The 56229-nt window shown below is 33.1% G+C and carries 71 protein-coding genes and 3 pseudogenes (1 of these 74 only partly in view); 10 read left to right on the forward strand and 64 right to left on the reverse strand.

Going from position 1 to position 56229, the window contains the following annotated elements:
- Positions 1-84: 84 nt before the first annotated feature.
- The 5 genes from AC1RRU_RS06345 to AC1RRU_RS06365 all read right to left on the reverse strand — a co-directional run bounded on the left by AC1RRU_RS06345 (position 85) and on the right by AC1RRU_RS06365 (position 4307).
- Positions 85-582, reverse strand: coding sequence for a DUF805 domain-containing protein (locus tag AC1RRU_RS06345; protein WP_037538116.1), 498 nt, complete (start codon positions 580-582; stop codon positions 85-87).
- A 65-nt stretch (positions 583-647) separates the two neighbouring features.
- Positions 648-1412 (reverse strand): MerR family transcriptional regulator, encoded by a 765-nt coding sequence (locus AC1RRU_RS06350; RefSeq protein WP_037538118.1) that lies wholly within the window; start codon positions 1410-1412, stop codon positions 648-650.
- Between the two features lie 88 nt (positions 1413-1500).
- Positions 1501-2148 (reverse strand): endonuclease III domain-containing protein, encoded by a 648-nt coding sequence (locus AC1RRU_RS06355; protein WP_037548196.1) that lies wholly within the window; start codon positions 2146-2148, stop codon positions 1501-1503.
- A gap of 84 nt (positions 2149-2232) precedes the next feature.
- Positions 2233-3894 carry an arginine--tRNA ligase gene (gene argS, locus AC1RRU_RS06360; RefSeq protein ID WP_037538121.1) on the reverse strand — a complete coding sequence of 554 codons (1662 nt, stop codon included), beginning with the start codon at positions 3892-3894 and terminating at the stop codon, positions 2233-2235.
- A complete protein-coding gene (locus tag AC1RRU_RS06365) occupies positions 3891-4307 on the reverse strand; it encodes a YwiB family protein (protein ID WP_037538123.1) in 417 nt (138 codons plus the stop codon). The genes argS and AC1RRU_RS06365 overlap by 4 nt, the downstream gene beginning before the upstream one ends.
- 290 nt (positions 4308-4597) lie before the next feature.
- Between AC1RRU_RS06365 and AC1RRU_RS06370 the strand changes: the two genes are divergently transcribed.
- Both AC1RRU_RS06370 and AC1RRU_RS06375 read left to right on the forward strand, forming a co-directional pair.
- On the forward strand, positions 4598-4693 hold the full coding sequence (locus AC1RRU_RS06370) for a type I toxin-antitoxin system Fst family toxin (RefSeq protein ID WP_107109960.1): 96 nt from the start codon (positions 4598-4600) through the stop codon (positions 4691-4693).
- A gap of 270 nt (positions 4694-4963) precedes the next feature.
- A pseudogene (locus AC1RRU_RS06375) lies at positions 4964-5081 on the forward strand (helix-turn-helix transcriptional regulator); the annotation flags it as partial.
- A gap of 41 nt (positions 5082-5122) precedes the next feature.
- On the opposite strand, the pseudogene AC1RRU_RS06380 reads toward AC1RRU_RS06375, so the two are convergent.
- A pseudogene (locus AC1RRU_RS06380) lies at positions 5123-5476 on the reverse strand (DDE-type integrase/transposase/recombinase); the annotation flags it as partial.
- A gap of 148 nt (positions 5477-5624) precedes the next feature.
- The gene (locus AC1RRU_RS06385; protein ID WP_016930877.1) at positions 5625-6290 is read right to left on the reverse strand and encodes a DUF5079 family protein; all 666 of its coding nucleotides are present in this window, start codon (positions 6288-6290) and stop codon (positions 5625-5627) included.
- 134 nt (positions 6291-6424) lie between these two features.
- On the opposite strand from AC1RRU_RS06385, the gene lqo reads away from it, so the two are divergent.
- The 3 genes from lqo (at position 6425) to AC1RRU_RS06400 (ending at position 8441) form a co-directional block, all read left to right on the forward strand.
- Positions 6425-7924 (forward strand): L-lactate dehydrogenase (quinone), encoded by a 1500-nt coding sequence (lqo, locus tag AC1RRU_RS06390; RefSeq protein ID WP_493196473.1) that lies wholly within the window; start codon positions 6425-6427, stop codon positions 7922-7924.
- Positions 7925-7949: 25 nt separating this feature from the next.
- On the forward strand, positions 7950-8060 hold the full coding sequence (locus tag AC1RRU_RS06395; RefSeq protein ID WP_071561274.1) for an SE2200 family small protein: 111 nt from the start codon (positions 7950-7952) through the stop codon (positions 8058-8060).
- A 279-nt stretch (positions 8061-8339) separates the two neighbouring features.
- Positions 8340-8441 carry a type I toxin-antitoxin system Fst family toxin gene (locus AC1RRU_RS06400; RefSeq protein ID WP_016930874.1) on the forward strand — a complete coding sequence of 34 codons (102 nt, stop codon included), beginning with the start codon at positions 8340-8342 and terminating at the stop codon, positions 8439-8441.
- A 288-nt stretch (positions 8442-8729) separates the two neighbouring features.
- On the opposite strand, the gene AC1RRU_RS06405 is transcribed toward AC1RRU_RS06400, so the two are convergent.
- Complete coding sequence (locus tag AC1RRU_RS06405) at positions 8730-9551, reverse strand: LysR family transcriptional regulator (RefSeq protein WP_016930873.1); 822 nt, start codon at positions 9549-9551, stop codon at positions 8730-8732.
- Between the two features lie 124 nt (positions 9552-9675).
- Here AC1RRU_RS06405 and AC1RRU_RS06410 point away from each other — a divergent pair, with 124 nt between their 5' ends.
- Positions 9676-10671 (forward strand): YeiH family protein, encoded by a 996-nt coding sequence (locus AC1RRU_RS06410; protein ID WP_016930872.1) that lies wholly within the window; start codon positions 9676-9678, stop codon positions 10669-10671.
- 274 nt (positions 10672-10945) lie between these two features.
- Positions 10946-11557, forward strand: coding sequence for a recombinase family protein (locus tag AC1RRU_RS06415; protein ID WP_000635275.1), 612 nt, complete (start codon positions 10946-10948; stop codon positions 11555-11557).
- 149 nt (positions 11558-11706) lie between these two features.
- Here the strand turns inward: AC1RRU_RS06415 and AC1RRU_RS06420 are convergent, their stop codons facing one another.
- Together AC1RRU_RS06420 and AC1RRU_RS06425 are read right to left on the reverse strand one after the other, a co-directional pair.
- Positions 11707-12564 (reverse strand): YitT family protein, encoded by an 858-nt coding sequence (locus AC1RRU_RS06420; protein WP_002501998.1) that lies wholly within the window; start codon positions 12562-12564, stop codon positions 11707-11709.
- Positions 12565-12812: 248 nt separating this feature from the next.
- Entirely contained in the window at positions 12813-13892 is a 1080-nt protein-coding gene (locus AC1RRU_RS06425) for a gamma-glutamyltransferase (protein ID WP_016930871.1), read from the reverse strand.
- Here AC1RRU_RS06425 and AC1RRU_RS06430 point away from each other — a divergent pair.
- Positions 13864-14286: a VOC family protein gene (locus tag AC1RRU_RS06430; protein ID WP_002499214.1), complete on the forward strand. Its 423-nt coding sequence runs from the start codon at positions 13864-13866 to the stop codon at positions 14284-14286. The two genes, AC1RRU_RS06425 and AC1RRU_RS06430, sit on opposite strands and share 29 nt — an antisense overlap.
- 423 nt (positions 14287-14709) lie before the next feature.
- On the opposite strand, the gene AC1RRU_RS06435 is transcribed toward AC1RRU_RS06430, so the two are convergent.
- The 5 genes from AC1RRU_RS06435 to AC1RRU_RS06455 form a co-directional block, all read right to left on the reverse strand.
- Positions 14710-15246 carry a YwhD family protein gene (locus tag AC1RRU_RS06435; protein WP_162838998.1) on the reverse strand — a complete coding sequence of 179 codons (537 nt, stop codon included), beginning with the start codon at positions 15244-15246 and terminating at the stop codon, positions 14710-14712.
- Positions 15247-15286: 40 nt separating this feature from the next.
- A complete protein-coding gene (locus AC1RRU_RS06440; protein ID WP_172592541.1) occupies positions 15287-16603 on the reverse strand; it encodes an HD domain-containing protein in 1317 nt (438 codons plus the stop codon).
- A gap of 19 nt (positions 16604-16622) precedes the next feature.
- On the reverse strand, positions 16623-17099 hold the full coding sequence (locus AC1RRU_RS06445; protein ID WP_016930869.1) for a GNAT family N-acetyltransferase: 477 nt from the start codon (positions 17097-17099) through the stop codon (positions 16623-16625).
- A 115-nt stretch (positions 17100-17214) separates the two neighbouring features.
- Complete coding sequence (locus AC1RRU_RS06450; protein ID WP_016930868.1) at positions 17215-17751, reverse strand: flavodoxin family protein; 537 nt, start codon at positions 17749-17751, stop codon at positions 17215-17217.
- A 244-nt stretch (positions 17752-17995) separates the two neighbouring features.
- Complete coding sequence (locus AC1RRU_RS06455) at positions 17996-18931, reverse strand: aldo/keto reductase (RefSeq protein WP_016930867.1); 936 nt, start codon at positions 18929-18931, stop codon at positions 17996-17998.
- 129 nt (positions 18932-19060) lie between these two features.
- Between AC1RRU_RS06455 and hypR the strand changes: the two genes are divergently transcribed.
- Positions 19061-19501, forward strand: a complete 441-nt coding sequence (gene hypR / locus AC1RRU_RS06460; RefSeq protein ID WP_016930866.1) for a redox-sensitive transcriptional regulator HypR — start codon at positions 19061-19063, stop codon at positions 19499-19501.
- Positions 19488-19625: pseudogene (locus AC1RRU_RS06465) on the forward strand (hypothiocyanous acid reductase MerA); the annotation flags it as partial. The gene hypR and the pseudogene AC1RRU_RS06465, both read left to right, overlap by 14 nt.
- A 576-nt stretch (positions 19626-20201) precedes the next feature.
- Here AC1RRU_RS06465 and AC1RRU_RS06470 read toward each other — a convergent pair.
- The 49 genes from AC1RRU_RS06470 to AC1RRU_RS06710 form a co-directional block, all read right to left on the reverse strand.
- Positions 20202-20612 (reverse strand): YolD-like family protein, encoded by a 411-nt coding sequence (locus tag AC1RRU_RS06470; RefSeq protein ID WP_049395440.1) that lies wholly within the window; start codon positions 20610-20612, stop codon positions 20202-20204.
- 115 nt (positions 20613-20727) lie between these two features.
- Positions 20728-20910 carry a CsbD family protein gene (locus tag AC1RRU_RS06475; RefSeq protein ID WP_049395442.1) on the reverse strand — a complete coding sequence of 61 codons (183 nt, stop codon included), beginning with the start codon at positions 20908-20910 and terminating at the stop codon, positions 20728-20730.
- 216 nt (positions 20911-21126) lie between these two features.
- On the reverse strand, positions 21127-22530 hold the full coding sequence (locus AC1RRU_RS06480) for an N-acetylmuramoyl-L-alanine amidase (RefSeq protein WP_049395443.1): 1404 nt from the start codon (positions 22528-22530) through the stop codon (positions 21127-21129).
- Complete coding sequence (locus AC1RRU_RS06485; protein ID WP_049395445.1) at positions 22530-22799, reverse strand: phage holin; 270 nt, start codon at positions 22797-22799, stop codon at positions 22530-22532. The genes AC1RRU_RS06480 and AC1RRU_RS06485 overlap by 1 nt, the downstream gene beginning before the upstream one ends.
- A gap of 45 nt (positions 22800-22844) precedes the next feature.
- A complete protein-coding gene (locus tag AC1RRU_RS06490; RefSeq protein ID WP_070839274.1) occupies positions 22845-23243 on the reverse strand; it encodes a hypothetical protein in 399 nt (132 codons plus the stop codon).
- Positions 23227-23646 (reverse strand): hypothetical protein, encoded by a 420-nt coding sequence (locus AC1RRU_RS06495; RefSeq protein WP_037549617.1) that lies wholly within the window; start codon positions 23644-23646, stop codon positions 23227-23229. Before AC1RRU_RS06495 ends, AC1RRU_RS06490 begins: the two co-directional genes overlap by 17 nt.
- Positions 23647-23657: 11 nt before the next feature.
- A complete protein-coding gene (locus AC1RRU_RS06500; RefSeq protein ID WP_049379115.1) occupies positions 23658-23957 on the reverse strand; it encodes a hypothetical protein in 300 nt (99 codons plus the stop codon).
- 43 nt (positions 23958-24000) lie between these two features.
- Positions 24001-24156 (reverse strand): hypothetical protein, encoded by a 156-nt coding sequence (locus AC1RRU_RS06505; RefSeq protein WP_037540968.1) that lies wholly within the window; start codon positions 24154-24156, stop codon positions 24001-24003.
- Positions 24134-29227 carry a phage tail spike protein gene (locus tag AC1RRU_RS06510; protein WP_493196474.1) on the reverse strand — a complete coding sequence of 1698 codons (5094 nt, stop codon included), beginning with the start codon at positions 29225-29227 and terminating at the stop codon, positions 24134-24136. The genes AC1RRU_RS06505 and AC1RRU_RS06510 overlap by 23 nt, the downstream gene beginning before the upstream one ends.
- Before the next feature lie 15 nt (positions 29228-29242).
- Positions 29243-30736, reverse strand: a complete 1494-nt coding sequence (locus tag AC1RRU_RS06515; RefSeq protein WP_240559666.1) for a phage distal tail protein — start codon at positions 30734-30736, stop codon at positions 29243-29245.
- 10 nt (positions 30737-30746) lie between these two features.
- Entirely contained in the window at positions 30747-36074 is a 5328-nt protein-coding gene (locus AC1RRU_RS06520) for a peptidoglycan DD-metalloendopeptidase family protein (protein WP_493196475.1), read from the reverse strand.
- Between the two features lie 203 nt (positions 36075-36277).
- The gene (gpG, locus tag AC1RRU_RS06525; protein WP_486578942.1) at positions 36278-36811 is read right to left on the reverse strand and encodes a phage tail assembly chaperone G; all 534 of its coding nucleotides are present in this window, start codon (positions 36809-36811) and stop codon (positions 36278-36280) included.
- Positions 36812-36882: 71 nt separating this feature from the next.
- Positions 36883-37473, reverse strand: a complete 591-nt coding sequence (locus AC1RRU_RS06530; RefSeq protein ID WP_486578941.1) for a major tail protein — start codon at positions 37471-37473, stop codon at positions 36883-36885.
- 6 nt (positions 37474-37479) lie between these two features.
- Positions 37480-37875, reverse strand: a complete 396-nt coding sequence (locus tag AC1RRU_RS06535) for a hypothetical protein (protein ID WP_486578940.1) — start codon at positions 37873-37875, stop codon at positions 37480-37482.
- On the reverse strand, positions 37868-38293 hold the full coding sequence (locus AC1RRU_RS06540) for an HK97-gp10 family putative phage morphogenesis protein (protein ID WP_034172777.1): 426 nt from the start codon (positions 38291-38293) through the stop codon (positions 37868-37870). The genes AC1RRU_RS06535 and AC1RRU_RS06540 overlap by 8 nt, the downstream gene beginning before the upstream one ends.
- The gene (locus AC1RRU_RS06545; RefSeq protein WP_034172776.1) at positions 38293-38616 is read right to left on the reverse strand and encodes a phage head closure protein; all 324 of its coding nucleotides are present in this window, start codon (positions 38614-38616) and stop codon (positions 38293-38295) included. Before AC1RRU_RS06545 ends, AC1RRU_RS06540 begins: the two co-directional genes overlap by 1 nt.
- Entirely contained in the window at positions 38586-38909 is a 324-nt protein-coding gene (locus AC1RRU_RS06550; RefSeq protein ID WP_034172775.1) for a head-tail connector protein, read from the reverse strand. The genes AC1RRU_RS06545 and AC1RRU_RS06550 overlap by 31 nt, the downstream gene beginning before the upstream one ends.
- 8 nt (positions 38910-38917) lie before the next feature.
- A complete protein-coding gene (locus AC1RRU_RS06555) occupies positions 38918-39094 on the reverse strand; it encodes a hypothetical protein (RefSeq protein ID WP_167371331.1) in 177 nt (58 codons plus the stop codon).
- 14 nt (positions 39095-39108) lie between these two features.
- Complete coding sequence (locus AC1RRU_RS06560) at positions 39109-40413, reverse strand: phage major capsid protein (protein WP_285330409.1); 1305 nt, start codon at positions 40411-40413, stop codon at positions 39109-39111.
- A gap of 48 nt (positions 40414-40461) precedes the next feature.
- Positions 40462-41022, reverse strand: a complete 561-nt coding sequence (locus AC1RRU_RS06565; RefSeq protein WP_256316219.1) for an HK97 family phage prohead protease — start codon at positions 41020-41022, stop codon at positions 40462-40464.
- On the reverse strand, positions 41003-42250 hold the full coding sequence (locus tag AC1RRU_RS06570; protein WP_493196476.1) for a phage portal protein: 1248 nt from the start codon (positions 42248-42250) through the stop codon (positions 41003-41005). The genes AC1RRU_RS06565 and AC1RRU_RS06570 overlap by 20 nt, the downstream gene beginning before the upstream one ends.
- Complete coding sequence (locus tag AC1RRU_RS06575; RefSeq protein WP_154391858.1) at positions 42250-42426, reverse strand: hypothetical protein; 177 nt, start codon at positions 42424-42426, stop codon at positions 42250-42252. Before AC1RRU_RS06575 ends, AC1RRU_RS06570 begins: the two co-directional genes overlap by 1 nt.
- Before the next feature lie 13 nt (positions 42427-42439).
- A complete protein-coding gene (locus tag AC1RRU_RS06580; protein WP_493196477.1) occupies positions 42440-44191 on the reverse strand; it encodes a terminase large subunit in 1752 nt (583 codons plus the stop codon).
- Positions 44184-44654 carry a phage terminase small subunit P27 family gene (locus AC1RRU_RS06585; RefSeq protein WP_493196478.1) on the reverse strand — a complete coding sequence of 157 codons (471 nt, stop codon included), beginning with the start codon at positions 44652-44654 and terminating at the stop codon, positions 44184-44186. Before AC1RRU_RS06585 ends, AC1RRU_RS06580 begins: the two co-directional genes overlap by 8 nt.
- A gap of 135 nt (positions 44655-44789) precedes the next feature.
- Complete coding sequence (locus AC1RRU_RS06590) at positions 44790-45137, reverse strand: HNH endonuclease (protein ID WP_048668111.1); 348 nt, start codon at positions 45135-45137, stop codon at positions 44790-44792.
- 165 nt (positions 45138-45302) lie between these two features.
- Positions 45303-45761, reverse strand: a complete 459-nt coding sequence (locus AC1RRU_RS06595; protein ID WP_196306236.1) for a hypothetical protein — start codon at positions 45759-45761, stop codon at positions 45303-45305.
- A gap of 20 nt (positions 45762-45781) precedes the next feature.
- Entirely contained in the window at positions 45782-46000 is a 219-nt protein-coding gene (locus AC1RRU_RS06600; RefSeq protein ID WP_493196479.1) for a hypothetical protein, read from the reverse strand.
- A gap of 13 nt (positions 46001-46013) precedes the next feature.
- On the reverse strand, positions 46014-46202 hold the full coding sequence (locus tag AC1RRU_RS06605; protein WP_135377922.1) for a DUF1514 family protein: 189 nt from the start codon (positions 46200-46202) through the stop codon (positions 46014-46016).
- Positions 46202-46384, reverse strand: a complete 183-nt coding sequence (rinB, locus tag AC1RRU_RS06610) for a transcriptional activator RinB (protein WP_493196480.1) — start codon at positions 46382-46384, stop codon at positions 46202-46204. The genes AC1RRU_RS06605 and rinB overlap by 1 nt, the downstream gene beginning before the upstream one ends.
- 5 nt (positions 46385-46389) lie before the next feature.
- On the reverse strand, positions 46390-46617 hold the full coding sequence (locus AC1RRU_RS06615) for a DUF1381 domain-containing protein (protein ID WP_493196481.1): 228 nt from the start codon (positions 46615-46617) through the stop codon (positions 46390-46392).
- On the reverse strand, positions 46617-46835 hold the full coding sequence (locus AC1RRU_RS06620; protein ID WP_104408286.1) for a hypothetical protein: 219 nt from the start codon (positions 46833-46835) through the stop codon (positions 46617-46619). Before AC1RRU_RS06620 ends, AC1RRU_RS06615 begins: the two co-directional genes overlap by 1 nt.
- A 6-nt stretch (positions 46836-46841) precedes the next feature.
- Complete coding sequence (locus AC1RRU_RS06625) at positions 46842-47039, reverse strand: hypothetical protein (RefSeq protein WP_048668104.1); 198 nt, start codon at positions 47037-47039, stop codon at positions 46842-46844.
- An 18-nt stretch (positions 47040-47057) separates the two neighbouring features.
- Positions 47058-47231, reverse strand: a complete 174-nt coding sequence (locus tag AC1RRU_RS06630; RefSeq protein ID WP_206950349.1) for a hypothetical protein — start codon at positions 47229-47231, stop codon at positions 47058-47060.
- A 36-nt stretch (positions 47232-47267) separates the two neighbouring features.
- The gene (gene dut / locus AC1RRU_RS06635; protein ID WP_206950348.1) at positions 47268-47690 is read right to left on the reverse strand and encodes a dUTP diphosphatase; all 423 of its coding nucleotides are present in this window, start codon (positions 47688-47690) and stop codon (positions 47268-47270) included.
- Positions 47690-47911 carry a regulator of G-protein signaling domain-containing protein gene (locus tag AC1RRU_RS06640; protein WP_048668102.1) on the reverse strand — a complete coding sequence of 74 codons (222 nt, stop codon included), beginning with the start codon at positions 47909-47911 and terminating at the stop codon, positions 47690-47692. The genes dut and AC1RRU_RS06640 overlap by 1 nt, the downstream gene beginning before the upstream one ends.
- The gene (locus AC1RRU_RS06645) at positions 47895-48146 is read right to left on the reverse strand and encodes a hypothetical protein (RefSeq protein ID WP_048668101.1); all 252 of its coding nucleotides are present in this window, start codon (positions 48144-48146) and stop codon (positions 47895-47897) included. Before AC1RRU_RS06645 ends, AC1RRU_RS06640 begins: the two co-directional genes overlap by 17 nt.
- Entirely contained in the window at positions 48139-48294 is a 156-nt protein-coding gene (locus AC1RRU_RS06650) for a hypothetical protein (RefSeq protein ID WP_154391857.1), read from the reverse strand. The genes AC1RRU_RS06645 and AC1RRU_RS06650 overlap by 8 nt, the downstream gene beginning before the upstream one ends.
- The gene (locus tag AC1RRU_RS06655) at positions 48294-48533 is read right to left on the reverse strand and encodes a hypothetical protein (RefSeq protein WP_206950358.1); all 240 of its coding nucleotides are present in this window, start codon (positions 48531-48533) and stop codon (positions 48294-48296) included. The genes AC1RRU_RS06650 and AC1RRU_RS06655 overlap by 1 nt, the downstream gene beginning before the upstream one ends.
- Positions 48523-48702, reverse strand: coding sequence for a hypothetical protein (locus AC1RRU_RS06660; protein ID WP_242539544.1), 180 nt, complete (start codon positions 48700-48702; stop codon positions 48523-48525). The genes AC1RRU_RS06655 and AC1RRU_RS06660 overlap by 11 nt, the downstream gene beginning before the upstream one ends.
- Positions 48689-49144 (reverse strand): DUF3310 domain-containing protein, encoded by a 456-nt coding sequence (locus AC1RRU_RS06665; protein WP_053037812.1) that lies wholly within the window; start codon positions 49142-49144, stop codon positions 48689-48691. The genes AC1RRU_RS06660 and AC1RRU_RS06665 overlap by 14 nt, the downstream gene beginning before the upstream one ends.
- Before the next feature lie 4 nt (positions 49145-49148).
- Positions 49149-49688, reverse strand: coding sequence for an SA1788 family PVL leukocidin-associated protein (locus AC1RRU_RS06670; RefSeq protein ID WP_493196482.1), 540 nt, complete (start codon positions 49686-49688; stop codon positions 49149-49151).
- 24 nt (positions 49689-49712) lie between these two features.
- Complete coding sequence (locus AC1RRU_RS06675; protein WP_037549521.1) at positions 49713-49907, reverse strand: hypothetical protein; 195 nt, start codon at positions 49905-49907, stop codon at positions 49713-49715.
- 410 nt (positions 49908-50317) lie between these two features.
- Positions 50318-50596, reverse strand: a complete 279-nt coding sequence (locus tag AC1RRU_RS06680) for a helix-turn-helix domain-containing protein (RefSeq protein WP_206950346.1) — start codon at positions 50594-50596, stop codon at positions 50318-50320.
- 12 nt (positions 50597-50608) lie between these two features.
- Entirely contained in the window at positions 50609-50791 is a 183-nt protein-coding gene (locus AC1RRU_RS06685) for a hypothetical protein (RefSeq protein ID WP_206950345.1), read from the reverse strand.
- Positions 50788-52611, reverse strand: coding sequence for a DNA primase family protein (locus tag AC1RRU_RS06690; protein WP_206950344.1), 1824 nt, complete (start codon positions 52609-52611; stop codon positions 50788-50790). The genes AC1RRU_RS06685 and AC1RRU_RS06690 overlap by 4 nt, the downstream gene beginning before the upstream one ends.
- 19 nt (positions 52612-52630) lie before the next feature.
- The gene (locus AC1RRU_RS06695; protein WP_206950343.1) at positions 52631-54358 is read right to left on the reverse strand and encodes a hypothetical protein; all 1728 of its coding nucleotides are present in this window, start codon (positions 54356-54358) and stop codon (positions 52631-52633) included.
- Positions 54359-54412: 54 nt separating this feature from the next.
- Positions 54413-55036, reverse strand: a complete 624-nt coding sequence (locus AC1RRU_RS06700) for a hypothetical protein (protein ID WP_136719952.1) — start codon at positions 55034-55036, stop codon at positions 54413-54415.
- 17 nt (positions 55037-55053) lie between these two features.
- Complete coding sequence (locus AC1RRU_RS06705; protein WP_206950342.1) at positions 55054-55815, reverse strand: DUF1351 domain-containing protein; 762 nt, start codon at positions 55813-55815, stop codon at positions 55054-55056.
- Between the two features lie 54 nt (positions 55816-55869).
- Positions 55870-56229, reverse strand: partial view of an MBL fold metallo-hydrolase gene (locus tag AC1RRU_RS06710; protein WP_053020688.1) — the 3' portion only. Its footprint extends 252 nt past the window's final position; 360 of the gene's 612 nt are visible here — the last part of the coding sequence; the start codon falls outside the window, past its right edge; the stop codon is at positions 55870-55872.

Consider the following 56229-nt stretch of genomic DNA (forward strand, 5'->3'; position numbering starts at 1 on the left):
TTGCGCCTTTTTTCTATTCAAAAACATAAAAATTGGACTGATGAATTTTGTCATCAGTCCAATTTATTATAGAACCTCTTAACATTACGTTGCCTTGGGATTAGTTCCATACTCATTTGTACCTTTTTCACTATCTGTAACACAATAAATCAATGCGAAAATAGATACAATTAATAATACGATCGAAATAACTAACACAACTACCGTTGCAATCATTAACGATACGTCAGAATAAAAACCACTCAAATACACATTAGATATTGTTTCTATTAATACAATTAATCCTCGTAACAGCATCGATATTAACATAATTAACGGAATTAACATTGTGCGCCCAACATCATGAAATCGACGTACTGACATAGTAAATGTACCTATTACAATGATGACATCAATCGTTTCATACACAATGTTAAAAAACGTATCTCCACCGCCAAACACCCATTTAAGTAAGTCTGCAAGTAAACTTAATAATACAAGTACGATGATATTAGCTAATGTTGCAAACCAATAATGTCGTCTACGAGTTCGACCTTGTACATTGAAATAATTTTTCCAGAATAGCTGATACGACTCAATCATTATAGCGTCTCCTTTGAATATGATTCACTATAATCATTACACAATAAAGGATTAAAGAAAATACTTTATTTAATATAAGCTCGAATCGCTCTTGCAATATATTCATTTAAATAATCATTACGATTTTTATTTATATTTTTAGCAAAACGTTCATCACTTTCGTAAGTGAGTGCCATATATTCTAAGAATTGATTGTCCGCATTTGGTACTTGTCGTTGTAATATCTTTTTTAACGTTTCGATATTTTGATACGTAAATGCGTCATCCGCTGAATAGCCATCTTCCAATAGTTGATTCATCTCATTAAAAAATTGATTGAATTGTTCATTAGTATGATCATCATTATCTTGCTTCTCAGAATCACTAAATTGAGTTCTATTATCTTGATATGACTGATAGTAATCCGTGTCACCATATTTTAGCGCCGCTTCTTTATCATATTGTTCATTCACATCAAATTGATTAAATTTGTCCATATTAATCTCCTCATTTCTATGATTAATTAGATGATGATTGAGGTAATCAATGATTTGATTCAGGTGATTTCGTTGATGAATAATTTGAGCATAATTTTCTTCTAATATTACATTTTTATCATTAATACTTTGCTGAAAATAGTCTTGAATGTTCTCAAGCGATAAATTGAGTTGTCTAAGAAATAAAATTGTTTGTAATTTTGATATATCTTGAGAATGATAATAACGATACCCGTTATCATCAATATAACTAGGCACAAGTAAACCAATCTCATGATAATAACGTAAAGTTCTTGTACTAACCGACGTCACTTTGCTCACTTCATTAGGTGTAAAATAGTCATGATTTATCATTATTTTATTCTCCACTTTACTTTATTTTTAATATCATTAATACCTCATTCATCTATTTAGGAGTGTAGACTATGACGTAACGTTAAAGTCAATCATTCTTATTAAAATAATCTTCTAAAAATGTGTATTTTTGAGTCCCATTTCCATTAAAATAGTTTTTCCCAAAATTATCTAATAAGGCATGAAACTCGTTAGCATCTTGATTCGTAAAATGAGGAGGCAATGAAATTTGCTTTTTAAATTTATCATAACTTTCTGTATGGGCGTAACCTAACTTACTATACAAACGTCTCGTATAACTATCAGGAATAAACTCGATACCTTTAAAGATATAGACGAGTAAAACATCGGCTGTTTCGCTACCGATGCCACGAATTTTTAGTAATTCTCTTCTTAGATTATCTCCATAATGTTGATCAATATTTTCATAATCAAAATTAAATTGATTTAACCACTGAAACAAAGCATGAATGGCTTTCCCTTTATTCCTATAAAAGCCGCTGGAACGGATCGTTTCTTGTAGTTCAGTTAATGGCAACGATAAAATTTTTTGAGGATTAAAGTTTGTTTTTTCTTTTAACCGAAGTAAAGCCATGTCTGCATTTTTCCAATTCGTATTTTGGACTAATATAGCACCGAGCATCATTTCTTCCGGGCTCTCAGCGGGCCACCAATGTTGCTGTCCCATATGCTCTAATAAAGTTTCGTAAAGTTCTTCTGTCGTAAGCGTTGGCATACTCTCACTCCAATCTTTACATAATAATACCCTCACAAATCGAAATTTATGAGGGTGTTATCAAAATTTATATAATTCTCTTGATTACATAGATTCAGGTGCAGAGACACCAACCAGTGCTAATGCATTGTGTAACGTAATTCTTACTGCATCTACTAAAGCTATATGAGCTTTCGTCTTTTCTGCATCATCTGTTAATACTTTTTCAGCATTATAGAATTTGTGGAATGCAGAAGCTAAATCTTGAATATAGTTTGTTAAACGATGTGGTGCGCGACTTTCTGCTGCACTTTCAATAGTTGGTTCAAATTCAGCAATCTTCTTCAATAAGTCGATTGCTTTTTCATTTGTAATCGTTGAAAAGTCAGCATCAGCAGTAACTTCAACACCTTGTTCTTTCGCTTGTTTTAAGATTGAGCAAATACGTGCATGCGCATATTGAGCATAGTAAATTGGATTGTCTTGTGACTTTTCTTTGGCAAGTTCCAAATCAAAGTCGAAATGAGAATCAGGACTACGCATTGTTAAGAAATAACGTGCAGCATCAATGCCTACTTCATCCATAATTTCACGTAAAGTAATTGCATTACCTGTACGTTTACTCATCTTCACTTCGACTCCATCTTGCATTAAACGAACCATTTGCATGATTTGAATTTCAAGACGATCACTATCCACACCAAATGTTTCAAGACTAGCTTTCAAACGATTAATATAACCATGATGATCGGCACCCATTAAATCGATTAGGATATCATTACCACGATTAATTTTATTGTAATGATATGCTGTATCTGGCGTAAAGTATGTGTAAGTACCATCTTTCTTAATTAATACTCGGTCTTTATCATCTTTAAAGTCAGATGTACGTAGCCATGTCGCACCATCTGCTTCATACGTATAGCCTAGTTCATTCATTTTAGCTAATGTGTTATCAATGGCACCATTTTCATATAATGATGTTTCACTGAACCAGTTATCAAAGTGGACGTTGAAATCAGCTAAATCTTTTTTCAATTTATCCATTTCATAATCGACACCTAATTGTCTGAATGTTTTAAGACGTTCTTCATCAGAGTAGTCTTTCATTTCAGGGTGTTTATCAGCTAAATCTTTACCAATTTCGATGATATCTTTACCGTTATAACCATCAGCTGGCATTTCATGACTTGTATCACCAAGTGCCTCGAAGAAACGTGTTTCAATAGAACGTGCTAAGTTAGTAATTTGATTACCCGCGTCATTAATATAATATTCACGTGTTACATTATAACCTGAAGCAATTAAAATATTAGCTAATGAATCACCTACAGCAGCATTTCTAGCATGACCAATGTGCAAATCACCAGTTGGGTTAGCAGATACATATTCTAGTAAAATATTCGTGTTCTTAGATTCTTCTGCACAACCGAATTTGTCACCTTTATTGATAGCTTCTGGGATAACTGCAGTTAAATACTGATTATCTAAGTAGAAATTAATAAAACCAGGACCCGCGATATCTACTTGCTTCACGTTCGCTTTACTTGTGTCTAAGTTATCAACGATAGCTTGAGCAATTTCACGTGGATTACGTTTCGCAATTTTAGTTAATACCATTGCAATATTCGTTGAATAATCCCCGTTTTTAGTATCTTTTGGTATCTCTACTTTAATTTCGGGAATATCTTCAGCCAGATTAGCTTTTTCAATACTTGCTTTAATTTCTTCTATTAAAGTTGATTTTACTTTTTCAATAATATTCATTCGCTTATCTCCTTATAATTAATTTCATATTGATATGAGCCCATCTTTTCATCGTTCTGATGTAACTCGTATTGAATTTTTAATTTTCCACCATTTTCATTCACAAAATGCAGGATGCTACGTGTTTTAACAGTTAAAGGGATACGACCAGCTGGTATATCGTAAAGTGTAGTCGTATCATGACCTTCCACAAAGTGAAGATTCATATTAATATCGCCTTTGCGTATTAGTTTAACACCGCGTTCCTCAATTTTAATTGTTACATCAACGACTGCATCTTCAATTTGTTCTTGATATCGAATATAATCTGCGTTTTTCTTTTGCCATGAACCTTGAGCAGCAAATTCAAATTTTTGTTTTTCACCATTTTGTTTTAGAACTTGTTTCGTTTGAACGTCTATATTCTTATTCAACGTTTGCCTCACCTTAGCTTCTAAATAATACACCACATTATAGCATAAATTAGATAGTGCATGTAGGTGATACTTCTCAGTTTTAAAGTATTTAGGATATATATAAGTATCATCATCTATTTTGATAAATTTAGTAATAAAAAGAACAGTATATAGGTTAAATCTTGGAAAATATTACTATAAAATGACTTATTAGAAGTAAACTATCAGCGTGTATTTGGAGATGATATAATATACTAGTCGCCTATCTCTCAGGCGTCAATTTAGGCGTAGAGAGGAGGTGCTAATCTATGCTAGAAATCCTTGTTCACATCACGACCACAATCATCAGTGGTTGTATTATTGCGATATTCACGCATTGGCTACGTAATCGCAATAATAAATAGGCGACCATAGCCACACCTAAAAATCCCCTCACTACGGCAATAGTGAGGGGATTGGTGCATCTATGCTAGTTTCCTTGTTAACTAAATTATAACACTGGTGAGTGGAGAAATGCAAAATGATTTCACACGATGACTCAACTAATTAGAAGAAACATATTAAACAACGGTAGAAATTGAGATGTGCGATATATTCGATACTAGATAAACAACATATTTTAAAATTGTAGTTTCTTTTTTAGGTAACATCATTCTCACATATCAATATTATTAGAAACTATTAATGTAATAGAAAACAATATATGATCCTACATTGACATTAGCATTTAATTTGGCAAGACTATTTGGTACCACTGTGGATGAATTTTTTTCGGTTCTGTTGCATAGTTAGAAAAATATAGCTAATTACCATTTTATCATGTCGTTGTTCCCTTAACTGGCTAACATATGCCTAATTTCATGGCATGGCGAAAATCCGTAAATCTGAAGAGACCTGCGGTTCTTTTTATATAGAGCGCAAATACATTCAATACCTTTTAAAGTATTCTTTGCCGTATTGATACTTTGATATCTTGTCTTTCTTACTTTAATATGACGGTGATCTTGCTCAATGAGATTATTCAGATATTTCGATGTACAATGACAGTCAGGTTTAAGTTTAAAAGCTTTAATGGCTTTAGCCATTACGACCTTCGTTGAAGGTGTCTGATCTGTAATTACCTTTTGAGGTTTACCAAATTGTTTAATGAGACGTTTGATAAATACATATGCTGAATGGTTCTGTTGCAAAGTTAAAATTATATGTAAATCTATACAAAACTATAAAAGCAAATATTGTTTTAACAGTAAAGAGTTTTGTTAGTATTAATTATTTTTCGTTTTTCAGTATAAATATTACATGATTTTTAACTTTGCAACAGAACCACTAATTCTATTATAATTTCAGCCCATCTTCACTAATGTCATAATTTAACAGACCTAAGTAAAAGTATGTTCGTCCAATAAGCAAGTGGCTACAAAATAACATTATCATTCCCATCCAAATCGTTTGATTTTCTTCAGAATCAACAGGAAGAATTAATGATACATACAACAATAGTCCAAATGATAATAAAATAGTTAAAATTCCAATCACTCTAATAAAGCTACCGTTTTGGATACCAAACATCTCAAATTCACCTAGACAAAATAAAAATAGACCTATAGCAGAGACTATTATGAGCCCACAAATTAACAACCAATATGTAAAAGTATCGTCTCTAGAATCTGCAAAATAAAAAGCATAAGCAGAACTAATTAAAAATGGAATGTTGTATCCTGAAAGTAAATTGATACTCATATATATTGCAACTCTGAACTTATAATTTTTTCGATTATAGTTCTTAAAAATATACTCGCGTTCTTGTAAATAAAGAATTAGCCGTAATAATAATGATACTATTAAATATATTTTCATATATAATGGCATATTACCTTTTATACCTGGGCCTGAATATATAAAATAGTAAAATGCAAAAATAATGAAATTCACTAATGATAATCCTATTAAATGTGAATGTTGAATTGATTCTATTGATTTTTTTTGTAAATTTACCTCCATAATATCCACCTTCCTTTTATCAATATAATATGTATCTATTCCATAAAAGAATAGTTCCTATTAAAAATAAGTATTTTAATTTCTGTATGTTTTGTATTATCCTGATATTTGTACTTAAAAGAAGGGAGTCAATTATGAATACAAAAGAGTCAAAAACAGTTGTTGTTATTGGCGCTGGTGTTTTAAGCACAACTTTTAGTTCTATGCTTAAAGAGTTAGAACCAAGTTGGCATATAAAACTATATGAACGTCTAAATCGTCCTGGTATCGAAAGTTCAAATGAGCGTCATAATGCTGGAACTGGTCATGCTGCTTTATGTGAATTGAACTATACAGTGAAACAACCTGATGGATCAATTGATATAGAAAAAGCAAAAGAAATTAATGAACAGTTTGAGATTTCAAAACAATTTTGGGGTCATTTAGTTAAAAATAATAGTATTTCTAACCCTAAAGAATTTATTCAACCATTACCTCACATTAGTTTTGTTAGAGGTAAAAATAACGTTCAATTCTTAAAGGATCGTTATCATGCTATGAAGGATTTCCCAATGTTCGACAATATTGAATATACAGAAGATATTGAAGAGATGAGAAAATGGATTCCATTAATGATGGAGGGTCATAGCTCAAGTGATATTATGGCTGCTAGTAAGATTAACGAAGGTACAGACGTTAACTTTGGAGAGCTTACTCGTAAAATGGCTAAAAATATTGAACAACATCCTAATGCCAATGTCCAATATAATCATGAAGTAATAGACTTTAACCATCGAAAAGATGGTAAATGGGAAGTTAAAGTGCGTCAACGTAACAGCGGTGATGTTCAAACTGAACTTGCTGATTATGTATTTATTGGTGCTGGTGGTGGTGCTATTCCACTATTACAAAAAACTGGAATTCCAGAAAGTAAACATTTGGGCGGATTCCCTATTACAGGACAATTTTTAATTTGTACTAACCCAGACATTATAGCCCAACACGATGCCAAAGTTTACGGTAAAGAACCACCTGGCACACCACCTATGACAGTACCTCACTTGGATACTCGATATATTGATGGTGAACGTACATTATTATTTGGTCCATTCGCTAGTGTGGGTCCTAAGTTCTTAAAAAATGGTTCTAATCTTGATTTATTTAAATCAATCAAACCATATAATATTACAACATTGTTATCTGCTGCTGCTAAAAACCTACCTTTAATCAAATATTCATTTGATCAAATATTAATGACTAAAGAAGGTTGTATGAATCATTTACGTACATTTTATCCAGAAGCACGTGATGAAGATTGGCAGTTATACACTGCAGGCAAACGTGTACAAGTGATTAAAGATACTCCCGAATATGGTAAAGGATTTATTCAGTTTGGTACAGAAGTTGTTAATTCTGAAGATCATTCGGTAATAGCTTTATTAGGAGAGTCTCCAGGAGCATCAACTTCAGTATCTGTAGCTTTAGAAGTACTTGAGAAAAACTTCCCTGAATATGAATCTGAATGGACACCTAAAATACAAAAAATGATTCCATCTTATGGTAAATCACTCATTAATGATACTGCGTTAATGAAAAAAATCCGTCAACAGACATCAAAAGATTTAGAATTAAATTACTATCAAAACAATAAGTAGACTACAATACAATGCTAAAAAAGGAATGTTAAGCGTGAAAAAATTATTAATAGTAACAATTATTAGTACTATTGGTTTTTGTGCACTCAAACGTTACCAAAAACATGTAAACCAAGCACCAAACATAGAATATTAGAGTCAAAATATTTATAAAAATTATTACGTATATTAGTTTTATAAAACCAAATTCAATTTTTAGTGATATTAAAAAGAGGTCTCATATATGAGATCTCTTTTTTCATTGATAGAGTTTTTGGATTCTGTAAGTATAGTACTATAAGAAATCAAGCAGTTTTAAAACACTACGTAAGATGACTTATCAGAAGTTATATGTAACTCACCCATTACGGATGATACAATATAAAGGTCGCCTATCTCTCAGGCGTCAATCTAGACGTAGAGAGGAGGTGTAATTATGCTTGATAACTTTGTTCACATCATGACCACAGCAGCGAGTGGTTGTATCGTCGCATTATTTGCGCATTGGCTACGCAATCGCAACAATAAGAAAAAATAGGCGACTATAGTCACGCCTAAAAATCCCCTCACTACTTCCGATAGTGAGGGGATTGGTGTATTATGCTTAATAACTTTGTTAAGTAGATTATAACACTGGTTAGTAGAGGAATGCAAAGTGATATGTATGATATTAGTTACAATGCGTCATTCTAATATTTTTGACGCTAATTGCCAATAATTTAAAGGATAAGTTATGAATGTTATATATTGAGAGTTTATCCTTTTTTAAATAGATTGTCATTAGAACATGCATTAAATTTAGAATAAATAATACAAAGATCAAAATTCATGAAATCAAATTTTTGATAACTTCATTAAGCTTCGTATCAATATACTTATTTTTATGTATGACTAAATAGAAATAGCGTGTAATGTCTAAGTTTGTTACTTCTAGCTTTTCTAAATCATAAGGTGTTAATGTCGATTTAGAAACAATAGAAAAGCCTTTATCAGCATGAACCATATTTTTAATTAGATTTGTGTTATTAATTTCTACTAAATAAGAGGATGAAGTCATTTGTGATAACGCATTTTCTTGATAGACTCTTGTACCTGATCCGCGTTCTCTGATAAAGCATATTGATTTATTTGAAGATGATGATTTTTTACGAATTAATACTATTTCATCTTGAGCAATACGTCTACTGTGTATAATATTACTTTGAACCTCTTTTTCGATTATACCTAAATCGATAGTGTTATTCTTAATATATTGTAATACTGTATCAGAATTATTTAAATACACATGAATGTATAATTCAGGATATTTTTTGGCTAAATCAGTAAGATGTTGTGACAATCGATATTCTCCATAAGTGTAACTGCTCCCTACCGTCACATCTCCCGAAATTGTATCAGGTTGCATTTTCAAATCGTGTCTTAAGGTTTGTTCTAAACGCTCACGTTGTAAAGCATATTGAAATAGTTTCTCCCCATCACATGTTAAAGACATTTTAGAATGTCTAAATTCGAAAATTTTTACATCGTATTCCAGTTCTAATCGTTTAATATCGCGACTTATTGATGGCTGTGAAGTATATAAATTTTCTGCAGCTTTAGTAAAACTTTGCGTTTTAACTACTTCAGTTAGAACTTTTAATGAATCCATTAACTAGGTCTCCTGACATTTGAACACCTCTATTATAACAAAAATGTTATGAGTAATATACTAAATATTTATTTCACGTTATAACTATGCGATGCTAAGCTTTTGATAAAGGAGGAGTTAAAAAGTGAAATCCTTAAAAAGCAAAGCCTTTATTTATGGTTTATTATTCACATTTATCATCGCAGTTATAAGTTTGTTAGGCTCAAAGTTACCATTTTTAGATAAGATAGGTGCTTTAACAATTGCTATACTGATTGCGATTCTATATAGACATTTTAAGGGTTACCCTGAAGCATATCGCTCAGGAATCGTATTTTCGTCTAAACGGTTACTGAAATTAGCTATTATATTATATGGATTAAAGCTAAATATTTATGATGTAATTGGAAAAGGTAGCGATTTGTTATTAATCGATATTGGAGTCATCCTTTTTAGTATCGGATTAATGTTATTACTAAATAAATATATTAAAGGAGATAAAAGCCTCATCCTATTACTAGGTATTGGCACTGGGGTGTGTGGTGCGGCAGCTATTGCAGCAGTATCTCCAATATTAAAATCTAGAGAAAAAGATTCTGCGATTAGTATTGGTATTGTCGCACTTATTGGCACTATATTTTCGCTTGCATATACTGTAATATATTCTGTTTTTACAATATCTCCTGAAGTATTTGGGGTCTGGTCAGGTACAAGTTTACATGAAATTGCACATGTAATTCTTGCTTCGGGCTTCTCAGGCCAAGAGGCTTTGAGTATGGGACTGTTAGGAAAACTGGGGCGTGTTTTTTTATTAATACCTCTGAGTATTATTTTAATTTTAATTATGAGAAAAAAATCGCATAGTGAGACTGAAAAAAAACGTATTGATGTACCTTACTTTTTACTTGGTTTTGTCATGATGGCACTATTCCATACTTATGTATCCTTGCCACACATGGTTATGCAAATTATAGATAATATCACTACTATATGCTTATTGATGGCAATGGTTGCATTAGGGTTAAATGTTTCATTTAAAGACTTAAAAGATCGTGCTTTCAAACCATTAATAGTTGTCATTATTGTATCTATTTGTTTATCAACTGTGACATTTATTGTTGCTAAGTGTTTTTATAGTTAGACTATAAGTATACTAAAAAATTGATATAGATTCTCACAAACAAACACAACACATTGAAGGCATTCCATATACTACGGCTAAAAAAGATCAGCCTTTTTCTTACTAGGCCTATTCTTCTTTATTTCTATTAACTATGAAACAATATACTAAATTGAAGAAGTAGATACTTCTTAATATAATTTAGGGTACACCCTAATCATACAAAATGAATTGTTGAAATTACAGCAATTAAAATGTATGATTAGGGTGTATATTAATTATGAGGTGAAACTAAATGATTGTGGGCTATGCGCGGGTATCATCAGTAGATCAAAATTTAGAAAGACAACTTGAAAATTTAAAAACATTTGGTGCTGAAAAAATTTTTACAGAAAAACAATCAGGTCAATCTATAGAAAACAGACCCGTCTTTCAAGAAGCATTGAACTTTGTGAGAATGGGAGATCGTTTTGTCGTGGAATCAATTGATCGTTTAGGTCGTAATTATGATGAAGTCATTAATACCGTTAATTATCTTAAAGAGAAAGAAGTACAATTGATGATTACCAGTCTACCAATGATGAATGAAGTCATTGGTAATCCATTATTAGATAAATTTATGAAAGATTTAATTATACAGATATTAGCAATGGTTTCAGAACAAGAAAGAAATGAAAGTAAACGTCGACAAGCTCAAGGGATTCAAGTTGCGAAAGAGAAAGGCGTATATAAAGGACGACCTTTATTATATTCTCCCAATGCGAAAGATCCTCAAAAACGTGTTATCTATCATCGTGTTGTAGAAATGTTAGAGGAAGGCAAAGCGATTAGTAAAATTGCGAAAGAAGTGAATATTACAAGACAAACTGTTTATAGAATTAAACACGATAACGATGATTTGTTTTAATAAACGGTTTTTCAATGCAAATGAGAGCTTCTCACAGCGTCTGAAAACTTATGGTGATCAATTATTCTGAGATTTTAATATTAAAACAAGAAAAGAGAGAACCAATAAAAAGCTACCTAATAACTGGTAGCTTTTTATTTATCGTAATTTTAATATATATCTGATTTTTTCATATTTCCAGCCTTAACTTCTGTTGTATCATATATTGCGATAAATGCGTCTGGGTCTACATCATTTATAATTTCTTTAAGTTTTTGTTCTTCGAGTTTATTAATAACACAAGAAATTTCTACAAATGAATTATTTTCTTCATCAATAGTCACTTTTGTAAATGTGCAATACCTTCCCAGTCTTTCTTTAATTTCTTTATTCATAATGTCATAATCTTTTGTAATAATTTTAAACGTTTTCGAACCACTTAGTCCTTCTTCAATAATATGTATAACTTTTGAAGCAATAAAATATGCGAGCGCTGATAAAATGGCACCTTTAAAGCCAAAAACAGTAGAAACAAGTATAAATACGAATGTATTGAGAAATAAAATTAAATCACTTGTTCCGAAAGGTAACTTTCTAGATAATAAAACGGCTAACATATCTATACCATCTAATGCCCCACCATTTCTAAGGGCAAGACCCATGCCTAATCCAATAACAACTCCACCAACTACAGTAATAAGTAGTGAATCACCTTCAATAATTGTTGGTACATGATGCATAATCGAAGTGAATATAGATAATGATAAGATACCTATTATTGAAAATATAGCAAACTTACGTCCGATTTGTTTATAACCTAACCATATAAATGGTAAATTGATTATTCCTATTAATATTCCTAAAGGTAAACCAAACAAAGTGGAACCTACAATACTAATCCCTGTGACTCCTCCGTCAGAAACGTTATTTGGGATTAATATAGATTCCAAACCATATGCTGTAATAAGTGCCCCAATTATAATAAGTAAAATCCTGCCGAATGATATAATCACCATTTTTTTTGTCATTTTTGAACTCCTATTTTTATTATTAAAAAGTCTTCACCTATATTATAACTTGTTTTATCAATTTAATGAAATTGGTGTTAATGATTGATATCATATTTTTTTAAACAAAATTCTAAAAAAGATAATTTAATGTTTAATCAGCGTCTAATACTCAAAGTAAATAAATGAAAAATTTCCCAAGGCATTTACAAATATATTAAAATACACCAATCTCTAAAATTTTGAAGATTGGTGTATTTTAAATCAGTTTATCTGGTTCCTACATCATTTGCAATTTCAGTTTTTTTATTTTTAATATGATAAATACCTGCTTGAACACTTCCAAAATTAGGATTATCTTTTTCTTCTTTAATATTGTAACCTTGATTTTGAAGTATATCTAAATACTTTTTATTCATCCCTTTTTCAAAATGTACTGTATTACCATCATTATAAAATCTAGGTTTATATATACTATCTTGCAACGATCCATTACCTCTAAGGTAATCAATAATTACTTCATTAAGAATAGTTGGTATTTTATTTCCACCAGGGCTACCAATTCCCATATAGTAGTCTGGTCCAACTATAATTGTTGGAGATATATATGACCTTGGCACAGTATTTTTAGCATGATAATTGTTACTATCTTTATTATCAGAGAAGTTCGTCATGGAATTATTCATATAGAATCCTTCATCCATATATTTACCAGACCCAAAGTATCCTGATAGTGTATTTGTCGTACTCGTCATTTGACCTTGTTTGTCAACGACTACAAAGTGTAAAGTACTCGTTTTCTTAACACTATTATCGCTAATAGAGTCAGATGTATTTTGATTGTTATATTTATTACTTATATACATATTTGAAAGGTATTCTTGAGAGAAGTTCGTTTTAGCATTAACGATATCTCTATTACTGTACATTAAATCTCTTCCTGATAAAACACTATTTAAGTATTGTTCATCACTTTGACCATTATTAAGCATCTCATCTAATTTTAAACCTTGTAGCATTAATCCGCCACCTAAGGGATTAGATGATGAATAAACATGGGTATTTAAATACTTTGTTTCACTTGGTTTTTTCTGTTTTGATTTATAATTATTAAAATCAGTTTTATCAATCTGGCCGTTTAATTCTGTAGTTAGATGCTTTGCAAGTTTATCGTAAAAGTAATTAGGCCCATTATTTTTAATGCCTTTTAATGTTTTAGTAAGTTGTGGCTGCTTTACAATATCTCCATTTTTAACAGTATTACCATCTCCTTTGAAAAAAGGAGATGATTTATCAATACCTTTGCTATATTTTTTTACTTTGCAACAGAACCCATATTTTTTAATCACTAATAATGCAGAAAAATTAAGAATACGCTTAGAAGAATTATTTAATGCAAATACAGTTTATATACAAAGAATAAAAGATAGACCATTAGAAGCGCGTAAAGATGTTGATGAAAGAGATTTAGAAAAAATTGATCAATGTGTTATTTTATTTGGTGATGTGAAATTAATGATTGCAGATGATACTGAAGGACTTCCAATTACTAAAGGAAATAATGTTTCTTTGTGTGTGACATTCGAAAATGTCGAAGACACAAAGAGAATTTATGATAAATTCGTTGAATTAGGCTCTGAAATTTTATTACCTTTTGCTCCGAAATTTTACACGGAAGGTTACGGATATGTTAAAGATGAATTCGGAATTGCTTATCATCTCTTTACCAAAAGAAAAAATTAAAAAAAGAGCATATATCATATGCTCTTTTTTTAATCATAATTTACATAATCGGTGATTATCAGAAGTTATGGCATAAAATAAGAGGGTTCTGTTGCAAAATTAAAAATCATGTAATATTTATACTGAAAAACGAAAAATAATTAATACTAACAAAACTCTTTACTGTTAAAACAATATTTGCTTTTATAGTTTTGTATAGATGTGCATATAATTTTAACTTTGCAACAGAATCGTAATGAGCATGATAGATAGTGAATATCATATTGGTGAACCTTTAAAATAATTACTGAGTATTCATAGCCAGATTTGATTGGAACAAAAGATTTTAATACTATTGAAATTAAATAAGCCAGTAAGTGTATTTATACAAATGCACTTACTGGCTGTTTTAAGCGTAGTGTCCTACTCCTAATACTGTTTATATTATTCAAAAGCTTTGAATAATTCCTCACTAGAATTATTCCACATCTCTTCATTATGAGATTTTAAAAAGTCTGCTAAAACTTTTTTATTTTCCTCACCAATGTGGTCAATGATAATTTTATGTTTCATAGATTTATCCATCATATTAACATGTTCAGGCATACTTTTATAACCACGTCGTATACTTTTGTTAACTAATAAATAACATGCAGTAACACCAGCATAATATGGGCCACTCTCACTACGTTCAGTAGTCACCCAGCAAAGCCAATATTCTTTAGCTTCTTCGCCTTCAACTTCCGATTTGTCATTTATCCATTTAACACCTTTTTCAACTTGAGCACGTGCATGCATACCACCTATATCTATAAACGCCTCTTTATTCGCAACATCTATAAATACTGGTGCAATATTATCTAAACTAATTGAGCCAATATTCGTCCCTTTATGCCCATCAAGCGGGTCATTCTTGATAATATTAAATTTAAAACCTTTGTTCTCAGACACACATGACACCTCCGAAAAACTTGAATTCATAATCTCTATATTATGCGTTATATATTAAAGTTTCAATGGCTTAATTCAATTCATTAAGTAGATTAATAATAGAACCCTTAGTTTGTGGATTCTCAATATTAAGAATCATTTCTTTAGGATAGTATAATTTATAATCTTCACGATTAATACCTGTAATACTTGAAATAACGAGTGATTGACTACTAATTTCTCTAATACTACCATTACGTCTTAATAAATGTATTGGTTGTCTATTAGAACCAGGTCGATCATAATCATATGGTAAATCAGAGAAAGCCTCACTAACAAAATAATAGTTCGGATCAATATTACCTTCTATGAACAACTCTTGTAGCTCAGTAATAGTAATAATTGAACCATCAAATGGAATATATTTAAATAAGTCTCTATTTATAAAACGACGTGCTAAATCACTGAGAATTGCATCATCTTCTTGTATCCATTTCTTCAAATAATAAAGTACGACGACTTCATCTAAATCAACGTATTGCTCAATTGTAACCTTCTCTTCAAAAAAAGGAACAAAATCTTCTGGGTACATCTTAAAATGGTACCCCTCATTGTACAATTGTTTAACACGTTTCAAACAATTATTTAACAATACTTCTCCGCCTCTACTAACAGGATGAAAGTATATTTGCCAATACATTTGATAGCGACTCATTATAAAGTTCTCAACGGCATGCATTCCACTCTCTTTAATAAGAACTTCATCTTTAGATGGTCTCATTAAACGTAAAATACGTTCCATATCAAATGTGCCATAAGAGACGCCCGTAAAATAAGCATCTCTTTGTAAATAGTCCATTCGATCAGCATCAATTTGCGATGAAATCATAGAAATTACAAGTTTATTTTGATGCGTTTTGTTAATTACTTCTGCAACTTCTTTAGGAAAAGTACTCGATACGCGACTTAAAACTTCATTAACTTCAGTAGGTCCAGTAATAATTGCTTGCGTAAAGGCTTCATGGTCTGTATTGAATATCTTTTCAAAACTATGTGAAAATGGACCATGACCTAAATCATGTAATAATGCTGCACATAATGCCAATGGTCTATCTTCATTGTTCCAAGCGTCTCGTCCCACAAATGATTCGTCAATCATGCGTCGCACGATTTCATATACACCTAAAGAATGTCCAAAACGACTATGCTCTGCAGTATGAAAAGAAAGATATAATGTACCTAGTTGCTTAATACGACGTAAACGTTGAAACTCTTTTGTCTTAATAAGATCCCAAATAAGTTGATCTTTGACGTGAATATATTTATGAATAGGGTCTTTGAATACCTTCTCTTCAGCTAATTTCTGTTCAACATAAGGTGTTTGCGTCAAATAAATCCTTCCTCTCATTACAGTATAGTCATAGCGTTTATATACTTCTCTTCATTAAAGCTAAATCCAATTGTTCTCCATACATTTCTGGTTGATAAGAACGTACGATTTCAAAATCATTATTTTGATAGTATTGAATGGCATCTTTATTTTTATTATCAACTTCTAAAAATACTGCATCATATTTACCGTCAAATTGTTCTAATCCTTTCTTAAGTAAACTAGAACCATAACCTTTATGTTGAGATTCTGGATGTACATAATGCGCAGACAAATACAATTCTTTACCATAAATGAAATTAGCAAAGCCAATAATTTCATCATTATCTTCGGCTACTAAAAATAGTTGTTCTTCTAAACGTTTCTTTAAATGTTGCTCATTATAAGAAGCAGCTAATAACTCATTTATTGTTGATGCTGCATAAATATTTAAATATGTGTTATACCATGCCTTAGTAGCAACATCTCTAATTGCTACGACGTCATTTGGTGTAGCTTCTCTGACTTTAAACATACTTGATTCTCCTGACTTTACTATGGAATTAATAATGAAATTATATCACAGTACTTATACAATCGCTTAATATAGAATATTTATCGGCGTAGTTTAATATACTTTTGAATTAGGCTTACGCTAATGTTTCATTCCATTCTTTAGCTCTTTCTAGTGCAAACGTATCTTTCGAAATATCACCTGGACGTTCAGCGGTACCAATTATATATCCATTAAGTTCAGCACCAATAAAATCTAATGTATATTTCATTTGAGTAATACCTGGCTTAGCTTTCACTTTAGGGCAGTCTCCACCAACTAAAATAAGTCGAAAATCTTTCTTTGCCATTTTTTCTTTAAAGTCTTTGTAGTTATCGTCTATCAAAGTTTCAGACCAATGATCAATAAATGCCTTTAAAGATGCAGAAACACTATACCAATACACCGGTGATGCAAATATGACCGTATCACTTTCTAAAACTTGATCAATGACCTGTTTATAATCATCGTTATAGCTTGTAATATCTCTATTCTCGTGACGAAAGTCTCTTACAGGATTGAATTGATAATCGGTTAAGTCAATCCATTTATAATCTAATCCCTCAACTGCTGACTTAGTAAGTTGTGCTGTATTCCCCTCTGGACGACTTCCTCCAAATAAAACTGTAATCATTTTTATCACTCTCTCTTAATTTATATTAAAAAACTATTCCCTTATTCATTGTTAACAACATAAACACTTCATACTTACTTAATATTTTACATATTTGCCTAGTACCCTTATTTCACGTAATATATGTGTATTTTTAAAAATAAAAAAGAATCATTACTATTTATTTCAGTTATAAAAAACTCTTACACACATATAAACGGTGTAAGAGCATCAATTACTTTATTTAATTTTACCTTAACTTATTTTATTCAATCGGAAATAATTCATCAATTTTGTTCAGTTCATCATCTGTTAATTGAATATTTGCCGCTTCAATATTTTGCACAACTTGTTCAGCACGTTTCGCACCAGGAATCACCACATCTAACGCTGGACGCGTTAAATAGAATGCTAGAACCACATTAGCAATAGATGTGTTATGAGCTTCCGCAATGCCTTGTAATTGTTTCACTCGTCGAACATTATCATTAAATACTTCCGGTTGGAAATCACGGCGAGGTGCACGATGATCATCAAACGTTTGATTTTCTTCATACTTACCAGCTAAGATGCCTGATGCTAATGGGAAGTATGGTATAAATGTAATATTATTTTCAGCTGCATATTTCATGACTTCTTCATTTTCACGATGTAATAAGTTGTATTCTAATTGCACTACATCGACATAACCATCTTTATTCGCTTCCTTAAGTTGTTCTAATGAGAAGTTAGACACGCCTATCGCTTTAATCTTGCCTTCATCTTTAAGTTCTTTTAATGCAGCAACTGCTTTATCTTTCGGTGTATCTTCATCTGGAAAATGAATGTAGTATAAATCAATATAATCTACTTGAAGGCGTTTCAAGCTATTCTCAACTTGCTGTTTTAAATAATCTGGATCATTATTTTGTACGACTTCATCATTTTCTTTAATAACATGTGAACCTTTCGTTGCAATTTGAACTTGTTCACGAGGATACTCTTGAACTACTTGGCCAACTAATTCTTCAGAACGTTCAGGTCCATAAATATAAGCTGTATCTAGTAACGTAATACCGTTGTCAATTGCTTTACGTACAACATCTTTACCCTGTTCTTCATCTAAATTTGGGTATAAATTGTGACCACCTACTGCGTTTGTACCTAATGCAATTGGAAATACGTGAACATCTGATTTACCTAATTGTACTAAATCTGCCATCTATAATCGCTCCTTTATTCTATATAACTACTTATAGTTTACCCATTTCTTATTATGACATTCATATTGACTTTTGATGAGCAATGTATTTTAATGTAACTAATCAAGTTACATTAAAGGCGGTATATTATGAATTTAGAATTCAACATTGCAGTACACGTGCTAAGCTTTCTTACTAAGCATTCCGAAGAACAATTCAATAGCCAGGATTTAGCAGAACTTACCTGTCTTAATCCTGTGCAACTAAGGCGTGTTACCACTACACTTAATAATCAACAATATATAGATTCAATTCGTGGAAAAGGTGGTGGCTATCGAGCTAATGCGCGCACTCCAACCATCACCTTAGATACACTGTATCAACTTTTCGTGTTAGATAAATTACCAACACAACGTATTTTTACTGGTAGCGAAGAAAGCTATTGTACAATCTCTAGAAATATCGCAACCACTATGAATAAATACAAAGAGCAAGAAACTGCACTAGCGCTCAACTTTTATCGTAACTTGACAATTAACGACGTAATTAAAGATACACTTCAGGAGGACACATCAAATGACACATTTTAATTTATTAGTTATTGGCTTCGGTAAAGCAGGAAAGACACTTGCCAAGTACGCAGCATCACAAGGTCAACACGTCGCTTTAGTAGAACAATCCTCAGACAACTTTGGAGGCACATGCATAAATGTATAATGTGTGTACTTCCATATATTTTTTATGTATAAAACCCGTCGAATTCGACGGGTTTAGAATAACCGTATCGAAATCGAGGCGGTTAAAATAAAAAAACCACGCTCATAAGAACGTGGTAAGAATATAGCGTTAGCCTCTTAAAATATAAAACTGTTAATCATCACAAACTTGGGTAATAAAGATGTATTGTAGATTTATTATAACATAAAAATAAGGCAACCGTCAGTAACAGTTACCTCAAGTACACTCCGCAGATGTGTACCGCAATTTCTATTTGATTATAACATAAAAAACCTACTGTGGAACGAATCGCCAGTAGGTAAAACTCCGCAACCACTACTATATATTACATTCGCGACTATAAAATATAGCTTATACGGTTGCGGGCCATTTTTACGGTTTCTGTCCCACCGTCAAAGTCATAGTCGTATCCATCCTTCATACAAGAAGCGAGTCCGCAATGACAAGAGAATGTAAATATATTATAGCATATTTGCGACTGACATTGATGTCAGTCGCTAGAAAATTACTAGAAATCTACAAAAAAACACCTATTCATTTAGGTGTTTTTTTCTATTCTATACCTACTATCTCACTTAATTTAATCGTAGTTAAACTAGTTCCCTCATACAAATATAGTAATTGCATATGTGGGTCTACTTTGTGTAGGTAGCCCTCTTTCTTTTTAATATACCCATTTTCAAAGTAACTCACGATAATTTCGGGGTCACGATACATTTTGAATATGAGTGTGTCGTTTAGAACATTCAGTTGATGGTCGCTTAACTCGGGCTTATCTATTTTATCTTGATCTTTTATGTACTGTTCTAAACGCTCATACTGTTCTGGCAATGTTTTAAACGCCGCCCACTTAACTATGCCACGTCCTTGTGGAATGCGTGGATTTAGATATTCACGTGGTATTTTACGATAATCTGTTTCATAGCAATACGGTTCAGGCATATCTGGACTAATTTTTTTCATAAATAATCACCTTGTGAACATTATAGAACGTATGTTCGTTTGTGTAAATAAAAAAAGAGCAAGCTCTTTGCGATACTCACTCTTTTTTATGACAAGTACATTAATTATATTATTCTTATTTCTTAAATTTATCAACAAAGTCATTAACTTTGTCTTTTGCGTTTTCAGTAACTTCTTTTACTTTACCAGAAGCTTTATCTTGTTTGCCTTCTTTTTCCAATTCTTCGTTACCTAAAGCATTTCCAGCTGTCTCTTTAAAATTACCTTTAGCTTGTTCGAATTTATTTTCATCTGCCATGTTAAAGACCTCCATTTTTGTTATTATACACAGGACGATTCAATTATACCCAATTTAATAAATCTTAAACATAAAAAATAGCCACCCAGTGACATGTGTGGGTGGTTATAGATGTAAAAGGAAGTACTTATGACTACATGTGAATTGATTATAACACAAAAAAAGAGGGCAGTCGCTAGGACTACCCTTGTGTAATGTCGTGGTAATTTAATTATATCATTTCCAGTCTATTTTACCCCAATATTTCTCTTTTTTTATTTTTTGTTGTTTATCTGTAATTTTACAAACGGCGCAGTAGAAATCTTTTTTGCTTGAACCCGGTTGAACATATCTAAATCTGATCCACCAGTAACCATCTTTCTTGATTACTTGGTCAAACGGAACGTAATCTCCGTTGTATAACCATGAGCCACTTTCAACCACAGTGCCTTTAAGTCCCGGTGACTTGCGTACTTTAATTGTACTGTTGGCAGTAAACTTACCTGCCCAATTCCATGTTGTTTTTATTTTAGATGGCTTACTCTTAGGCGCATTGATTTGTCTACCATTGATAGCCTCTGCAATACGCTTAGTAAAACTATTGATGTTCTTAGTTATATAGTCCATGTCCTTTTTACTAGTGATGAAACCTAACTCAATCAATCTGTAATTTAAATTGAGTTGACCTGTAACGTTAGCATTTAATAAATCATTTCTAGGTGTCACACCTCTAATTTTGCCAACTGTCTTACCTAGAGCGCTAGATAACGCTTTGTCTATATCATCTGCGGGGTATCTGTCGCTTACAATGACATGTCCGCCACTTGCTTGTGGACTAGCAGCATCTAGGTGGAATTCTACAATCACATCAGGTTTCACGTTCTTTTTAACCCAATATAAACCATAATCTGAATAGTTGCCTACACGTTGTCCATATAACGTGTCTTGATACAAGTCTTGGTTCATTGATTTGCCACCGTATAAAACAACCGTATTACCTACACTCTCAAGATACTTCTTGATTCTAGGTATAATCTCTTTTCTATTAAAATCACGTTCATTATATCCATTTGCCACTGCACCGGGATCGTTTGAATAAGCACCTTTACCATGACCAGCTACAAGTAATATTTTCTTACCCTTCTTAGCTTTCGCTTTCTTAACTGGCTTAGCTTTGCTTTTGACTTTGTTTTTAGTCGTTGCTTTAGCATAGAACGGTCTAATAAACCACATAGGGAAGTCGTAACCATGTGTACGTCTTGTTGTTACTTCTGGTGGTGTCCAATAAGCACCACCCAACCAGTTTTGTTCAAGTATCGTTATAGAGTTAGAAGTAGCAGAGATGACGACACCAACATGACCATAACCCTCACCATAATTTCTGTTGAATATTACGACATCACCGGGTTTAGCTAAGAATGATAATGTATTTTCATAAACAGTAGCTTCACCAGTAAAATTGTTCCATGTAGGAATATCCGCAGCGCCTACACCTTTTAAAGTATGACCGAATAGGTATAACCAATATTGATTTGCTACATCGAAACATTGATATCCATAAGCAAGATCAGGGTTTACTGCTTTACCCTCTAAACTTTTTAGATAACTTATAGCTTGTTTATATGTTCTAACAGATACCATTAAAAATCATCTCCATTCATTCGAGGTGCAGCACCTGTTGTGTCTGTACCTGCTTTAACTTCACGCAATTTTTGTTGCCCTTTTTGTGCTGCGTGAGAGAAATTATTATTTTTCCACCAAGTCCACAAGGAAACTGTTCCAGTAATAATAGAACTGATAGTCACTTCGTCTACTGGAATAGGGGATATATGTTTCGTAGCTAAAAATTGGTTAACCCAAGCTAAAATAAATACAATTGTTCTAACGATTGAACCTACATCTGTTTTCATGTATACACTCCTTAATAAATTAAAAAGCCGACGCAGTGCGCCGACTTAAAAGAATGCAGCTGCAAAACCTAATGCTCCGACAAGTACCGAAGCAATACCACTGATAATTGCAACTATAATCTTTACGTTATAACCTTGTTTTTCTTTAATGACTTCGCTAAACGTTTCAAGTTGTTTGGTATGATCTTTTACTTGATATTTAACGTCTGTAAATTCTTCACCAAAGTTACTCATCGTTTCAGATAGTTTTTCTAAATGTTTTTCTGAGCGTTCTTGACTTTCAAATGCTTGTTTTTGATAGATGATTTGTTTATCTACCTTATTATTCAAATCTTTCAATTCACTTGTGTGTCGTTTATCATTCTCATCTATTTTATGATAAATTTCCCTGTTATTATCGATAAATTCTTCCCTTAACACGAAACGTTCATCTTTTTCTTGCAACGTCAGCACCCCCGTTAAAAGCAATTAACGCATTAATCATTGCTAAGGTTGCAAACTGTACTGGAGTTAACCAGTTAATCGCATTAAATATACTTGCGGAAGTTAATAAAAAATAATAAATAGCGTTGCCACTTCCACCTACAATTAACAAGAAATTAAATTTATTGCTTATTTGTTGTTTAGGTAAGAATACAGGTGCAAGAATGATAAACAAACTAAAAATCATGCCTAGAACGCCCCATAACCAAATAGGCATAACTTGATGAAGTGTTATATAGAAGTCGCTATCGCTTAATACAGTGCTTTGTTCTTTAGTCCAAAAGAAGCCTCTTTCAAACATGAGCAGACCAAAACCGAAAATAAAGATAGCTAACACTTTGTAGTTAAATGAATTTTCTTTCACATTTTCAACTCCTATTCTGCGTTAGTTTCAGTTGTTTCTTCCACGTACTCTAATAAAGTTGTTAGCTTTACTGGTTTAACAGTTACTTTTTCTGGAATAATACCAAATTCATAATTTAGTTCGTTTAAGCTGTTTAAACGACTAGCAAGTGCTTTAATTTTATTTAAATCATCAAATTTAGTCGCGGTATTTACATTAGTAGTAGGGTAGAACTGTCCTCTAAAGTCATTAGATAAAGCTGCTTCTTCTCCTTTTTCATTCACTTGTACTAAGATATAACTTTCTGTGTTTTTTACGATTTCATTTGCCATGATAAATTCCTCCTAAAATTTGGTATAAAAAGAGTGCTAAAGGTTACTCTCCTTCAGCACTTGTTTGTTCATTATTTTGTTGTTCTTCTTGCTCTCTAATTACTGCTCTTAACATTGCATTTTCTTGTGAAAGTTTAGCGTTTTGAGTAACTAACTCCTCGATAACATAACTTGGATTAGCTTGTAATTGATTGTTCATTTAATTGTTCCTCCAATGTGTTTGTTTTTTCGTTTAGTTGTTGTATTGATCTAAGTGCCCATGTAACCATTTCATAAATATTAACGCCATCACCATAAATAAATTCATCAGGCGTTTTATAATCTCTACCGATAATTACACCTCTATGGTTTAAACCTTTTTCTTTACCTTCTTCATTTTTATATTTGAATTGATAAAGATCTAAGTCATTAGCGATGACAGTTAGAGCGTCATAGTCCCACTTCTTAATATCTGTTTTATACTGTTCAAGCGATGCGTTATTAAAGGCTGATGCTCTAACTGGTTTGTAACCAGTATCGCCACCGTTCCAGAATAAGTTATTTGTAACACGTAATTCATTACTTGATACACCAATATAAAAGTCTTTACCTACTCTTGTTCTGATAGTGTTTGATGCAATGTGTTGACACTGAACATCTCGATAATTTGTATTATCCCCGTTATAACCATTCGTATCTGTAATACGCAAAGCACCATCTGCTAAGACATAAGCATTACTTCCTTTAGCAGTTAAATCTCCATATAATTTATCCGCAAAGAAATGACCTGTCCCAATAGCACCATCTTTATTGGTAGCATAAATTGTACTGTTAATAGAACTTTTACTAAATCTTATTCCTGAACCATATTGTGACGTATCACTTGAAACATTACCGTATTTAAGAACACCGTCTGTGTATGCACCACTATCGTTTTGTTTTACATACATAGCAAATTCATTGTTTCCAGTTCGGTTATCACGATAAGGTCTAAAGTAAATACCATAGTTACTTTCAATATTTACAGTTAAGTTCGCATTTAAAATAATACGACTGTAATCACTTTCTAATGCTACTGCACCGTATGTGGAGTGTAGTCGAACACCACGAGAGGTATCATTATATTTTGTAGAGTGGAATTCTAATGTTCCTGCTGTTTCATCTCCTGCACCTGCAAGCATGGTAGATAAACCTTTTTCGGTTAAGTATAAGTTATATCCAGTCGTTCTATTTTGTACTTTTACAGTACCGCCTTGAATACCTAAACGTAAATTAGCGGTATCAGTTTCGTTTGCCCAAGTACGCGTGAAAGAACCATAAGAAAGGATAGAATTGTTTCTAATATCTAAATAATCAACACTATCCCCGCCTCGAATGCCAATGTTATTAACATTAATATCTAAACCTTCAGGACTTAAATTTAAACGGTTAATAACCTCGTTTTTACCGACTTTATCATCCACTCTACTTGCCATCACATTGAAGTCTTTATTGACTGTAATATCTACCTTATCGCCTCTAAGTTGAATACCGTTTTTATCCATTGTGTAAGATTGGATATTACCATTTTCATCGTAACTTAAATTTATCCCCTTAGTTGTGGCTGATATTTCTGAAATCACTTGAGATAATGTTTTACGACTAGCATTGAATTTTTGTTCATCAACTTTTAACGCTATTTTATCACCATTTTGAGTGATTGATGTTTCTAGTTTAGTCATGGCTACGTCATTAGATCGTTTATAATCGTCTGTGTATGCTTTGGCATTTGTCTCGGCGCTATTTGCTTTAATAACTGCATATTCTTCTGCTGCTGTTTGTGCTGCATTAGCTTTACTTTGTGCGTCTGCCTTTGCCATTTCTAGTTTGTTTTTAGCATCTTGTATTGCTCTTTGTTCTTCATCTGACACGATACCGTCTGCATATGCTTTTAATTGCGTTTCTTTTAAATTGTCTTGAGCGTCTGTATACGCTTTAGATGCTTTTTCTGCGTCTTGTTGCGATTTTTTTGCTAACATTTCTATATCTTCTGGTGCAGGCGTCCAATCAAGCTCTTTTGTCCCTTTATATAAGCTCATTTTCCCAATAAAATGGCTGTCAACGTTAGGTATCAATACAATTCTTATATCTTGATAAGTTTTTGTGTTAAATCGAATAATGTTATCAGTTGTATATCCTATAATCGTGTTAGAACCTTTATTATAAAATACTCCCGTTCTTACATTTTGGTCTGATTCGTGTATTTTTAAAATATAATCTGTATTTTCTTCAAGTGTAGGATTAGTACCATTACCTCTGTCATAGAAATAGAAATTAAGTGTTCTGTTAGCGTTTAATGTAACGCTATAAGCCCCATTAATTACACCGTTGACAATATTTTGATGCGGAGAATAATATGATTGTAAATAATTTCGGTTTGTAGATTTAACGGAATCTATACCACTGTTATATTCAGTTATTGTCACTCTATCCTCAATTTTATTTGCAAGTTGTATGCGGTCACTATCAGCATTATCTAATCTTTGAACTATATTGTTTTGATCTGTTTTATAGTCTTGTTTAGATACTTTACTTTCAATTTGCGTAGGTAAAATATCAAGTGTGGCTTTATTACTTTTAACTGTCGTTTCTAGTGGTGTAAGTCGTCCATCAACATTCTTCAATTTTTGCTCTACATCATCACTTTTAGCCATTAAACTAATTTGTTTATCTAATTCTGTTATATTTGTTTCATTAGTTGTTACGCGTGTTGTGATAGGCACTAATTGATTAGATGTATTTTGATTTGCTGCCTCTTGCGCCTCTTGTGCTTTTTGCTCTGCGTATTCTTTTGCTTCATCACGTTTTGCTATTGCGTCAGCTATTGCTCGTTTTTCTTCATCTAATACTTTTCCGTCAGCATATGCTTGTATTTCTGTCTGTTTTAACTCATCTTGTGCTTTAGCGTATGCTTTGGATGCTTCTTCTGCTTCTTGTTTAGAATTTAAAATTTTATCTTCAACATCTTCTGGCGCTGGCGTCCAATCAGTAGCAACATTGCCATATTCCAATTTAACTTTGCCTACATAACCATTATTTATGTAGGCTTTATGTGTCATGGCATTACCGCCGAAGAATAACTTTATGTCCTTACCTATTCTATCTTCGCCCACTTCGAATGTATGTGTAATTCGTGGTTTGTCATTCGCTAAGACATCTATATTTCCACCGTAATATAAACCAAATTCACTTGGAATATTTTCTGTAAAATGTGGCTCAAAGCCTAATGAATAAGTACCAGCTTTTTCAACACTAGCAAGTATAATGTAATCGGTAATTTTTTCACTATTTCTGATTAGGTTTCGACCACCAACTTCAATGCCATCTATCTTATGCTCAATACTTCTTACATTTGCACTAATTTCATCTTTAGTATTTTTAATTTTACTATCTATTTCCTTACCTAAAACACTGTTTAAATTGCTTATTTGACCGTCTGTATAATCTTGTAATGTAGTTTTAAGATTTTCTACTTCATTACGATTAGGAATATCAGCATATAATTGTTGATTTTCACTATCCCAACGACCATTAGGCAACGATTGAGCTATTTTATCCATAGCATCATTAAACTTCTCATCAGTATATTGTGATTGAAGTAATTTCAAGCGTTTCTCAATAGAAATTTTAGCGTCAGTAACGTATTTATATAATGTTTGTAACTTTTCTCTATACACTGTAAATAAAGTTTGAGTATCAACCAACTTACCTATCGTTGCTGTATCTTCATCCATACTATCTAAATTAGTTTTAATCTCTTGATATACACCGTCTACATCCAACAATGCTTGGTTTAAATTACCTTTCAAATCATCATCAACAAGATACTCATTATTTAACACATCGTACACATCATTTTGTAATTTACTGTGTTGAATAGTTAAATTGATGAAACTATTGTTTAAATCTCTGTACATCACTTGCTCACGTCTTAAACCACCGATTTTTTCTACATCATCAGCTGTTTGAGTTATCCATTTACCATTCCAGTAACGACGTAGTACTGCAACATCAGGATTTGACGTGTCATACCATAACGTATCGTTTTGTGGATTTTCTGGTGGCTCTGTACCTTTAAATATCTTACGCTCGTAATATTCTAACTCCCCAGCTACAACATCCCTCACAACAGTATTAACATTAGATATATTGTCATTAAGTTTTTTAGTTATTTCATCTAACTTTCTATTAAAGAACTCTCTTAGTTTTGTTTCTTCGTACTCAATGACATTGCCAAAGGTAAATTCACTCTCATCTGCTAGCCAGTTGTATTTAATACCTATAACTTCAGCTTCTATATATAACGGTGGTCTGAAATCTCTGTCTTTCACTCTGACAACATCTCTTAGATGCACTGTTACATCGTTATAATATTTATGAATATCAATTGAAGATACTTCATAACTTATCGCTGCTTGATTACGTTTGTTGAGTTCTGTTTTAGCAAGTGTAGTCAAACGTTTAAGCGTCATGTTCTCATCGTTACTTTCAGGCTCATATACATCCCAAATATAACGGTTAGGTAGTCCGAAAATCTCTTGTGCTTCATCATCTACTACAACAGTTTCAATTCTTGAACCATCTTCTTTTTCAGGCCCTACTGCAAGTAAAGCAGTTTTGACTTCAGATAGATCAATCGTTCTTGTCATACCTGTTAAATCTTTACCTTTAGTGATTTCCTTACCTTTAAATAAGTTTTTAGGTTTAGTGATTGATACATAACGATGTTCAACAGTATGTGCGCCTAATTCAATATAAAAATTAGGGACCATGTCGTAAGTAGTACAAAGCATATAAATTAAATCAAACGGATTAGTGTGAGAATTCCATGATGTTGTTCTGTTGCCACCATATTCTGTATCATCGGATACTTCCCAACCTGTATCAGCAAGTGTTTTAAGTAACGCTTGTGTTGTTGTATGTGCTTCAAATTTACCAGGTTTAATTGGTTTAGCAGTTTTTAAATCTTCTAAGTAACTAGCGTTACATTCAATTTCAGTTGTACCGTCAAAGTTATCTATAATGTGGATGATAATAAATTCTCTGAATGTACCGTTATTGTCTTGAGCGATAATACGATTGCGTTCTCTTAATTTCTCTGCTCGAGTATTTTCAATTGTAAAATCAAAAGTTTCTGTTTTTTCTTCTACGTTCATACTCATTTCAGCATTAATCAATGCACCATCACTTTGACTAATGAAATCAATAATATTGTCATTAAAATCAAGTACATGTATTCCTACATTCTTCACTTTTTCACCTACAATCTATAAAAATCTGTCTTGCCAATACACTGTCGTGTCATATGTGTTTTCTGGATAAATCATACATTCATTAATCCCTTTATTTATGTTAAAGAAGTCACTACCAAATGTTTTTAAATCGAGTGCAGGTTCTTCATTGATCGTTACTGTCTTTTCTTCCATATTAATGTTGATTAAATCACCTTTTTTAATAATTAAATCTCTTGCTTTAGGTGGTTTAGGTAAAATCTCATGATTATAACTACCTAAAATTGTTGTTGGCATATGATAATTGTTGCCATTTTTAGCAATATAGATACTTACTGCTGATATAGGTCGTTGATAGAAGTTCCCACTATCAATAAATACCTTTTCTGTCACATCTACTGGCGTAATTCGTTTAGGATAGTCTACTTCGTCATATTTCCATGTTTTTATATAAAACTTATCTCCAATACGTTTTAAACGCATATAAATTACTATATGTTTCCATGTATAAAACTTAGGTGCATTTGTATATCTATATATTGTCTTTTGATTACCGTTTTGGTCGAATAGTGTCACATGTATTGTGCCTATATTTTGCGTTGCTCTAGGATTACTATAACCAATAGAAGCAATCACACGGTTATCTGTATCATATACATACTGTGTTGCATGTGTAGCACCTTTTTTACTTTGATTAACATGTATTTTAACTGTCGAACTAAAATCTTGAGTGCTTTTACCGAATGAGTGCTTATATTCTGCACCATTCCATCCACTTGTACTTGTAATACTACTTTCATTGAGCATGAAAGCGTCTTTTGAAGAACTCATTGCCATAGAACCACCAACTGTTCCACCAGTTACATTATCGTTAATAGTACCGTTAGTGACTTTAGTCCATCCAAAGAAAGAACGCATCTCATCATTAAATAAAGTCGGTGTATAATCTTCGACTTTCTTATCTAAATCGTCATCACCAATCATGAAATAATCTTCGTCATTCTTCGTGATAGAGAAATAACTCGCATTCTTTAATGCAGTGGCTTGCACAATGATAGGACTATCGGCTGTACCTGTACTTACGACTGATACTTGGTCAGAAATAGCTGTGTTTTTAGTGCCTTCTACTGCGTATTTGTAAGGATCAAGTAATGTAACTTTTAGAGAGAGTTCAGCTTGCATTCCTACATCTTTATCTAATTCAAAAGGACCAGTAATATAAGCGTTCCAATACCAGTTTTGGCTTTCGAACTGTAATTTAATTGGTTTATCACTATCTATTCTTTTTACTAAATCATTTATGATATCATCATGATTTTTTTGACCGTTTCTGTTTGTGTGAGTGTCATTCCTTACTATCAAAGGTATTTCAAATTCTAATGGACCTATCTTTCTATCTTTTAATACACCGCCAGTTCTACCTGGTACTTCTTCGACTTCTAAAGCATAATTAAAAGAGGGTATTTTGAACCCTCTTTCGATATAAATATCATCCACTTTTTTATCATTAATAATTAAAGCGTCGCTCAAAATATCCCTCCTAAGTCACACTAGGTTTAAATCTAGTTTTTCTATTTTTATGACGTTCTCTTTTATCAACGATTGTATTTACTTCTTCACCTAACGAATATCTATCAATCACATTAGATTTGTTTGCAATACGTTCATTACTATCTTCTAAGTTGAATAATGTAGAAATAATTGCGTCCATTTTTTCAACTAAAGATGTTAATTTAACATTCTGTTCTTTTAACGCTTGATACTCTAAGTTTCTACGCATCTCTGTTTGCTGTTGCTTATCTTTTTCTTCTCTAATACCATCTGCAAAGCGAGAAATTGCTTCATATACTGCTGATTGAGTGCGATTGAAGATATCACTATTAATGACACGTTCAATAGCAGCGATTGATACATCATTAGGGATAATTTGCTCGCCACCTCGTAAGTTCATGATTTCGCCACCTTTTTCAAACACAGTAGCGTAACCTTTACGAGCATTGTTTGTTCCTGTGGCGTACTTTTTACGTCTACCAGTTGGCCCCCAACCAGTTAAGCCACTAGCCATTCGACGTTTCCAGTAAGATAAATTAGCACGCCAATCTGTGTTATTGAAGAAAGCAAGTAATTGGTCGTATCCGTTCTTGATGTTTTTATGTCCTCTAATAGCATAGCTGTTAAATGAACCTGGTGTGTATTGTAGTAATCCTTGCGCTTCATTACCGCCACTATTTTGGTCTTGAATTTGTTGAGTAACACCAGCATTACCGCCACTTTCTGTTTGAATAAGTCGAGCAACGTCATTCACATCAGCGTTTGAAACTCTTACTCCTATTGCTTTAGCTGCACGTCTAATATCTGGTTTCCAAGCACTTGCTGATTTAGATACTCCACCTTTACTACCATTATGCGATTTTAACCATTTAACTGGATCAATAGAATGCCCTGTCATTGAGCCGAAACCGTGTTTATTCATTTCATAGTGTAAGTGAGGCCCACTACTTGAACCTGTATTACCGGAAATACCGATAGTGTCACCAGGTTTAACATGTTGTCCGTTTTTAACAAGCCATTTACTAAGGTGTCCGAAATAAGCATCGTAAGGTTTAGCTCTTACGATGATATGATGACCGAAACCAGATGCTGTATTTCTTGTTTCAACTTTACCTTCTAAAGGCGTTTGTACTTTTTCGTAAATATAAGGTAAGTCAATACCAGGGTGCGCCCAGTTAAACGGATAACCAGGTGGTGGACCATTAGGACTATATCGAGTAGTGATGTTATTAAGATATTTAATATATCTACCATCACCATCTCCTTCTGATGCATCATCTAACCAACCACCGAATAATGACTTAACGCCTTCTTTTAGTTGTTTCCACATTGCGTCCCAAAGCATTTTAGGAATTTCACCATTAACCATACTGAAATCAACGCCGAATTCTTTTAGGACTTTATTAACAAGTTTTCCAGGACTACCGACGTATTGTAATAAGTCGCCTGCTTTTTCTTTAGCCCATGTCCCTGCAGCACCTAAAGCGCCTTTAGTCGTGTTTATCATTTTCTTAGCGCCATCACTAAGTGATTTAACTGTGTGTTTAGCACCAGAGCCAATATCCTTAGTTTTATCAGTAACATATTTCCACGCTTCTTTTGCAGCGCCTCCAGCACCACCTGCACCGAAACCACCTTGTCCCATCATTTCCCCAGCATCAAATGTAGGATGATTATGTTTCTTGCGTTTCTTAGCGTCTCTTAGCATACGTTTTCTAACATCTTCACCGCTATCTGTACCACGAGAAAATTTAGGAATAAAACCTTGATTTTGAAGTTTTTGAGTAGTTTTACCATTAATAACTCTATCGCCTTTATTTAGAGGAACAATAACATCTCGTCCTTGTGGTGCATAGATAGAGCCATTACTACGTTGGATTAATTCTTGATGTCCATTTACTCCTGTCCCGTTACCTTTACCTTTATCATTAACTGTTGCTAATGTAGGTTGATTAATAGCACCATTTGATACGAAACTTTGTGAGCTTGCACCTTCTGTACCAGTAGAGAGTTTAGGTATTTTACTATCTATACCTAATTTGCCACCTACCCAGTTCACTGCTTTGATTAATGCGTTCAGACTTTTCTTGACTGCGCTTACCATTCCAGTAATATGACCTTTGATTTTTTCAATGATATTTTTAAGTCCGTTAGACATATTGTTAAATGTTCTTCGGACACTATTCCATAATCCTTTAGCCATGTTTACTGTCGTATTCTTGATACTACGCCAAGTGTTTGACATAAAGCTTTTAACACGATTAAAAATACTGCGTGTGCCTCTATAAAGACTGTTAAATGTGTTACGAACTCCTGTCCATAATGATTTAGCAAACTTAACTGTTGTATTTCTAATATTACGCCAAATGCTACTCATGAAACTTCTGATTTTATTAAAAATACTACGTGTTCCTCTTGATAAAGCATTCCAAGTTGATTTTACGCCTGACCAAAGACTTTTAGCGAATTTAACTGTGGTATTCTTGATGGCGCGCCATACACTAGACATAAAGCTTTTTAACTTATTAAAGATACTACGTGTTATTTTAGATAAACTATTGAATATCTTTTTAACACCATTACTTAAACCTTTAGCGAGTTTTATCGTTGTGTTTTTAATGGCGTTCCACGCTTTACTCATCCATGATTTTAAAGCGCCCACTATTTTCTTAACGCCGTTACTCATACTGCGAATAGCGTTTATTACACCACTTTTTATAGCGTTCCACGTTCGGGTTGAAATAGATTTTATGGCATTCCACGTTGTAGAAATAAATTTCTTCAAACCACTAATCACAGTTTTAGCACCATTAACTAATGATCTAATAATTTTCAAAACACCGTTCTTAATAGCTGACCATGTTTTTAAAGAATTGTTTTTAATAAAATTCCAAATACCTGAAATAATGTTTTTTAATGCTTGAATAGGATGTTGAACAGCAAACTTTATAGCGTTCCATGTTACTTTTGCAGCGTTTTTTAAAGCATTCCAGATAGCGATAGTTGAGTTCTTAATTGCGTTCCAAATATTGATAATGTACGGTTTCAAGAAACCAAATACTGCTACTGCACTATTTTTTATTGCGTTCCATGCATTTATTACAAAGTTACGGAACGTTTCATTATTCTTCCATAAGTAAATAATGGCAGCCGTTAAAGCACCAACAATTGTTATTACAATGCCTATTGGACCTGTCATAAATCTTAGTGCTAGACCTAAACCTTTAGTTGCAAGTGCGGCAGCTTTAGTGACTAATGCCCATGCTTTAGTTGCAGCAGTTGTTATTTTTGCTTGTATAGCTTGTCGTTTCATTCCTAATGTTGCAAATGCACCTTGCGCACCTAACAACTTCTCTGCACCTGTAACAGCAAGTAAAGCACCTCTCATACCACTCAAAGCACCTTTAACTAAAAATATTGGTTTAAGTAATAATAAGATAGCACCTGTCAAAGCTACTGTTGAACCTAATATTTTACCAATCATCGGATGTGTATTAACCATGCTTGCCATCCAACCAGTTATAGCATTAGTGATCGACAATGTGACTGACGCAACTGGAGCCATGCCTTTTACAAGTCCCCAAAGGACACCAGTAATATTTTTAATTAATTGCCATACTTTAGGACCGTTAGTTTCTAGGTATTCAACAAACTGTTTGAAACCATCTGAACGTTTTAATTCTTCACTCCACTTTCTAAATCCTTCTGTTACACTTTCTATACCTAGTAACACATTATGAGAGTGACCGCTAAATGCACTGAACAGATTGAATAAACCAGCAAATACATTGCCGAATATTCTTCCAACAATAGGCAAGTTAGTTTTAGTGTATTCAACAAAACCGTTTATCGCTTTGGATCCTTCAACACTATTTGCCCATTTTCTAAATGACAATGCCATATTCTCAAAGCCTTGTGATGCCCACACGAATAGTGGACTTAGCTTATTAAATACAGCAGTTGTACCGTCTAAGAAATGGAAACCAGCAACTAATAGATGCCCGAAAGCTTTAGAGCCTTCAGTATTTAATATTTGAAATGCTTTTTTAGCATTATCTGATGTTCTTGCCCATTCTAATATTGAGTGGCTAGACACTTCTATTTGTGCAGCTGTATCTGTTAAAAATGGTTTAAGACGTTCTAATGCAAGTCTAGCTGTGTTAATTCCGTTAGACATGGTGTTAAAGATATATGATTGGTTTTGAGCGATAAGTCCTTCCCATTCGTTTTTTAAACTACTTAACACACTTTGATAACGTCTTGTTTCATTAGTTAATGCTAATTCGCCATCTTCTAGTTTTTTAAGTGCATATGTTGCTTGGCCTGCAAATACATTAATCGCGCCCATACCAATACCGAATGCGCCACCTAAACCGATAGCGCCACCAGCTAATGATGTGAGCATGCCACCAATACCAGCACCAGCACTTACAACTGAACCCATAATAGGTATTAAGTTAGCAAATTGTGTAGCCATGATTTCACCCACGACACCTTGCGTAACTTCTCCAACACTTCGTAAGGTTGTTGCTATTCTATCTGCACTATCTCTAGCACCTGCAAAACCTGCTCCCATTAATGTAGTAGCTAATCTCACTTTACGTTGTGACCTAGCAACTTCATCTAATTCATCTGAAAGCTCATCTGCTCGACCTTGTGCAATTTGCATAGCAATACTTTCTTTTAAAATATCATTACGCAATTTGTCGGCTTGTCTACTTGTAGAACCGTGTGCTAATGATACTTCTTTTAAATTTTGTTTAAGCAAGTTAATGTTAGCTTTAGACTTAGTAATAGTGTAATTCATTTCTGTTAAGTGATCTTTGTAGTTATCAACTGAACGTGTACCTTGTTTAAAAGCAATTTCACTAAGTTTTGCTCTATTTTTAAGTTCACCTAAGCTATTTTTAACTTGGTCACTTGAACGATTAAATTGCTTGTAAGCTAATTCTGTCTCTTTTAATTCACGATTATAAGTAGAAAGTTGATTTTCTGCTTGTTGTACTGCTCTTGATGCACTATTAAGCTTTCTTTTTTGTTCTTCCGTTACTACATTAGATTTACTTATTTCAGCTCTAACATCTTCCAAGCTATCTTGTCGTTTTTTAAGCAAACCTTCTTGTGCTGTAATTGCTTTACCTAAGTCTTTTTCTCTGTTTGCTAATTGTTCAGCGCTTAACTCATTTTTCTTAAATTCTGAACGTTGAGAGCGTAATGATTTATTGATATTCTTTAGTTCTCGTTCTAATGTTCTTGTGGAGGCTTTTATGGGATCAACATCCATTGAGATCTCTGCACCTAAGTTAAAATCTGCCATTATTCCACCTCCTTATTTTTAAATTAATGCCATCATTTGTTCAGGACTTAACGCTCCTGCTTTCGCCACTTTAGAAGCCTTACGCTTACGTTTTTTCGTATTGAAGTATTTATCGAAATCTTCCATAACAATTGCGTCAACTTCATGTGGTTTGTACTGTGCGTCCTCGATAAAATGACGGTAAACTAAATAAATATCTTCGACTATTTCGTCTGCTGTTTTGTCTTTGTTGTAGTCGCTTTTTTCTTTGACTTTCCCGCGTCATTACTAGCAAAGATTTTACTATAAGTATCTGGTAAGCTGTTTTCTACTTCTAAACCGTCAAACACTTCATCAATCGTGAATTGATTGTCGAATACTTTAACTAATAAATTGGCGAACTCATCGTAAATCTCGAAATCTTCATCGTTGCCTTCTTCTTTGATTTGTTCATTTAGTTCTTCTGATTTATTTAAAAACTCTTTATACTCATCTGTTGCTTCTAACTCATCTAATTCTTGATATAACTTTTCTGCTTCTTCATCCGTTTCTACATCTGCTAATTTGTTCTCTACTTTTTCGATTTTGTTTAAGATGCCACGATGTTTACGGTATAAGTTTTGTAGCTCGCCGATTGTACTAAAACCTGTTTGTAATTTTTGTTCGAATTCTGCTTGTGCTTTAACTGCACCTAAATTCAATTTATCTTTAACAAATGTTTTATTTTTACCGTCGATTTTTAAGATTACTTTAGCCATTTAGTATTGCTCCCTTATTAGTTATTTTTGTATACAAAAATAGGCGACCTATTACAGTCGCCTTAAATTATTTATGCAGCTGGTGTATTGTCAGCAGTCGTCACTGTGTCATCGCCATGAATTGCTTTATAGAAATCTTCTTCGTTGAAATCTGGATCTGCACTATGAATACGTGCAAATACTAATTTGTCATTATCACGTTGTACGAATGAGCCTTCCATTTCTACTTGGTCTTGTTGTTCTGGACTATCTTCCATAGTAGAAGCGCTTGTGTTTGGAATGTTGAAGTTACCACGAGTTAGACCATAATAGATGAATGAACCATCATTACAACGATATTTCCATGAAACTGATAAATATGGAGGCACTAAATCAGAAGTGTATAATTCCATACCTTTGTCAACTTTTACTCCTAAGAACTGTTCACGTTCTTCTTTGTTTAATTCCATTAAGTTTGCTGTAACTGTTGCACCAGTAATACCACTGAATAAGTTTAATTTTTTAACTCCATCTGCATATACTGGTTCGTTACCTTGTTCTAATTCTAATTCGATTTCTTGTAAGCCAGGAACGTCAGTTAAAGGACCTACTTCAAATCCGTTACCTGATTGACGACGTGCTTTGAAACCTTCACATGTAATTGCTACTTTTTTATCTGCCATTATTAATTACTCCTTTACTGGTAAAATTATTTCGTATTCATTCATTTGATTAAAAAGGCCGAGTTCCTTATCTTTTGAAAGGTCTCGGCTTATCACTCTGCCATCATACTGTTTGATAATGTCGTTCACATGTTCACTTACTGTGTAAGTAGTGTTGATATCATTACCAAACGTCTCAATGGCAAATAAAAAACGATAGTATTCACTATCGCCATCTCTATATATTGTGTTTTGTAATAATATTTCTGTAATTCTTATCAAAGGTGTGTATTCTGCTTTTTGATAGTTTTCAGGAATTTCAAAATTAAATATTTTAGGTTGCTTACTAGAATTGAGTAATCTCTCTAACTCTTTATTGCTTTTTAACCATGAATATACACGTACAATAGGATGTCTAGTCAATATCGACCATATTCCTTACTGCTTCTTTATATATCGCTAAAATAGGTGCTTTACTCATTTCTAATGAACGTCGCATAAAGTGTTGTGGTGGTTGACCCATAGAACGTGTGGAGGGACGAGTACCGACATCAGGAAAGTGGATATACCAACCAGCATCTTTACGTTTACGACCTTTATCAAAACCAACTGTTTTAGTTGGATTAAGTTCATCACGACTGAAATTAGAGATTTTTAATACCTCTATTGCATGAGTTGAATGTGTTTGTCGCTTGTGTACTGGTGTATTAGCCTCAATGTTAGCTTTGTAGAGTTTTGCAGCCTTTGTTACTGCCTGTTTTGATTGCTTTTCACTATTGATAACTAATTTTCTAATTTTATCTGATATATCCTTATCACTGTCGTAACGTTGTTTAGTCATTACTCTACCACCTCGCATTTCAACATTTGACGCTCTAAATCTTGTAAGTCTGTTTCGATATATTTAATCTTGTATCCTTTTCCTTTGAATTCAACTATCATATCTGACTGTATATCAGCCTTTTGTCGATAACGGATAATAAAGTCGATTGTTCCCCGTCTTGCCTCTAGGCCCATTTCTCTAAATTCTTTTATTGTAGTTTTTGACACTTCGCAATAAGGAGTGGCAATCAACTTCTTATCTGTTACATATATACCTTCATCATTGACTGTTTCAGTTTGGTCATAAATCTTTATTCTATGTTTGAGCCTTCCGATTTCCATAAAGCATACGCTCCTCTCAAACTTTGAATAAGCGCTAGTGATGAAGGAGCTACATTGTGCTTAGCGAATTGACTTGTAATTGATCTATTCTCGTAGTGATGACCAACTTGGTTAATCACAGCTAAGTTGTAAAGTGCATTACCTTTATAAAAAGCATTTGCTTTGCCATAACCACTTACAGCGCCCTGTATTTCTTGTTCAGACGCTTGTATCAACCCTAAAATTTCATCATCATCAAAATCATGGTCAACTCTTAAACGATTTTTAACTTCTTCAAGTTCCAAAGTAAGCATTTAATCACCTACTTTTTATCTTTATTATCAATACGTTCTAAGAAAGGACCTTTAAATCCTTTTTCGCTCAATGTTTTCTCTACTGCATCAGCACGTTTTACTGTCATTTCGACTTCTTCATTCTTTTTAAGTACACGCTTTAACTCTAAGTCGTTATATTGTTGTTTAACTTTAAAATTAGCCATTATTTAGCCTCCTTTTATGCTTCTGGTGAGCCAGTGCCTAAATCTCCAGCTGTACCTGTGTAAGTTAAGAAACGACCTGCTTCTTCTACACCTTTTACAACGTCAAAGCGCATGTAAGTTGCTAAAACTTGACCATAAATTTCATTTTCTACCCATTTAACAGTAGCTTGTTTACGGTCTGCAAAGAAGATTGCGTAGTTTAAATCGCCGATAAACGCTTTTTTATCGCCCTTAGCACCTAAAATTTCATCTTTAACGATGAATACTGGACGACCAAATAAAGTTGTACCTGATTTGCTAGTGATATCTTGTTTTAATAAATACTGACCATTTTTGTCTTTAAGTGTATCTAACGCTTGATAGAACGATTGAGACACAACTAATGAAAGATTATAAGCTGGATCAATATCTACATTGATGATTGCTTTAATATCATCTAAGTTAGCAGTATTAACTGCCTCAAATGTTTTCATTACATCTGCAATTTGTTGGTTAGTTGTATTCAAAGCTTGACGTGCATTGTTTTTAGCAATGATTTGAGCAAGATTTGCTTCACTATCGTCTAAACTTTCTTGAGAAACTGGAATTTGACCACGATATGTTTTGATTTTGTAATCAATGTCTGTGAATTTAGGTTTAGCTAGTTCTGGGTTTTTCTCTAATTCTTCAACTGCAATCATTGTTTCTTGTGCAGGATTTAAAATTGGATGAGAGCCAGCAGCAGTTGTAACTTGTTGAACGTTTACGAATTTTTTAAGGTCAACTACCGTTTCAGGTAATTCTTCTGGCACATACTTAATATCTTCTGGAATTAAAGGTTGTGCATCGACTGATTTAACGTTGTCACGTTTAGCCCCTTTTGATTTAATGTAATCTACAAAGCCTTGTGCTTCGTCAGATAACTTGCTTTGTTTGTTTTCAATAATTTGTCTTGTCATTGAGCGTTTGCCTCCTGGTTTCTTTTTATCTTCTAATTCATCGTCAGTTGGTTCTTCAACTGTTTCTTTTTTCACTTCAACCTTTTCTGGTTGTTCTTTCTTCTCTGTTACTTCTACATCTTTACTTTCAGCATCTGGTTTGTCGTTTTTCACTTCTGTTTCTGTTTTCTCAGTAGATGCTGGTTTGTCGGAATTACTTGATATTTTTTCTTCTGATTGAACAGCGTCAGCAATTTCTTTTTGTTCATCGTAAGTTGCTTTAGCTTGTTCAATTTCTTCTTTTAACTTTCTAGCAGTTTCCACATCTCCATCTGCGACTGCTTTTTGTGCTTGGTCAATCAAATCATTAATCGACTTCGCTTGTTCGTCTAATGTAGCCATTAGCTTCACTCCTTTAATTTATTTATTAAAATTCGGCAAAAAAACAGCCTACGTGTCTACACGTAAGCTTTCTAAGTCGAATTCTAATTTATACTTTTCTAACTCTTTAAATTTGTCGAGACCTTTAGCGCGTTGTCCTACAACAACAGATGTATCTCGATACGCTGGTAGAGTAACAATACTCACTTCTAGTAATTCATCAATCGTGTTAATCGTTTGTACATATTCACCGTTAATCTTTGACCATGTTCTTGCAGTATCGTCGTTAATAGGGAGTGTATAAAAAAAGCTGCATTGGTTTACATTGCCTGCTTTGATATTTTCATAAATATCTCTTGCATAGCTTGTATTTGGTAAGAAACACTTGAAATAAAGACCTTTATCGTCAACAGTTAGTTCTAACGTATTTGCTAATGTACGACCAACAATTTGATTATAATCGTGATTGATTAAACACTTAACGTCTGTTACATCTACCTGACTTAGTGCAGTCGGACTTATAATTTCTTTAAACCCTCCTAAGTCATCGCTTAATGTGTCGAAAATAATTGCGTAACCTTCTATTACCATTTCTTCATCAGTAGTTGTTTCAATCTGACTGTATGCCACCCAGTTCATCACCTCCTTTATTGAGGCTATCTATATTCTTCTGAACTTTACTATCTTGATAAGCTGATAAATCTTTTAAGAATATAGTATTTAAATCTGCGAGTGGTTCACTGCCATTTTCTACTGGTTTAAATCCAAATTGCGCTCTAGCTTCATCTAACGTAATAATTTTCTTAGTAAATAACTGCGTAACACGTTCAAGTTTTACTTCTGGATCACTATCAATCAAACGTGCTACGTCATAATCGAGTGTTACTTCATATGGCGCTTGAGCAAATAATTTTTCTTCAATTTCTGCATTCATCATTGAGAAAATTGGATATAACGTACTTCTGTAATATTCAATACCACTGTCTTTTAAAGAAGTATTCACAGTTTCAATGCCTAGTTTCGATAAAGGCAAACCAAATGCTTTAGCAACCTGCTGGGTACTAAATTTATAGCTATTTAAAAAGTTCAACACTTCGGTTGGTACTTTTAATCTGTCAAAAGTCATTGTATCGTCTAACATTACTAAACCGTTATTATTCTTTAATTGACTGTTTTCAAAGTTTTGTCTGATTATCGCTAATTCTTCATCAGAATAACGACCATCTTCGTATTTAAGTATTGCAGTAGAAGTGCCACCATTTTTAAAGAACTCATCTAAGAATTTCTTACTTCCCATTGAAATGCCTATTTCATTAGCTAGAGCAAATAAAGGACTATAACCGTTAAATCCGTCCATCGAGAACATTCTAAAATGAAGTACATCATCTGTATCAAAACGGACATGACCGTCACGTTCATCAATATAGTTATACTTAATTTTATCGTCTATTTGTTCAATAGATACTGCGTTATTTTGCATGTGGTAAAGTTCTATCGGTTGTCCTTTATCATCTCTTACAATTTCAACGTATGAGTTACCATTTAAAAGCATGTTAGCTACAAGAATGTATTTAAAGTGCCATGCATCTAAATATGGATTAGGTCGCTTGTTAAGTAGTTTGAGTATCTTTTTATCATCATCTAAATAGCTATCTGCATCGTTAAATTGAATACTGGTACTTGCGATATCTTTAGAGATGACATCTATTGCTGTAAATACATCACTGTTCCTTAATGAGCTAATGCCATTCCATGTGATACCACCTAAGCCATTTGCTTCTGTAATCATACGTAAGGTGCTTCTATCAACTGTTACTTCATTACTACGTCTGAAACCATTAAAATTAAATACGCCCATTAACTATTTCCACCTCCTCCCTTGAAAGGTTGGTCAAGAGTTAATGCAAAACCAGTTACTAATAAACCTGCAACAATAAATCCTAATGGTTGCCATGCTAAATATGCACCATATCCAATTAAGATAATTCCGACTAATGTTAATAGTAAGATGATAATATTCTTTGCAATTTCCATGTGTGACACCTCCCTAAATAAATACTGGTAATGCTCGTTTCTTATCCCACTCATGCTCACTTGCGATGACATAAGCAAAAATGGTACTCATTAATGGATCAATCTTTTCACGATTGAGTTTTTTCTCAATCATGACACTATCATTCACATTTTTAGAGACTGCATTTTTAACTGCGATATCAAGTAGTGGATTTTTATGATGTTTAACCTGTTCATCTATAACTTTCAATCTGAAATCAATAACTGGATTAGATAACGTCATAGCACCCTGACGAATTTCAATCAATTCATAACGCCAGTTTCGTTTTTCAATTTCTGCAATAAAACCATGAATAGCATGTGGATCATAACAAATTGCTTGAACATCTAAATTGTTAGTTAAGATGTATTTCTCTATATAATCTAAAACTTGATTGCTATTAATAATGCCACTTTGTAAATCTGTGATAGTGCAATAGCCATGTTGTGCCATTTGTCTGTAATCTATTAAGTCACGTTCAATTTTTGCTTGTAGTCCACCTTTAGTGGCGACAAATGAATGACTTGTCACAAAATATCGTTTCTTAATTTCATCTAAATGTATGAATGAAACTGCTGTTAAGTCATCAGCACGAGATAAATCTAGTCCGATATATGTTTTAGTGCCTTTAATATCGAATTCAGTTTCATTTTTCTTCCAGTCGTTAAAATCTAGGTAACTTTCTTCTGATGCTTGCATCCAGTAATTAAAGTTTTTTACTAATACTCGGAACATCGTGCCTTTTTTTACTGCTTCATCCACACGTTTTTGTAAGAAATCTTCAATTTGTTCTTTTAGATCATCACTTTCATTGATAAGTGGATTACTTTTTGCCCACATTGATTTGTCTTGCCATTCTTCCTCGCTATCTTGTTCAAAGATAATCGCAAAATATTGTTCATCTCGGTAAGTATCGGCAAGTATTTCTTTAGCGTAAGGCCATTCATCCATGTACATTGGTGCATTTAAGTTAAATCCTGCTGTTGAAATGATAAAAATTAAGCTTTGCATCAAGTTACCTTGACCTGATTGGATAAGTTCTAACATTTCGTTTGTTTTTGCAGCATGATATTCATCTATAACAGCTAAAAACGGCTCAAAACCGTCAACTGCCCCTGTATCACGAGAGAGAGGCATAACGTATGAGCCATCTTTTGTATGTTGAAGTAGTTCTCTAACCTTTTTAACGTCCTTTTTTAGTTCAGGCACTTGAGAGATGAAATACATAAGTTGCTTAGCTACCATATTGAATACGATACTAGCCTGTTTCTTATCATTTGCAGCACAAAATATCTGGCGACCTTCTGCTGGTTCTCTATCGAATAAGAATGAGTAAAGCGTTAAACCACTAACTAAAAGCGATTTCCCGCCTTTACGAGCCATTGAGATAAATGCTTTATTAAATCTTAGATAATCATCTTCTTCAGTAAACCAACCTCTTACCATTGATACGATAAACTTCTGAAACAATGCGAGTTTATTAAATTTACCTTTTGTATCTGGCAATACTTCAATAAATTGAATAACTTTCTTTGCACGTTTAGGTTTATATACATAAGGAAACTCATCATCTTCAATACTTCGCTTGATATCTCTTAAATGTCTAATACAAGCAAGTTGTGTATCTTTGCAAGTAATAAATGTGCCAGATAGTACCATGACACAGTATTTGTAAGCATCATCTTTATACTCATTAGGAATGTCTAACAGTTTTTCATATTCTTTATTAATTTTTACGTTAGTCATCGTCAGCAACACCAAATTTACCGTAAATAGATTGTTTTTGTTCGTCTGGTGTAGGTACAACTAACTTCATTCGACTGTCAATCGTCATTCCTAACTGCCCACAGATTGATTTAAGTTCTTTTATTCCATCCATGTAAGTAAAGTATTGAGGTGTTCGCTTTGTACCTTCTTCATTCACTGTGCCATGTTGCATAATATGGCGATACGCTTCATCTGTAAGTGATACTAATTGGCAGTAACGTTTAATGCGATCATAATCGAGTTCTGCAATAGGTAATTGTTCAAGCAAAGGAATGATACGTTTCCATTCTTCTTTACCTTCTTTAGTCAAATCAGACGGAACACTCTTAACATCAATCTTATTAAATTGAGATAAACCATTTTCTTTAAGTTCTTGATATTCTAAATCTTCTTTATTGTGATTTCCTGTTTTTGCAGCGTTCAATTTACGTGGTCTAGCCATGTTCTCACCTCCAAATAGCGATTTTAGATTTTTAGTTTCTAGAATTTGGGTACAAAAAAGTTATCGAGCGATTACGCCCTACGTGCATCAGACAGGGGGTATATCAAGCCCTCCCTTAAAATTCCGATACATTGTTCATCGTTTCCGTCTTTGCCCTCTATGGCTCTCTAAATGGCACTCGGCACATACCGTTTCCAAGTTGTTTATATCAAGTCGTTTTTCCCAATCATCTTTTAGTTCAATAATGTGATGAACGTAAAAACGTTGACCTTTTTTCACTGGATTAACGTAACCTTTTCTAAGACACGACTGACACAGATATTTATCTCGTAATAGCACTTGTTTACGTTTATTTCTCCACTCTTTTGAGTGATAGAACTCCATATACTTGCTATCCTTACCATATCTCGTGTGTGCGTTATACTGTTTGGCATTACGTTGCCTATTACGTTCCCTTTGTGCCTTGTACTCGCTCTCAGTCATTGTCTTTCTTCCTTGTCTAATCTTTGGTTGAATGAATGACAAATGATTTCACTTCTTTCAAGACAAAAAGAAAAGAACAAACAACAATAAAGTTGAATGTTCTTTCTGATTGTTAGATATTATTATCACAATTCAATTATAAGTTTTATTTATTCATATACAAAATTAATGTTGATGTTGCTTATCTTGTTGAAGTTGTTGATTGTGTTGATGTTGTTGTTTGTGTTGTTCTTGTTGATTGATATAACTGTTCACAATCTCATCTATTCTTTTGTTTAAGTTATCTCTACCAATCTTCATAATCTTTTTGACTTGAGTGAAGTTCTTTCCTTTTTTAAACTCATACAAGATATTAAGATTCATATCATCATTTATCTTATGTTCATACTTATCTATAAACTCTACAACTTCTATATGTTTGTACAACACTCTGTACAATGTGTCGTTACGTGTAACGATATTCAATACCTTATTTGAAGTATTTCCTTTACCCTTTGGCATAGTCGCTTCTATACCATACTGAGCAGTGCTATTACTTTCTTTGGTATATCCTTCATCCACAAGTCTATTTCTTCGCCAGTGATAACTATATATCATATCCCTTATTTGCTCATGTGTGTACAAGTGATTACCTCCGTTAGTTATTATTGGTCAAAAGGTGTACGTTCTACTTTAATAATTTCTAAAGCCTGTTCTTCTGTAAAACCTTGTTGTCTTAAACTTGTTAATCTCTCACGTTGATATTCAGATTTCATCTTAGCAACTTCAAGTATTAAAGGTAACATCGATTTCATTTCATACATTTGATTGTGAATATTCATACCTTCTCTTTTACTACCGTCCATATTAAATATGTTATCCATTACATTACTTCCATTACTTAAACTGTTTCTTTGCTCTCTCAATCTCACGTTCAATATCTTCTATGTCACTTTCTCTTACAAACTTACTAAAGAGATATACGTTGGTGTATTTCAGTGCATCTAACTCCTGACGTAACACTGTGTTGTTACCTATCGCTATGAGTAGAAGTATACCGAGTATAATGGTTAATGCTATCCACACTACTCACTCACCTCTGCTTTAATTCTGTTAATATCGTATTGATCACTCTCTCTAGCAAAGTCTTTAGGTGCAGTATCAATATCATCTTCACTCTGCAACTTAACGATAAGCTCGTTAGTTAAATATTTGCTTAGTTCATACAACGCGATAATGAACCATATTTTTAGTATGCGTTTAAACATTCCGTTCACTCCTTATCGAATATTCCTAATTTTTTATATTCATCTTCTAGCCAACGCCAATTTGTTTTAGGTGGTTTAATGCAATTTAATAACCCTTTGACTTCGACTTTCTCTTTAGCTTCTTCTTTACTCTCTGCCTCTACCAACGTCATACGTTCATTCTCTCTAGGTTCTTCTACATTTACATGCACATGACCTGTGCTATCTGTGAATTCTCTGATTAGGAATTGCATTATTCTACAACCTCTAAAATCTCATGTTTCATTCTGTATTCTTTGACAGTACCATAGCAGCGTTCTGCAATATCCATAGCACTATCTAAATAAGAAGTTTTAATAGCTTTTTCTATGTTTTTAGTGAAACTGTATACATTTCCAAATGCATTTGTTGATACATACAAGCCACTCTTTATTTCAATAATATATTTCTTGTCATTTTTATTATCTTCCATTCCCACTCACTCCTTATCCAGCTTGTTATTCTCGAATTGTTTTCTTTTACGTTCTTCAAACTCTTTGCGTTTGTTTCTAGTTTTCTTTGCAATTCTTTTATATTCACGTTCTTCTTTGGTATTTTCTAAATACATTTTGACAATCATTCCTGCCGAACTGACTAATAATAGTAAGGCTATAATAATTAAAATTAGTTCTGTCACTTCCCCAGCACTTCCTATCTATTTGAATTCGAAATCGACTTCAGTCGGTATAACTACAACTTTATAATTCTCATACACCTCTTTAATTTCATTTGATATTTGATTTAGACCAGTAATGTCTAAGTTTTTTCCTTGTAATATGAATATCTCTTTATTCCAACTACGAAAAATAATTCTAGTACGTTCTCTCACTTCCCCAGCACCTCTTTTACTTTTTCTAATATATCCTTACCCTCCTGTGCTTCCATACGCTCCTCTTTCCGACACTTCATCAAACTCTTGCACCTCCGTTGGCTCTGGTAACATTACTGGCGCAATGACTAATTGTGCTAAACGTGTACCTGCTTTAACTACGATTGCCTCATCACCGATATTGTCTGTAATAATTCCAATTTCTTTGTTATACGTGTGATCAATTGTTCCAAGTGCTACACGTAACTTAGTTTTAAGTGAATTACCTGAACGTGGTCTCACTTGCGCCTCATATCCATACGCTAAATCAATTGCAATGTGTGTTGGTACTACGACTGTACTATGAGCAGGAATAGTTGTATCTTCTGCGACATATAAATCTAATCCACTATCTGTTGGATTTGCTCTCGTTGGCAAGATTGCATTTTCTGATAATAATTTAATTGGTAAAATTGACATTATTTTCTCTCCGTTTCTTCTTCCATAATTTGTGATAAACGATATATTTGAATATCAGACATTCCTATTCTGTTACACGCTCTGAAAAAAGCTTGTTCTTCTTTTGATTGTTCTCTTTTTGCATACTCTGTAAATTTATATGCTGCAATTAAGTCCTTAACTATTCTAGTGACTACTGTTCTAATTATTGATTTACCTACAAATTTAATTACGTTTTTCATTTATTGTTCCTCCGATATTTGAATTAATTGAATGTTGTACCATTCTTGATAAACGTTCCCTTTCTGCTTTTGTATCAACTATTTGATATCTGTAATTCAACGCAGGTGCTACTGGTGGTTTAAGTGGCGACTGCTTAATAACTACTTTTTGTTCACCGACCAATGTATGAAAACTGCCACCATTCAATAAGCTGAGTAAGTCATTTTCATCTAGGAATATAGTTTGTTCACTCATCGCTATCACTCTCCAAATCTTTTAATAAAGTTTGAATATAAGTTTTAGATGCACTTAATAATTCATTTTGATAAGCATTAAGAATTGATTTATCTACTTGCTCGATATGCCATAATGTCTCTTGTAAGTTATCTATATCTTGAAACATTAATTGTTGACCTCCTTATATTTGTCTACAATTTTTGTGATTTCATGTGCATAATCATCAGGCGTTACTATATAGTCAACGTTTAAAATCTCATCAAACGCCTCTGCCTTACGTTTAATGTCTGCAATATCATTGATGAGTTCGTCGCGTTCTTTCATACGCTTACAACATTCGTTAAACCAGTATTCTGACTGCAATTGGTAGTATTCTTTAGTGTTCGGTTCTATGCTATTTCCCATTACTTACACACTCCTTGTTCCTTTTTATGTCACACTCCCTAACTTTTCCTGCTACCTTAACCACAAAGCCGTTGACACCTGGCTTACGTAATTCCTGTTGTATCTGTGTAGGTGTCTTGGCATTAGTTTTATATTTGTATCGTTGGTATACTGTGTTATCGAGTTGCATTGTTCAGTACTTCCATAAATCTATCTGCGTACTCTTTCAACTTGCTTTGGTCTTGTAGGTCATTTTCTTTACGACCTGTTCTAAGCGAGTAACGCATTTGAGTAAACTTCATAGCACCTCTGAATTCTTCATCGGTAAATTGTTGGCGACAGAACTCAATTAAATCGATACCATTTTCACTATGATAGTGCGATGGTTGATGTACCATATCCACCTTACGTGTGAATGGCTCGTTTACTCTCACAAAGTCATCGTTATCTGTAAGTGTGAATTTATAACCACCTGCATTCTCAACCTCTGCGTACCAAACTGTTTTTAATAGTATTTCTTTTGCATACACACGATTGACTATGGCCGTTTGCATGGCAGTAACACCTTTAAATGTTGCTTGGAACTGAACAATATTATCTACTTTCAAATCAATTATCCTTACATTTTCCATTCTGCTACCCCCTCTGTACATTGCCGTATTGATCTGTTTTGACTTTGGCAAATACATTGTTATCGAATAAGTGAACGCAATATTTATCAAATACATGTTTTTGTGGTGTACCGTTAAATAAATGTGGCTTGCGCTCTTTTAATCTATTTAATTCACGTGCTTTGATACGTTCCTCACGCTCTCTCTGTTCTGCTAAGTAATTCATATCATCATCGCTTTCCTTTTCATAAATTGTGTATTCTTCCGGTATAACTTCTTCGATAGGTTGTTTTCTAACTCTTGAGAATATTTTCTGTGTGCTTAGGTTGTATTTTTGTCGCATGTTTTCAAAATCTGACCTTTTAATGTAGTAAATATCATTAAATACTGGTACTGCTAGATACACACCATTCTTAAACGGTACAAAGTTATGGTTTAAATAAACTGCGTCTTTAATGTTCCAACCTTTTGCGATACGTTCATCAAATGCATCGGCTGTTACCTTACCTTTGCGCATTTGATTAATTTCGTCTTTCGATAATGTGTATTCTTGACCTTTATACATAATTTTTTTGCTTTCGGCATGGTGTCACTTCCAATCTGCATAACTGACACTAACGTCAGTAATGTTTTTGATATTATCGAGTAAATTGTCAGGGTCATTTTTATATCTATTAGAGTAATGTTCGATATAGTTTTCTCTATCTGCATGTTTGTTTATCCAAATAGGTTGTTCTACTTCGACGGTTAGATCGAATGTGAGTTTTAGTGTTTCTTCCTGCATAGTTTCATTCTCCCTTCGTGTACATTTACAACATCTAATACTTAATACATCACAAAGGTTACATTTTCAAAATTTATGTAACCAAATGTAACCATTTTTTGAACCTCAGAAATCCCTCAACAATAGGCTTTATATAGTATCTAGTTACTTGTTACATTTTTTTTAAAGATAGAAAGTATATAGAATATAGAGAGTCGTAACTTTTGTGCAGATGGTTCTCTGAGAAATTCTTTGGCGCCGGATATTTGTGTAACTTATAACCCGATTTCCTCTGAACCCTTACTCTCCCAAGGGTTTTGGCGGTTACTTTTTTTGAAAACACTCAAATTCATGTAACCCGCCTTTGTTCAAAAACCTCAAACCCCTTGATATGACTGATTTCTAACGGTTTCTTATTTTTGTAACGCACTTTATTTATGCTTTTCTACTTGATGTGGTGAGTAAATATATTCAGGTATCTGAACGTATTCGCTCATTTCATAAATCCATATCTTCTTGACCGCGCTATTCATTCTGAGGGCATCGCATAAATTCTCTATTTGGTGAACACCTTTAAAACAATAGTTACCTTCTTCAATCATTCTTATTCTGTCAGTGGATAACTGAGCGACCTTTGCCACATCTTCTCTAGTCATTCCACGATTCTTTCTATGTCTTTTTACAGCTTCGCTAAAAGGAATGTTTGGCACTAAATCACTCCTTTACAGTTCGATGTACTCATGATCAGCGTATTCATTTAGTTCGATTCGAGCGCTTTCCTGATACGCGTCAATGAATTCGTCCTCTGAAGCAAAATCTTCCATTGTAAGAGTGTTATCGAAAACGATATTATAATGTTTTGAGATTTCTTGTTTATCTTCTAATTCTTTAATTGACATTCTCATTCGTTATCCTCCTCATAAGCTCTCATTGTTTTACCATTCTTTTTAATTGGTTTAGGTGATAACCCAAATCGCTCTTTGATATTTATTTGAAATTGCTTTTTGCTCATTGTGTTTAACCCGTTCTCGTCACAAAAAGACTCATACTGTTCATATATTTCTGGTGGTCTCAAACCATGAATATCTTCTTTATTAAAATCTTGTAAAAATAATCCTGACGTGTCATTTTCATCGTGGTAATCTTGGTTGAACTTTGCAACATTAACACTTTCAGTAAATGTGACGTTATTGTATAAACGCATATATCCATCTATGATGAGTCTTATCCAATATTTCATAGCTTTAGGTGTTGTTAACTTAGTTATGAATTTAGGGTCTTTTTTTGTCGGTTTTGAATACATCGGTAACCAAACCACTCTACGTTTGTATGACTCTCCCTTTTCAAATGATTTTAAGATGTGATTAGATGTGAAAATAAGTGTACAAGTTAATTCAACATCTTCTGATTGTTTATAGAGCTGTCTCATCGAAACATAGTCGCAGGTTGAAATATTTTTTAATAACTTCATTTGGTCGTTATTAATCGGTTCATCTTGAATATCGTCACCAAGATTTGCAAGTTTACCTTTCATACTTGAAAAATACCTTTCATCACTCATATTTCTGATTGATAACCCTGTGACATTCTTTCTATTTAAAATAGCTCGAATTATAGTTAATAACGTTCCTTTTCCGTTCCCACCATCACCAACAAAGATGAAGAATTTACCCATTAACCTTTTGAATTCCGGATTAACAATTAGAGTGTGACCGATAATCTCGTAAAGTAGTTGTTCATAGTCTTTATCATTATTTGTAAGTAATTTAATGTAGTCGTCCACTTCTTGAACAGGTTCTGCATCTGGTTTGTAATCGATATCTATAACGTAAGGTGTAAACTCTTGATAATTGACGTTGATGAATTCACCGTCTTGTAAAATTCCATTTTTAAATCTAATAGGGAAAACAGTATTTGATGGTATGCGATGACTTCTATATTCAACTTGTTTCATAACTTCATCTATAAAGTTTGTTTTCTTTGGTCCTGATAGTCTGAATATATGTTGTCTAAGAATAGCCATATCGTCTGTATACTCACCGTCACTGTCTTTAAAAAACAATACGTCGTTGTATATAACAGTGTTGAATATATTCATGATTTCTGTCGCTTTAGCATAATGTTCATCTTCGTCGGATGACGTCGAATCGTTTGAGCGTGATAACTGCTCAAATTCAGATTGATCTAAAGGCTCAGCAAAAATGTGATCGTTAATGAATGTTAATATCGCGTCAGTGTGTTTGTGGCGATTTAATTTCATTTTGTGACGATATAATTTTTGGTTTCTTCCATCCCCATCATCTAATCCATAAAGTGACTCCAATTTGCTAACTGAATTCGATAGCACGAATGGTAAGGCTTCTCTAACACCTTTATTTTCAATTTCACGCATCTGCCCACGTCGTTTAATAGTGATTGATTTAGTGTTTTTAATATGTTTGAATTCAACGCCAAATCCTAAAGGAGTGATTGCGTTTGCACCCCTAAACGTTGTCGGTTTTTTGAAATATAGATGTACACCTCTATCGGTCCAAACGGTTTGAGTATTGATGTTGAACGTTTTTAACATTTTCTTGATGATGTCTTTAGGTAAATCATCTATATCTACAATCAGATCGTTATCGGTTAGCAACCAACCTGCGTTTCTAAAACCATCTGGGAATTCGCTGATATCTGCATCAGGTAAAGCATGTTTTGAATTATCATCTTTGTATTCTACATACAATGTTTATCCTCCTTTTTAATCAAATTGATTCTTTCCATCTTTCTAATCTTTTTATAAGAATTTGGTAGTAGTGATTGATATCTATACGGTTATCAAAATCATTTATCAGACTTTTACCATCTTTGTCGTATATTTCGTCATTCCATAAAAACATGTTTTCAGGCGCATCTGGGAATCTTGCCCATGATTCTTGTCCGTCTACATTTTTTACTTTGTATAAAACGTATGGTGTTGTTGATTGGTTTGCTGCAAAAACTCGGTTCACTTTTTGTAATTTTACTTTATTGTTGTCAAAAGTACCCTCGTATGTTCTGCCAGCTTGCAAAATATATTGGTATAAATGCGGTTGTGATTTGTATTCTATTAGAGTGTTTAGAATAGGTTTGTCGTATACCAAATGATCTACTAAAGCGATATCTAAGATGCGCGCATTATTGTTTTTAAATTTAGCGTCCTCGTGATACCTGTTAACATCTCCACCTTTGACTTTGATGCTTCCATCGGGTTCTACTGCTATATAGTTGTTAACGTCTTTTTGAATAAGTAATTTGAACAAATCTTCTTCAAGCGTTAATTTGAATTCTTCTTCCCAATCTTTCCAAACTTTTTTATATTCGTCTGAATCAGTTGTGAAAGCGACACCGTCGGTATTGATGTTTAATATTGTGCAAGTTTCTGAAAGTCTTTTACAAAGTGTATAAAGGGCTACTTGACCGTATACGCAAACCCCTACCGCAGCTTGACTGTTTTTTAACGACGAGTATTTATTTTTCAAATTCCCATACACACTGTTAAGAATTAATTTAAGCGCGTTAGATTTCTTTTTATCTACATGTTTGATTTTGATACGCTCATCTAAAATGTTTTTGTATTTTTCTAATGCTTTAGGTGGTAATGCTTTTATGTTCAGGATAATGTGAGGGTACATTGAAGCAACGTCTAATAATTTAACGTCTCTGGCTTTATAAATGTGCTTATGCACACCGTGAAGGCCACCGAAACCAAATTCTATTTCGCAATCAAAATCTTCTATTTTAATTGATTTCTTATTGGGTTTTCTCGAAGTCCACATATCCACAACTTGTTCAGGTACATTATTCAAATAACCATCAGGTATATGTGTTTGGAAATCCGCCCATTCTTTTTGACCTTTTTGTTCATCTAAAAGAATGTTTGATGAGATTGTCGTTGTGTTCCACTTAGCTGCTTTTTCATTACCTAACATATCCACCAAGTCATCTTTGATATCGAAATAGTTAGTTTTTCGTTCTTTGTAAACATCGATAGTGTTTTCAACATCGTATGCGCAGTAATTCATTTCTTGTACGAGTTCTTCCTCGGTAAGCTCTCTATCAATGTCAAAACCTATATCGGTTTCTAAAATCATTTTTCCAACATTGCCTTCTATCTTTTTAAGCGAAGGATTAGACACATCGATCTGTTGAAAACAGTCATATGTTTTATTTTTAATTCTTGGATAATTGACAAAATCACCTGAAATGATATTGTCGTTGATTTGTTTGATTTGTTCTTGAGTTTTGCTATCAGACATAGCTTTTAAAATTTTGTCATCATAATAGTTATTGTTATAACCAACTAAGGTTTTACCTTTGATGAACTCAGTTAACCCTTTGAAGTTTTGTTCATTCGTAAAGATTCTTAACGTTTTTTTATTTATATTTTTAAATACAACAAATGAGTTGTACTTATACACTTCAATATCGTAAAAAAGTAAATCATCAGTCATTCATTTTCCTCCTAAATCGTTAAAAGAGAAGCCGGATAAAACCGGATAAGTGTTTTATTTTCTCTTTGGGATGTTCTTGATTTCACAATATGCGAATTTACCGAATGCTACTTTTACTTCTACTGTGATGTTTTGACCGATTAATTCGTCTTTTTCTTCAATAGGTTTGTTGAATTTGTTTTCAAATTTTTCATATTGTTTTTGTTTTTTAATAGGGTCTACAATGAATTGTTTTTTAGCCTCTAAATATGTTGAATAAGTCATTTTAGATTCATATTTTTCACCTTCGTATTCAAAACGAATATGAATACCTACATTATCCTCAGTGATCTCTGCAATTTCTGTTTGGAATATCAACCCTTCTTGGTCTGTTTCGAATTTTTCAATCATTTGTACTTCAAATAAAGAATTGAATTTATCGTACGCATAAATATCTTTATGTTGACCCACCGCGTTTTCTAGATCTTCAAAACTTACGCCAAACTCATCTTGTGCCAATTTTTCAGCCTTTTCAGCTTGTTCAGAGTCTTCATACCATTTGTTTCTGTCTTGATCATATTTTTTCTTGTTAATTTTTACCGCTCGGATTTCCATATTCTCTTCATCTAAAAATGTTAATTCTGCTCTTCCGTCTTCTACTGATACCTCTACAAGTTCTAAATCTTTTAATAATTCCATAGTTAAAATCTCCTTTATTAGTAATTTTTATAATCAAATTTGATATTGTTTTGTTGCAATAACAGTTTTACAATTTGTGCATCTTTGTCATCTTCAATAGTAAAAACATGATATGTTTGTTTAGGTGTTGTCTTATTTTGCTCAGCTATCTGTTTTTTTCTTTGATTACGTTTATCGATAATTTCAAAAGCCATTGATAAGTCTTGGGTGTTTTGATATTCAACAATTAACTCGTCTCTATTTTTCAATTTATTGATTGTATCCAAGTCTCTTTTAGTTTTTTCCAACCAATCTACGAGTTCGTTTTCTACTTTATTCATTGAGTATGATTTGTTTAGATGCTGAGGTTTTATGAAATCTGCAAACCCCATTATTTTTTCAAAACCATAATGTTTAATTCGTTTGTCAAAAATATCAGCAATCGCTTTTTTCTTATTTTCTCGTTCTTGTTCTGTAAGATCTCGTTCTTGTTTTTTGACGTGTGAAACCGCATCGTCTATAACACCTTTGATAGTTTTAACTTGATCATCAAAATGATTGTACGGTTCTAGTAAAGTCTTTTTAACGTCCTTTCTAGTTGTCTCAAGTTCTTTTACACGATTATTCATTTGAGCCATTAGTTTTTTAGCTTCTTTGATGTTGTCTTCATTAACCTCAACTTGTTTAACGTGATTTGCAAGATTTTGAGCCTCTGACAGCAAGTTGTCATATTCTTCAAAAGTCACATGACCTTGAGTTGTTGTTATTTTGTAATTGTGTTCTTTTACCAACTCATTCATGATAGTTTCTCCTTTCGTTAAGTCATTCGCATGATTTCTCCTAATTTGAATTTTTTAATAGAATCTCTCAGACATATGAAGTTCTATGAGTTTTGATTCTTTATCTCTACGATTCAGGTAATAAAATGTTTTACAATCCTTTGTGCTTAGATGTCTTAAACCAGAAACGTATGGGTCATAACCGTATTTACTGCGTTTGCCTCTCGCTTGTTCAAGTTTTTCAACATCATAATTGGACTCAAGAAATAAGTAATCATACTTCTTGATTGGTGCGTTTTCTAAAGAATTAGTATCAGTTGCATAAATAATTTCATTATTGTTAAAACTCCATGTGTACCCGTAAGTAACAACGTCATGTACACATTCGAATGCTTCAAAAGTGTAGTTATCAACATCCATTGGAAAACCGGCATT

It is taken from the genome of Staphylococcus sp. GW821-FHT11H10 (assembly GCF_058807855.1).

What these genes read in the sequence shown, in the direction of transcription:
- AC1RRU_RS06480 (WP_049395443.1), bottom strand. Translation starts at nt 22,530, where the DNA reads ATGGTATCTGTTAGAACATATAAACAAGCTATAAGTTATCTAAAAAGT.
- AC1RRU_RS06415 (WP_000635275.1), top strand. Translation starts at nt 10,946, where the DNA reads ATGATTGTGGGCTATGCGCGGGTATCATCAGTAGATCAAAATTTAGAA.
- AC1RRU_RS06500 (WP_049379115.1), bottom strand. Translation starts at nt 23,957, where the DNA reads ATGGCAAATGAAATCGTAAAAAACACAGAAAGTTATATCTTAGTACAA.
- AC1RRU_RS06645 (WP_048668101.1), bottom strand. Translation starts at nt 48,146, where the DNA reads ATGAGTGAACAAACTATATTCCTAGATGAAAATGACTTACTCAGCTTA.
- AC1RRU_RS06620 (WP_104408286.1), bottom strand. Translation starts at nt 46,835, where the DNA reads ATGGAAGATAATAAAAATGACAAGAAATATATTATTGAAATAAAGAGT.
- AC1RRU_RS06685 (WP_206950345.1), bottom strand. Translation starts at nt 50,791, where the DNA reads ATGAGAATGTCAATTAAAGAATTAGAAGATAAACAAGAAATCTCAAAA.
- AC1RRU_RS06420 (WP_002501998.1), bottom strand. Translation starts at nt 12,564, where the DNA reads ATGACAAAAAAAATGGTGATTATATCATTCGGCAGGATTTTACTTATT.
- AC1RRU_RS06580 (WP_493196477.1), bottom strand. Translation starts at nt 44,191, where the DNA reads ATGACTAACGTAAAAATTAATAAAGAATATGAAAAACTGTTAGACATT.
- AC1RRU_RS06670 (WP_493196482.1), bottom strand. Translation starts at nt 49,688, where the DNA reads ATGTATAAAGGTCAAGAATACACATTATCGAAAGACGAAATTAATCAA.
- AC1RRU_RS06660 (WP_242539544.1), bottom strand. Translation starts at nt 48,702, where the DNA reads ATGCAACTCGATAACACAGTATACCAACGATACAAATATAAAACTAAT.
- rinB (WP_493196480.1), bottom strand. Translation starts at nt 46,384, where the DNA reads ATGTTTAAACGCATACTAAAAATATGGTTCATTATCGCGTTGTATGAA.
- AC1RRU_RS06435 (WP_162838998.1), bottom strand. Translation starts at nt 15,246, where the DNA reads ATGAATTCAAGTTTTTCGGAGGTGTCATGTGTGTCTGAGAACAAAGGT.
- AC1RRU_RS06570 (WP_493196476.1), bottom strand. Translation starts at nt 42,250, where the DNA reads ATGGGCGTATTTAATTTTAATGGTTTCAGACGTAGTAATGAAGTAACA.
- AC1RRU_RS06505 (WP_037540968.1), bottom strand. Translation starts at nt 24,156, where the DNA reads ATGAACAATCAATTACAAGCTAATCCAAGTTATGTTATCGAGGAGTTA.
- AC1RRU_RS06590 (WP_048668111.1), bottom strand. Translation starts at nt 45,137, where the DNA reads ATGACTGAGAGCGAGTACAAGGCACAAAGGGAACGTAATAGGCAACGT.
- AC1RRU_RS06585 (WP_493196478.1), bottom strand. Translation starts at nt 44,654, where the DNA reads ATGGCTAGACCACGTAAATTGAACGCTGCAAAAACAGGAAATCACAAT.
- AC1RRU_RS06520 (WP_493196475.1), bottom strand. Translation starts at nt 36,074, where the DNA reads ATGGCAGATTTTAACTTAGGTGCAGAGATCTCAATGGATGTTGATCCC.
- AC1RRU_RS06485 (WP_049395445.1), bottom strand. Translation starts at nt 22,799, where the DNA reads ATGAAAACAGATGTAGGTTCAATCGTTAGAACAATTGTATTTATTTTA.
- AC1RRU_RS06370 (WP_107109960.1), top strand. Translation starts at nt 4,598, where the DNA reads ATGCTAGAAATCCTTGTTCACATCACGACCACAATCATCAGTGGTTGT.
- AC1RRU_RS06600 (WP_493196479.1), bottom strand. Translation starts at nt 46,000, where the DNA reads ATGGATAACATATTTAATATGGACGGTAGTAAAAGAGAAGGTATGAAT.
- AC1RRU_RS06455 (WP_016930867.1), bottom strand. Translation starts at nt 18,931, where the DNA reads ATGGCAGATTTAGTACAATTAGGTAAATCAGATGTTCACGTATTTCCA.
- AC1RRU_RS06445 (WP_016930869.1), bottom strand. Translation starts at nt 17,099, where the DNA reads ATGTTTAAAGTCAGAGAAGCTACACCAAATGACGTCGTAGCAATTAGA.
- AC1RRU_RS06395 (WP_071561274.1), top strand. Translation starts at nt 7,950, where the DNA reads ATGTTAAGCGTGAAAAAATTATTAATAGTAACAATTATTAGTACTATT.
- AC1RRU_RS06615 (WP_493196481.1), bottom strand. Translation starts at nt 46,617, where the DNA reads ATGCAATTCCTAATCAGAGAATTCACAGATAGCACAGGTCATGTGCAT.
- AC1RRU_RS06530 (WP_486578941.1), bottom strand. Translation starts at nt 37,473, where the DNA reads ATGGCAGATAAAAAAGTAGCAATTACATGTGAAGGTTTCAAAGCACGT.
- AC1RRU_RS06440 (WP_172592541.1), bottom strand. Translation starts at nt 16,603, where the DNA reads ATGAGAGGAAGGATTTATTTGACGCAAACACCTTATGTTGAACAGAAA.
- argS (WP_037538121.1), bottom strand. Translation starts at nt 3,894, where the DNA reads ATGAATATTATTGAAAAAGTAAAATCAACTTTAATAGAAGAAATTAAA.
- hypR (WP_016930866.1), top strand. Translation starts at nt 19,061, where the DNA reads ATGAATTTAGAATTCAACATTGCAGTACACGTGCTAAGCTTTCTTACT.
- AC1RRU_RS06355 (WP_037548196.1), bottom strand. Translation starts at nt 2,148, where the DNA reads ATGCCAACGCTTACGACAGAAGAACTTTACGAAACTTTATTAGAGCAT.
- AC1RRU_RS06540 (WP_034172777.1), bottom strand. Translation starts at nt 38,293, where the DNA reads ATGACTAAACAACGTTACGACAGTGATAAGGATATATCAGATAAAATT.
- AC1RRU_RS06475 (WP_049395442.1), bottom strand. Translation starts at nt 20,910, where the DNA reads ATGGCAGATGAAAATAAATTCGAACAAGCTAAAGGTAATTTTAAAGAG.
- AC1RRU_RS06470 (WP_049395440.1), bottom strand. Translation starts at nt 20,612, where the DNA reads ATGAAAAAAATTAGTCCAGATATGCCTGAACCGTATTGCTATGAAACA.
- AC1RRU_RS06705 (WP_206950342.1), bottom strand. Translation starts at nt 55,815, where the DNA reads ATGAATGAGTTGGTAAAAGAACACAATTACAAAATAACAACAACTCAA.
- gpG (WP_486578942.1), bottom strand. Translation starts at nt 36,811, where the DNA reads ATGGCTAAAGTAATCTTAAAAATCGACGGTAAAAATAAAACATTTGTT.
- lqo (WP_493196473.1), top strand. Translation starts at nt 6,425, where the DNA reads ATGAATACAAAAGAGTCAAAAACAGTTGTTGTTATTGGCGCTGGTGTT.
- AC1RRU_RS06350 (WP_037538118.1), bottom strand. Translation starts at nt 1,412, where the DNA reads ATGATAAATCATGACTATTTTACACCTAATGAAGTGAGCAAAGTGACG.
- AC1RRU_RS06385 (WP_016930877.1), bottom strand. Translation starts at nt 6,290, where the DNA reads ATGGAGGTAAATTTACAAAAAAAATCAATAGAATCAATTCAACATTCA.
- AC1RRU_RS06545 (WP_034172776.1), bottom strand. Translation starts at nt 38,616, where the DNA reads ATGGAAATCGGAAGGCTCAAACATAGAATAAAGATTTATGACCAAACT.
- AC1RRU_RS06650 (WP_154391857.1), bottom strand. Translation starts at nt 48,294, where the DNA reads ATGTTTCAAGATATAGATAACTTACAAGAGACATTATGGCATATCGAG.
- AC1RRU_RS06575 (WP_154391858.1), bottom strand. Translation starts at nt 42,426, where the DNA reads ATGGAAATTGCAAAGAATATTATCATCTTACTATTAACATTAGTCGGA.
- AC1RRU_RS06345 (WP_037538116.1), bottom strand. Translation starts at nt 582, where the DNA reads ATGATTGAGTCGTATCAGCTATTCTGGAAAAATTATTTCAATGTACAA.
- AC1RRU_RS06700 (WP_136719952.1), bottom strand. Translation starts at nt 55,036, where the DNA reads ATGGAATTATTAAAAGATTTAGAACTTGTAGAGGTATCAGTAGAAGAC.
- AC1RRU_RS06655 (WP_206950358.1), bottom strand. Translation starts at nt 48,533, where the DNA reads ATGGGAAATAGCATAGAACCGAACACTAAAGAATACTACCAATTGCAG.
- AC1RRU_RS06675 (WP_037549521.1), bottom strand. Translation starts at nt 49,907, where the DNA reads ATGCAGGAAGAAACACTAAAACTCACATTCGATCTAACCGTCGAAGTA.
- AC1RRU_RS06640 (WP_048668102.1), bottom strand. Translation starts at nt 47,911, where the DNA reads ATGAAAAACGTAATTAAATTTGTAGGTAAATCAATAATTAGAACAGTA.
- AC1RRU_RS06550 (WP_034172775.1), bottom strand. Translation starts at nt 38,909, where the DNA reads ATGCTTACTTTGGAACTTGAAGAAGTTAAAAATCGTTTAAGAGTTGAC.
- AC1RRU_RS06450 (WP_016930868.1), bottom strand. Translation starts at nt 17,751, where the DNA reads ATGATTACAGTTTTATTTGGAGGAAGTCGTCCAGAGGGGAATACAGCA.
- dut (WP_206950348.1), bottom strand. Translation starts at nt 47,690, where the DNA reads ATGTCAATTTTACCAATTAAATTATTATCAGAAAATGCAATCTTGCCA.
- AC1RRU_RS06665 (WP_053037812.1), bottom strand. Translation starts at nt 49,144, where the DNA reads ATGGAAAATGTAAGGATAATTGATTTGAAAGTAGATAATATTGTTCAG.
- AC1RRU_RS06560 (WP_285330409.1), bottom strand. Translation starts at nt 40,413, where the DNA reads ATGGCTACATTAGACGAACAAGCGAAGTCGATTAATGATTTGATTGAC.
- AC1RRU_RS06695 (WP_206950343.1), bottom strand. Translation starts at nt 54,358, where the DNA reads ATGACTGATGATTTACTTTTTTACGATATTGAAGTGTATAAGTACAAC.
- AC1RRU_RS06555 (WP_167371331.1), bottom strand. Translation starts at nt 39,094, where the DNA reads ATGGCTAATTTTAAAGTTAAACAACAATATAACGACTTAGAGTTAAAG.
- AC1RRU_RS06400 (WP_016930874.1), top strand. Translation starts at nt 8,340, where the DNA reads ATGCTTGATAACTTTGTTCACATCATGACCACAGCAGCGAGTGGTTGT.
- AC1RRU_RS06405 (WP_016930873.1), bottom strand. Translation starts at nt 9,551, where the DNA reads ATGGATTCATTAAAAGTTCTAACTGAAGTAGTTAAAACGCAAAGTTTT.